We start from the raw sequence: 56701 nt of genomic DNA on the forward strand, positions 1-56701 counted from the left end.
AATCTCACACTCTTCCCCACCCCCACGCTCTCCCTATGTGTGCGGACGGAAAGCGTCCGCACACCCCTCTTTCGCATTGTCTTCTGGGGGTCGAACCCCCAGACCCCCGCCAGGGGGGCTTCGCCGCCCCTGGACCCCCCGGTGTGTGGCTCCGTGTGTTGGTGATTCAGGCCGGCGAGGGTTGGGCGTTGGTGTTGGTGTTGGTCAGCCAGGCTTTTGTTGTGCCTGTTGTGTTGGCTATGTAGCCGTCCGGGCGGACCAGGACCTTTTCCAGGTCGGGCCAGGGGAGTTCTGGGATCTCTGCTACGAGTACCTCTGTGTGGGGGGTTGGTGTGGGGGTTTTTGTCAGCAGGACCCAGTTTCCTTTGTGGAATAAGGTGCTTGCCGGGCCGCTCGGGGTCTCGATGTCCGGGAGACGTGTGCCTGCCGCCGGGTGGGGATCTTCCGATGCGTAGCGGATGTTGAGGCCCGACACCATGCCTGAGAGGTGGTGCTGGACTTCGGGGAGGGCTGTCAGGTCTCTGAAGAGGGCTCTCAAGGCCAGTTGGTTCGGGGTTGTGGGGATCAGGGCGTTCTGGGCCGCGATGTTGTCCAGGACTTCCTTCGCCACCGTGCGGCGCTCCTGTTCGTACGTGCCCAGGAGCGTTGCCGGGGCTCGGTTCTTCAAGGTTGCGGCCAGTTTCCAGCCCAGGTTCATCGCGTCCTGGATGCCCAGGTTGAGACCCTGCCCTCCCGCCGGGAAGTGCGTGTGCGCCGCGTCTCCCGCCAGGAGGACCCGGCCCACCTGGTAGCTCGCGGCCAGACGGCTGTCGTCCGAGAACCGGGACGCCCAGCGGATCTCCGCGATCTCCGCTTCCGGGCCGAAACGATCGGTGACCGCTCGCCGGACTTCGGCGTCGGCGACCTCGGCCCGCAGGTCCGGCGGGCGGTTCAGGCGATCTCCGAAGCTGATCCGGTACAGGTTCGGCTCGGCCAGGGGGATCACGCCGATGAACTTGCCCGGGCTTCCGGACGTGACCATGTTCGTCATCGAACGCCACTGGGTGGGCGCCCCCGGCGGGGTCGCCTTGAACAGCACGTCCGCCGCCACTCCGTGGCCCTGGCCCTCGATACCCTCGAACCGCATGCCCAGTGCCTTGCGGACAGTGCTCCGGCCACCGTCGCAACCCACCAGGTACCGCGCACGGATCCGTAGCTCGCCGGCGGTGATCGTGACGCCTTCCGCGTCCTGGGTGAAGCCGGTCAGCTCGAGCCCCCGCCGCACCCGCACCCCCTGCTCCGCCAAGCGCTCCTCCAAGGCCGCCTCCACCTCCGCCTGCGGAATGCCCAGCTGGTAGGGGTGGCGGGTGTCCCAGCCCGTGTAGGGCACCGGAATCACCGCGAAGTGTCCGTCCGCGACAGTCGCGAACGCGCGGTCCTTCGCCCGGGGCAGCAAACCCCGCAGATCCAGGACTTCCGCCGTGCGCGGTTGGAGGTTCAGGGCCTTCGACAAACCCGTTCGCTCGTGCATCCGCTCGAGCACCACCGTGTCCACTCCGGCCAGTGCCAGCTCGTTCGCCAGCATCAAGCCCGTCGGGCCCGCGCCGGCGACGACCACCTCCGCAGTCAGCTCCCGCATCCCCAGCTCCTTAACAACGTTAAATTGACCGGACCCCAGGATGGCCTTAACATCGTTAAATTGTCAAGCGTGATCACGGAAGGGGTGCCAGAACATGGCTCTGACCAGGGAGAACATTGCTCGGTCCGGGCTGAAGCTGCTCAACGAAGTGGGCCTCAACGGGCTCACGCTCCGGCTGATCGCCGCGGACCTCGGGGTCAAGGCCCCCGCCCTGTACTGGCACATGAAGAACAAGCAGGAGCTTCTCGACGAGATGGCGACGCAGATGTACCGCGACTCCGTGGCCGATCGGCGGCCGCCGGCGTCGCTGGGGGAGTGGGAGGCTGCTGCGCACAGTGCCCGCGCGCTGCGGCGGATGATGCTCGCCTACCGCGACGGCGGGAAGGTTTTCGCCGGCACCTACCTCGGTGACACGAGCCTGGTCGGCGAGCACCCGCTGCGCCGGAGCATCGAAGCCGGTTTGGACGAGCAACGAGCAGGCCGGGCGACCTTCACCGTCTACTGCTTCGTCATCGGCTACGTGATCGAGGAGCAGGCTGTGCGGCCGATGCCGGGTGAGTTCGACGAGCGCTATCGGGAGTCGGCGGGGGAGGCGATACTGGGCGACGCCGACGCCCGGTTCGAGGACGGGCTGGCCATGGTCCTCAGTGGAGCCCGTCAGTGGCTCGAGACGGCGTAAGGGCAGGTCAGAGCGTTTCGGGACCCCGGTGAAAACCCGCTGGCGACCCCGTGTAATCTATTGAAGTACCAAAACGGCGCGGGGTGGAGCAGCTCGGTAGCTCGCTGGGCTCATAACCCAGAGGTCGCAGGTTCAAATCCTGTCCCCGCTACAGTGGTCAGAGGCGTGTACGAACGGAAAATGTTCGTACACGCCTCTTTCGTTTTGTATTGGGGTCGAACTCCCAAACCTCGGCCAAGAGGGGCTCTGCCCTCTCGGATCCCCTGCGGGGGGAGTCATTCGCTACGAATCCCGTGATTCGGACGCCGGTAGCGGGTGGTTGCGGTGCGTGTTCGCGGTGCGCCAAGCCGGGGATCGCCGCCCGTCGAACTCACCTGCCTGGAGGTTGCCGGGGTGGCCCGCGTGCGTCTGGTTGGACCAAAAAATCCTGGGAGCGGTTGCAGAGCGTATTCAGGTCCACAGTGGACCCGGGCCGGATTGGGCCGAACGAGGGGATCTCACTAGCCACAATGGACAGATCCGCTGACCACTGTGGACACAGCGGCCGATAAGTGGGAATCTAGGGGACGTGTCCGAATTGAATGCAACAGCCGCCGCCCTGCTCGGTCTGCTCCACGACGGTCCCGCCACCGGCGGGCAGCTCGTCGCCGGAGCCGGAGAGCGGTTCGGTGCCTTCTTCAGCGTCACCCGCAGCCAGGTGTACCGGGAGCTCCCGGCGCTGTCCAAGGAAGGCCTCGTCCGGCTCGGCAAGCAGGGCCCGCGCTCCAGCCAGCAGTACCTGATCACCGCCGCCGGCAAGAAGGCCTTCAAGGCCTGGCTGACGTCCGAGGCCGGCCCCGACCACCTGCGCAGCCCGCTCATCCTGCGGCTCGTGCACGCGGGGTCGCTGACCGCGAAGCAGCGCCAGACGCTGCTCGAGTCGGCCCGGTCGAGCTACAGCCAGCAGCTCGACGACGCCAGGGCGGCCACCAAGGCGGCCGAAGGGCCGTACGAAAAGGCGGTCGCCGAGTTCGCCCAAGCCCAGGCCAAGGCCGCGCTGAAGCTGCTCGACGCCATCCCCGCGGCCTGAGGTTCGCGCGCCCGCGACCGGTCCTCGCAACCGGTCGCGGGTTTTGCCGTAACCTTGACAAACGTGAGTGATGAGTTCGACGCGGCACTGAGGGACCTGACCGGCAAGCTGACGCAGATCGAGTCGGTGATGGACCTGGATGCGCTGCGTGCCCAGGTGGCCGACCTGGAGCAGCAGGCCTCGAGCCCCACCCTCTGGGACGACCCGGAGGCGGCGCAGAAGGTCACCAGCCAGCTGTCCCACCGGCAGGGCGAGCTGCGCCGGGTCTCCGACCTGCGCCAGCGGCTCGACGACCTCGGCGTGCTGTACGAGCTCGCCGAGGCCGAAGGCGACTCCGGCAGCCTGGGCGAGGCCGAAGCCGAGCTCGCCGACCTCGGCAAGGCCATCGACACGCTCGAGGTCCGCACCCTGCTCTCGGGCGAGTACGACGACCGCAACGCCGTCGTCACCATCCGCTCCGAGGCCGGCGGCGTCGACGCGGCCGACTTCGCCGAGATGCTCCTGCGCATGTACCTGCGCTGGGCGGAGCGCCACAGCTACCCGACCGACGTCTACGACATCTCCTACGCCGAAGAGGCGGGCATCAAGTCGGCGACGTTCAAGGTCAGCGCCCCCTACGTCTACGGCACCCTCTCCGTCGAGCAGGGCACCCACCGGCTCGTCCGGATCTCGCCGTTCGACAACCAGAGCCGCCGCCAGACGTCGTTCGCGCACGTCGAGGTGCTGCCCGAGGTCGAAGAGGTCGACCACGTCGACATCCCGGAAAAGGACATCCGGGTCGACGTCTACCGCTCCTCGGGCCCCGGTGGCCAGAGCGTCAACACCACCGACAGTGCGGTGCGCATCACGCACATCCCGACGAACATCGTCGTCTCCTGCCAGAACGAGAAGTCGCAGCTGCAGAACAAGGCGGCCGCGATGAAGGTCCTCCAGTCCCGGCTGCTGCAGCGCAAGAAGGAAGAAGAGCGCAAGGAGATGGACGCGCTCAAGGACAGCGGCTCCAGCTGGGGCAACCAGATGCGCTCCTACGTGCTGCACCCGTACCAGATGGTGAAGGACCTGCGGACCGAGTTCGAGGTCGGCAACCCGTCCGCGGTGCTCGACGGTGACATCGACGGCTTCCTCGACGCCGGCATCCGCTGGCGGATGCAGACGGCGTGAGCCGGGTGCGCGCGGTGGCGGCCTGACCGCTCACCGTGCGCAAACGCCCGTTGCTCCACCCGGGTGCACCGGGCAACCGGGGCTTCACGAGACCGGTGGGTAGTATGCCGAATCGTGATCCGGCTCGAAGAGGTTTCCAAGGTCTACAAGACCTCGACGCGGCCCGCGCTCGAGCGGGTGTCCGTCGACATCGAAAAGGGTGAGTTCGTCTTCCTCATCGGTCCCTCGGGATCGGGGAAGTCGACCTTCCTCCGGCTGCTGCTGCGCGAAGAGACGCCCAGCAAGGGCCGCGTGATGGTGTCCAACTTCGACGTCGCCAAGCTGGCCCGCCGCAGGGTCCCGCGCCTGCGGCAGACCATCGGCTGCGTCTTCCAGGACTTCCGGCTGCTCGCGAACAAGACCGTCGCGGAGAACGTCGCGTTCGCCCTCGAGGTCATCGGCAAGCCGGGCCCGACCATCAAGAAGGTCGTCCCCGAGGTGCTGGAGCTCGTCGGCCTCGACGGCAAGGCGGACCGGCTCCCCAACGAGCTCTCCGGTGGTGAGCAGCAGCGCGTCGCGATCGCGCGCGCCTTCGTGAACCGCCCGCTGGTGCTGCTCGCCGACGAACCGACGGGCAACCTGGACCCCGACACCAGCCAGGACATCATGCTGCTGCTGGAGCGGATCAACCGCACCGGCACCACCGTCCTGATGGCCACCCACGATCACTCCATCGTGGACTCCATGCGGCGCCGAGTCGTCGAGCTGCAGCTCGGCCGGGTGATCCGCGACGACGCCCGCGGCGTCTACGGCATCGGTCGCTGAGACCCCGTCCACCCCGCACCGACCCCGACCCCAAGGACCTGCACCCGCCATGCGCGCCAGTTTCGTCTTCAGTGAGGTAGTCACCGGCCTGCGCCGGAACGTCACGATGACCATCGCGATGATGCTGACCACGGCCGTGTCGCTCGCCATGCTCGGTGGCGGCCTCCTCGCCGTGCGGACGATCGACAAGATGAAGTCCAACTTCCTCGCCGACGTCGAGGTTTCCGTCTACCTCACCGACGACATCAGCGCGAGCGACAAGAACTGCACCCAGTCGCTGTGCCAGACGCTGCGGACCTCGCTGCAGAGCAACAACGGTGTCGAGTCGGTCGTGTTCGAGAACCGCGACCAGGCCTTCGACCGGTTCAAGAAGATCTTCGAGAGCCAGCCGGAGCTGATCGCGCTCACCGGCCCCGAGTCGCTGCCCGCGTCGCTGCACGTGAAGCTGAAGGACCCGGACCGCAGCGACGCGATCGTGCAGGAGTACGCGAACAAGCCCGGCGTGCGGAAGGTCGACGACCAGAAGAAGTTCCTCGACCGCGTGTTCAACGCCTTCAACGGCGTCCGCAACATGGCCTTCGGCGCCGCGCTCATCATGGCCGTCGCCGCGCTGCTGCTGATCGCCAACACGATCCAGGTGTCCGCGTTCACCCGGCGCACCGAGGTCGGCATCATGCGGCTGGTCGGCGCCACGCGGTGGTACACGCAGCTGCCGTTCCTCCTGGAGGCGGTGGTCGCCGGCGTGGTCGGTGCGGTCCTCGGGATCGTCATGCTGGTGCTCACCAAGGTGAGCTTCCTCGACTCGGTGTTCACCGGCGACGTCTTCCCGAAGATCACCACGCTGGAACTGCTGTTCCCGGTCGCGCCGATCCTGCTCGGGGTGTCCGTGCTGATCTCCGCCATCACCGGTTACGTCACGCTGCGGCTGTACGTCCGGCACTAGTAAACCGGCTGCTGGCAGCTTCGAGAATCACGTAGAGTGGTCGTATGCCCAAGGAACGTGGCCAGAAGGTGATCGTGTCGAACCGCAAGGCGCGGCACGACTACTCCATCCTCGACACCTACGAGTGCGGTCTCGTGCTCGTCGGCACCGAGGTCAAGAGCCTGCGCGAGGGCAAGGCGTCCCTGGCGGACGCGTTCGCGACGGTCGACGACGGCGAAGTGTGGCTGCGCAACGTGCACATCCCGGAGTACACGCAGGGCACGTGGACCAACCACACGCCGCGGCGCACCCGGAAGCTGCTGCTGCACCGGCGGGAGATCGAGAAGCTCATCGGCAAGACCAAGGAGAGCGGGCTCTCCCTGGTGCCGCTGTCGATGTACTTCAAGGACGGCAAGGTCAAGGTCGAGATCGCCCTGGCCCAGGGCAAGAAGGCCTACGACAAGCGGCAGGCGCTCGCCAAGCGGGACGCGGATCGCGACATCAGGAAGGCGATGGGCCGCGCGCTGAAGGGCCGGTTCACGGAGTGACGCCCGGCCCGGCCGCCGATGCGGACGTCGCTCGCTGGACGGCGTCGCTGGGCCTGCCGGGCCTGGTCGACCTGCACGTCCACTTCCTGCCCAAGCCGGTGATGGACAAGGTCTGGGCGTACTTCGACCGGGCCTCGACGCACTACGGCACCGAGTGGCCGGTGCACTACCGGACGTCCGAAGAGGAACGGCTGGAGACGCTGCGCTCGCTCGGTGTCACCCGCTTCGCGCCGCTGGTCTACCCGCACAAGCCGGGGATGGCGGAGTGGCTGACCGGCTGGGCGCTCGAGTTCGCCGCCCGGGTCCCGGACGCGGTGCCGACCGGGACGTTCTACCCCGAGCCCGGCGCCGGGTCCGCTGTGGACGGTGCGTTGCGCGCCGGCGCCCGGGTGTTCAAGGCGCACGTGCAGGTCGGTGCGTACGACCCGCGTGACGACCTGCTGACCCCGGTCTGGGGTGCGCTGGCCGACGCCGGTGTCCCGGTCGTCGTCCACTGTGGACACGGTCCGTTGCGGGGCGACTTCACCGGGTTGTCGGTCTTCGGGGAGGTGCTGGCGAGGCACCCGAAGCTGACGGCGGTGCTCGCGCACGCGGCGATGCCGGAGTTCGGGACGGCGTTCGAGCTGATGGCGAAGTACCCGCGGGTGCACCTGGACACCACGATGGTGGGCGTGCCGTTCGCCGAGGCGATGTCGCCGCTGCCGCCGGACTGGACCGCGCGGCTGGCCGCGTACGCCGACCGGGTGGTGCTCGGCACGGACTTCCCGAACATCCCGTACCCGTACGTGACGCAGCTGCAGGCGATCGCCGGCTGGGCGGCAGCCGACGATCGCCTGGGAGAGCCGTTCCTGCGGGCGGTGCTGCACGACACCCCGCTGCGCCTGCTCGGCGCCTAGCTTTTCGACGACCGCCCGGCTTTCACCGGCGCAGCGTCGCGCGTTCGGTCACGGTGACCGCGCGGCCCAGCAGGTCGACCACCGGGAGCTGCTTGCCCGCCAGCACGAATCCGGCCGTCGCCAGCACCACCCACGGCACCGGGCCGCGGGCGATGCCGTCCGAGAGCGGGGCGAACCCGTGTGCCGCCAGGCCGAGCAGACCACCCGAGATCATCAGCCCGGCCACGACCAGCTGCGGCGTCCTGGCGGTGAGTTCGCCGGCGTCGCGCTGCATCTCGAAGTGCGCGAACAGCCGCAGCAGGCCGAGCAGCACCATCCCGCACGCCGCGAACCACGCCGGCGCCATGACCAGCCAGAACACCGTGCCCGGCGCCGGGGTCTCGTAGCCGAGGCCGTACACCGTCACCCCCGCCACGACGACCAGCGCCGGCATGTGCCAGAGGTAGACGCTCATGAACCGCGCGCCCAGCCAGCCGAGGGCGTCGCCGACGCCGGGTCGCGCCGCGAGCGCGTTGAGCTGCGGGCGGAAGGCCAGCAGCAGGCCGATCTGGCCGACGGCGAGGAAGGCGAGCAGCACGGTCGGCGGGCTCATGTTCGACACCGGCGCGCCCGGCATGCCGATCATGCTGGCCGGGTACGGTCCGAACGCGACCATCAACGCGGTGACGCCGAACCCGGCGGCGGACAGCGTCAGCGCGCCGCGGCGGGTCAGCGAGCCGAGGCGCCCTTCGACGTAGTGGAAGCCCAGCTGGTGCACGGCGACCCAGACGAAGATCGCGTTGGCGTAACCGACGTAACCGAAGTCGTTGAAGCGCGCGACGTCGACGAGGATGCCCGCCGCGCCCATCACGAGCGGCACCTTCAGGCCCCAGCGCCGGTGCGCGGCCACCATGAGCGGCGTGAGCAGCACGACGAGCACGTACACCGCGAGGAACCACAGCAGCTGCGCGGCGATCGCGCTGCCGACCTGCACCGGCTGCGGCGGGACGCCCAGGCCGCGCAGGAAGTCCGGCACGATCAGCCAGACCGCCAGCAGCGGCAGCACCGGCGCCATCAGCCGCTTGATGCGCCCGGCGAGCCACTGCCGGGTGGACGCGGCACGGCGGAAGGAGATCAGGTTCGCCGCGCCGCCGGCGAAGAAGACCAAGGGCATGACCTGGCTGAGCCAGGTGACGACCCACCAGCCCGGCGTGGCCAGTGCGTTGCCGGTGGCGAGCTGCCCGTCGGAGTAGGAGAGCACCGGCATGATCCAGTGCTGCGCGATGACGGCGAGGATGGCCCCCGCCCGGACGACGTCGAGAAACCTGTCCCGGCTCGTGTGCATGCTGTTCAGCCTGGCCGGTTCGACCTGGGGAAACAGCGGTGCTGCCCGGACTCTTCGGGGTCCTGTTCACCCCCGGCGGATACGGGGGTTTCCCCTACTAGCGCAGGCCGTCGGGCTCGGGTTCGTGCTGCGCGGCGGCGAGGCGGTACTCCCAGCCGTGCTCGGTGAGGCCGAGCTCGTAGCGCGTCTCGATCTTCGGGCCGCCGTGCAGGTGGATGTGCCGGATGACGGTGCCGGGAATGGGCTCCGCGTCCCCGAGCTCCTGGACGCGGCCGTCGAGCGGGCCGCCGAAGAAGCGGACGCAGCGGGTCTCGTCGGACATCTGCGCACTCCTCTCCTCGGCGGGTCCGCTCATGGTAGGTGAGCGCTCACCCGGGTGCCGCCCGCGGAACGGGTGACCCGGTGTCCACCCTACGGGAGTCGTGGTCACCCTCCGTTGCTCAACGACCCAGGTAGGTCAACACCGCGCGGACGCGGCGGTGTTCTTCCGCGCTGGCTTCGAGCCCGAGTTTCGAGAAGATGTTGCCGATGTGCTTCTCGACCGCGCCGTGCGAAACGACGAGCGAGTTCGCGATCGCCGTGTTCGACAGGCCCTGCGCCATCAGGCCGAGGACCTCGGATTCGCGGGCCGTCAGCGCGTCCAGGGGGTTGCGGCGGCCGCGGGCCATCAGCTGGGCGATCACGTCCGGGTCGATCGCCGTGCCGCCGTTCGCGACGCGGCGGACCGCGTCCAGGAAGTCCGCGACGTCGGCCACGCGCTCCTTCAGCAGGTAGCCGACGCCGCCGGCGCCGCCCGAGAGCAGCTCCACCGCGTACGACTCCTCCACGTACTGCGACAGCACCAGCACCGGCAGCCCGGGGATCTCCTTGCGCGCCGCCAGCGCCGCCCGCAGGCCCTCGTCGGTGAACGTCGGCGGCATCCGGACGTCGACGATCGCCAGGTCAGGCCGGTGTTCCTTGACCGCGCCGAGCAGGTCGTCGCCGTTGTCGACGGCCGCCGCCGTCTCGATGCCCTCGTCGGCGAGCAGGCGGGTCACCCCGGCCCGCAGCAGCACGGCGTCCTCGGCGATGACTACCCGCATCCGGCCCCCAAGCTCGTGGATGAACGGGAGCCAGCTTATTCACCATTGGCAGGGGAGGTCAGCCCGGATCACGGTCGGCCCGCCCACCGGGCTGACCACGGTGATCACGCCGTCGATCGTCGCGGCGCGGTCGGCCAGGCCGGCCAGCCCGCCGCCGGGGCGCACTTCGGCGCCGCCGTGGCCGTTGTCGGTGATCTCGACGACGACGTGGTCGTCGGTCCGCCACACCTTCACGCCCGCTTCGGTCGCTCCGGAGTGCTTCGCGATGTTCGTCAGCGTTTCGCCGACGATGAAGTACGCCGTCGTCTCCACCGCGGCCGGCGGACGCGGCTCCACGGCCACCGACACGTCCACCGGGATCGGCGACTTCGCCGCCTGCGCCGACAGCGCCGCGTCCAGCCCCCGGTCACCGAGCACGGCCGGGTAGATGCCGCGCGCCAGGTCCCGCAGCTCCGACACCGCCAGCTTCGCGTCCGAGTGCGCCTCGTCGATCAGGTCCCGCACCGCCTGCGGATCCTGGTCGAACTTCGACTTCGCCCGCCCCAGGCTCATCGCGACGGCCACCAGCCGCTGCTGCGCGCCGTCGTGCAGGTCACGCTCGATGCGGCGGCGTTCGGCCTCGGCGGCGTCGACCCCGCGGGCCCGCGACGCCTGCAGCCGCTCGGCCTTCTGCTCCAGCCGCTTCGTGCGGTCCGGCCCCAGCAGCGCCAGCGCCAGCTCACCGTGCAGCCAGCCCAGCCACGGCGTCACCCAGATCGCCATCGGCAGCAGCACGATCGACGCCAGCGCGATCGCGAACTCCGCACACGCCAGCGGGAACGCGGCCATCAGGTACGCCAGGTCACGCCAGGTCGTCGCGTCGCTCAACCGGACCATCCACCGCCGCAGCAGCGGCTGCCCCTCTTCGTACGGCCGCCGCTGCACCGGCGGCAGCGGCACACCCAGCATCGCGCCCGCCCAGCTCCGCTCACGGTCGCCGGACCAGCGGATGAAACTCGTCGTCGCCAGCAGGATCGGGAACCCGACCCAGACCACCGCCGTCGACACACCCACCGCGATACCGACCACGATCAGCACGAACTGCAGGAGCCGGAAGACGAAGCTGACGATCATGTACAGGATCGTGCGAGCCGGGTGCGGCCGCGGGTGTTCCAGCTGTTGCGCCTCGCTCATCCCGCCACCAGGTTCTTCTCTTCCGCGTCTTCCCACCAGCGCTCCATCCGGCGGCGCTGCGCCACCGTCGGCCCCAGCAGCGCGTCCGCCAGCCGGGCGTGCGTGCCCGCCAGCGCCTTGGTCAACGCCACCGACAACGCGACGAACAACACCCCCAGCGCCGCCCACGGTAGCGCCTCCACGGTGGAGTCCACGGTCAACCACGGCACCTCCCAGGCCGGGAAGCGGTACTCACCGCCCGGCAACCACCGGAAGTAGACCGGCAGGCCCACCAGCGCCAGGCTCGTCGCCCAGAACGTCGTCACGAGCACGAACTCCACCAGACCCACCGGGAACAGCAGCGCGAAGTAGGTCAGATCCCGCCACGTCGACGGATCCTTCAACCGCCCCTTCCACCGCTCGGCCTGCTTGCCGGCGGGCAACGGCAGATAGGGCAGATCGATGTAGCGATCCAGCAACGCGTAGACCCGCGCCCGCTCCAAGCGCGCGGCCCCCCGCACCGCGAGCACGACCAAGGCGAGCAGACCCACCCCGACCCAGACCACGGCAGTCCCCGCCCCAGCCGAGACGAAAGCCGTCAGGAACCCGAACGCCAGCACCCCCAACGGCAGGTTCATCAGCAAGAACACCACCGAACCACCGAACGGCGGATCCCGCCTCTCGCTCACCATCACCGCGCTCCCTTCATCCCACGACGCTCCACCAGCATCGCGTTCCGGCCCTCGAGGCGACATGGTGCGAGCGGGCATCCCGGCGGTAGGGCTGGCCCCACCCCCACCACCCGGACTAAACCGATCGCGCCGGGCGTTATGATGAGTACGACCCAACAAGGGGGTGAACGGTTTCGACTTTGGACGTTGATTCAGGAGAAGCGTGCCGGTGCAGGCGAGAGACCACCGTAAGCGTCATCGCAACCAAATAAGCGCCGACTCCAGTCAGCGCGAGTTCGCCCTCGCCGCCTGAGCGAGTGCGACTCTGTCGGCCCGGGTTCGCCTCCGGCCCGGGTACCGGCATCAGCTAGGAGGCTCAGCGACTGTCCCGGCCACGGGGAACAGCCGTGAAGCAAACAGTGGCTGGGCTCGTCACCTCAGCTTGTTCGCGTGACTGAGGGAGCCAAGCAGAGACGTAGCGGACTGCGCACGGAGAAGCCCTGTTGATACGCCAGAGGACCCGGGTTCAATTCCCGGCACCTCCACTACGAGCAGGCCCACGCCCCTTCGGGGCTGGGCCTTCTCTCGTTCTCGGGTGTTTGTTTGGGGGTCGGACCCCCAAGCCCCCGCCAGGGAGGGCTTCGCCCCCCTGGACCCCCCCGGGTGGTTGCGTTGGGTGGTGAGTCAGACCGGGTGGTTGCGTTGGGTGGTGAGCCAGACCGGGTGGTTGTGTCGGGTGGTGAGCCAGACCGGGTGGTTGTGTCGGGTGGTGAGCCAGACCGGGTGGTTGTGTTGGGTGGTGAGTCAGGCCGGGTGGTTGCGTTCGGGGGGTGACCGGGCAGGTGGTTACTCCGTTCGCGGCCGGCCGTTCGGCTTGTGGGTGGTCGGTTCTGCTCGGGGTGGTTGTGGGGTGTGGTGGGGGCCACTTGTGGGTGAAATTTTCGTTAGTGTCATGCTGGGGACCCGACCAATGGTCCTGCACCCGTGGGGCCGGAAGTAGGTGGCCAGATGACCTGGGCCCGACGCAGTGGCAGCTCCCTTGCCAACGATGAAGACAGCCGGATGGGCGTTATCCGTGCCGAAGAGGCCGTTCGGCTCGGTGAACAGAACGATCGGGCCGTCCTGACCGTGGCCGGCCACTCCTCCGACTCGCAGGAATGCGCCGAACTGCTCGCCATGCTCGGGCTCGACGCCGGGCGGCTGCGGCACAAGACCGCCTGATCACACCAGGTCCGCGACGTGGACCACCTTGTTCCGGCCCGTCGCCTTCGCGTGATACAGCGCCGTATCCGCCGCGTCCAGCAAACGCTGCAATGACGTCCCCGCCGTGGGGTACACCGCGATGCCGATCGAGACCGTCAAGCCCGTGATCGACAGCTGACCCGCCGGGACCTCCAACGCGCTGATCGCCCGGCGGATCCGCTCCGCCACCGGGCCGATGTCCGACTGGGTGATCCCCGGCAACACCACCACGAACTCCTCGCCGCCGAAACGGCCCACCGCATCGCCCCGGCCGCGGACCGCCGAGATGATCGACCGCGCCACCGCCTTCAGCACCGCGTCGCCCGCCAGGTGGCCGTACGTGTCGTTCACCTGCTTGAAGTGATCCAAGTCCAACATCAGCAACCCGAACGTCGAACCCTGACGGGACGCCGCCGCCAAGGTCCGCTCCGCCAGCGCGTGCCAGCCGCTCGTGTTGTACAACCCCGTCTTCTCGTCGCGGTGGGCCGCCACCTCCAGCTGCTTCACCAGCACCGTCCGGTGCAACAGCAGCAACGGCGGGAACACCAGCACCACCAGACCCGGCAACGTCGCCAGTGCCACCGCGTTCAGCGCACCCAGGCAGAGCGTCGCCACCTCGAGGCCGTTGTCCGACCACGTGCCGAACAGGGCCTCGGGCGTCCGGCCGACTTCCCGGCGCGCCGGGAGCACCAAGAGGGCGTTCACCGCGAAGAACGTCACGCCCGCGGCCGTGATCGCCAACGTCCCCGCCCAGCTGTGCGTCATCGCCGAGCGGACGTCGGGGAAGCCCGAAAGCCGCAGCACCGACTGGGCCGCGTAGCACGAGAGCACGATGATCGCCGCGTTGCTGACCGTGCGGGAGGCCGGGACCCGCTGCAGGCGGTACCAGCTGCGGATCGCCAGGTGCGCGTACAGGCCGCCGACCAGGACAGCCAGCAGGAGCGGCGGCAGCAGGAGCACGCCGGCGAACGTCCAGACCGACGTCATGTTGATGTGCGGCGTCCCCGACACGCGACGGCGGATCCGCTCCACGCGCCGGCCCGTCTCCGACTGCACCACCCCGAGGACCAGCAGCACCCCCAGGATCGCCAGCGTCCGGCGGTCCACCGCGACCGGGGACGGCCGCAGCGTCAACGCCACCGCCACCACCTCGCTCACCAGGCAGTAGCCGATCACCCGCGGACCTTGACGCCACAGCACCCAGCGCCGTGGTGCCACGAGGACGTCACGAATACGCGGCCCGGTGCGCGGAATCCCGCCCCCGGTCCGCATACTCATGGTGTCCGGCCGGTGACGGAACCGGTCCGGCCCGAGGTCGCGAAGGGAGGCGCACCATGTGCGGACGCGACAACTGAGGTCATCGGTCCTCCAGCCCGACCCGGCGCCACGCCCTCGCGATCGGCACGGCCACCGCGGCACCCACCGCCCCGGCCGCGGCGATGGTGTGCGCCGGGCCCAACACATCGGCCAGCCCGCCCGCCGCGGCCGCGCCGACCCCCTGCACGGTGATCAGGCCCGCCGAATTGACCCCCGCGCACTGCGCGCGGTGCTCGTCGGGCACCCGCCGCATGAACGAGACCGTGCCCTGGATGTTGTAGCCGGTCGCCAGCAGCCCGGACACCGCGAGCAGCGCCACCGACGCCACCAGCCCGGGCCGGCAGACGAACACCACCAGCGGCAGCCCCGCCGCGATCCCCAGCCAGCCCAGCACCCGGAGCTGCACGCGCTCCGGGATCCACTTGCCGAACACGACGCCGCCGAGCACGCTGCCCGCGGGGTCGGCCGCCATCAGCAGCCCGACCAGCGTCGCGCCCGCGCCGATCCCGGCCGCGTACGGCGCGGCCAGCGCCTCCGGCACGACGTAGAACCCGGCCAGCCAGTTGAGCGCCACCAGCGTCCGCAACGCCGGGTCGCGCCAGATCAGCCGGATGCCGGCACCGGTCGTCGAAAGCCACGCGGGCCGGACCGCCTGCGCGATCGCCGCCCGCCGCCGGACGCCGGTGACCAGGAACAACGCCGAAAGCAGAAAGGTCGCCGCGTCCAGGGCCAGCGCCGCGGACGGGGTGAACGCGGCGATCAGCGCGCCGCCGCCGGCGAACCCGGCCAGCTGCGCGCCCTGCATGGTCACGTTCCGCAGGGCCATCCCGACGAGGTACCGCTCGCCTTCGAGGACCGACGGCAGCAGCGCCTGCTGGGCCGCCTTGAACGGCCCGCCGAGCGCCGTCATCACCGCGACCAGCACGCACAGCACCCACAGCGGGACGCCGGGGATCGCGATGACGGCGACCAGCGCGGCCCGCACCAGGTCGGCCGCGACCATCACGTCCCGCCGCGGCCACCGGTCGCCCGCACCGGCCAGCAGGATGCCGCCGAGCAGGGACGGCACGTACGTCAGCGCGTAGGTGAGGCCGGTCAGCGCGGCCGACGACGTGCGCTGGAAGACGAGGACCGCGAGCGCGACCCGGGCGAGCTGGTCACCGCAGATCGACAGCAGCTCGGCAGTCCACATCGCCCGGAATTCGGCGACGGCGAGCACCGCACCGAAACCGACCTTCTTCACGCGTGAGTCATCCATCGGTGCCCCCGAAACCGCAGCCCCCGTCACGGTAATCACCCACCGCAGTGGAATCGAGCCGTTCGGTGACAGTTGCCCCGTTCGCAGCAGCGCCGGCGCCCGGACGGCCCGCGCCGGCCGTCAGGCCGGGTGGCCGCCGATGCGGGTGGTGAGCTCGGCCGCCGTCGCCGCCACCTCCGCCGCGAGGTCCGGCCACGTCTGCGTGCACGGCTCCGCCGCGCAGTGGTGGCGCAGGGTGACGCTGATCGCGGCCAGCGGGCGGGCGCCGTGGTCGAAGACCGGGCAGGCCACCGACGCGAAGCCCGCGGTGACGTGGCCGTCCTCGACCGACCAGCCGAGCCGGCGTTCCGCGGTGAGCGTGCGGCGCAGCTCCGCCAGCGTGCGCGGGCCGCGGCCGGTGCGGAGCACGAACGCCGAGGCCGCGGGGAACAGGGCCCGGACGTGGGGAGCCGGCAGGTGCCGCAGAATCGCCCGGCCGGACGCGGTCAGCTGCGCCGGCAGCCGGACGCCGACCTCCGTCACCAGCGTCTCCGGCCGGGCCGGGCGCTCCTTGATCAGGTACAGCGACTCGTTGCCGTGCAGGACGCCCAGGTGGGCGGTGTGCCCGACGCGGTCGACGAGCTTGCGCAGCAACGGCCCGGCCAGGCGCTCCAGGGGATCGTGGCGCAGGTAGGCCGAGCCCAGCTCGAAGGCGGCGATGCCCAGGCCGTAGCGGCGTTCGGCGGGCAGGTGCACGACGAAACCGGCCGCTTCGAGCTCGTTGAGCAGGTGGTACGTGGTCGAGCGGGGAAGCCCGGCCTCCCGGGCGATGGCCGCCGCGGTGACCGGGCCCGGCCGTGTCGCCAGGAGGCTCAGCACCGCCAGCCCGCGGCGCAGCGCCGGGACCTCGCTGCTCTCGCCCATGGCCTTCAGCCTAACGTCTGGGATCCCAGACAGAACCACCCGTTGAGGCATCCCACCAGCAGGAAGGACGATGTCCAATGGGCCCATGCCGGAAAAAGTGCTCCTGGGCTCGGAGCCCCTGACCGCCGCCCAGGTCGTCGACGTCGTCCGCGGGCACGCGCCCGTCGGGCTCACGGACGCCGCCGAGAAGAACCTCGCCGCGACCCGCCAGCACATCGAGAACCTCGCGCACGCCGTCACGCCCACCTACGGCGTCTCGACCGGCTTCGGCGCGCTCGCCACCCGTCACATCCCCGTCGAGAGCCGGACCGCGCTGCAGCGCAGCCTGATCCGCTCGCACGCCGCCGGCGCCGGCCCCGCCGTCGAGCCCGAGGCCGTCCGCGCGCTGATGCTGCTGCGGCTGCGGACCCTCGCCAGCGGCTACACCGGTGTCCGGCCCGGCACCGCGCAAACGCTTGCGGCCCTGCTCAACGCCGACATCACCCCGGTCGTCCACGAGTACGGCTCGCTCGGCTGCTCCGGTGACCTCGCGCCGCTGGCCGCCGTCGCGCTGGCGCTCATGGGCGAAGGTGAGGTGTTCCACGCCGGTGCGCTGAAGCCCGCCGCCGAGGCTTTGAAGCAGTCCGGGATCGAACCGATCGTCCTCGCCGAGAAGGAGGGCCTCGCGCTCACCAACGGCACCGACGGCATGCTCGGCATGCTCCTGCTCGCCGCCGCCGACCTGCGCCGGCTCTTCGACATCGCGGACCTCACCGCCGCGATGAGCGTGGAGGCGCTGCTCGGCACCGATCGCGCTTTCGCCGCCGACCTCCAGGCCCTGCGCCCGCACCCCGGGCAGGCGAAGTCCGCGGCGAGGATGTGGCAGGCGCTGCAGGGCTCGAAGATCGTCGAAAGCCACCGCGGCCCCGACTGCAACCGCGTCCAGGACGCCTACTCGCTGCGCTGCGCCCCGCAGGTCCACGGCGCCGCGCGCGACAGCCTCGCCCACGCCGAGCTCGTCGGCGAGCGCGAGCTGATGTCCGCCGTGGACAATCCCGTCGTCCTCGCCGACGGCCGGGTCGAGTCCAACGGCAACTTCCACGGCGCGCCGGTCGCCTACGTGCTGGACTTCCTGGCCATCCCGATCGCCGACGTCGCCAGCATCGCCGAGCGCCGCACCGACCGGATGCTCGACAAGGCGCGTTCGCACGGCCTGCCGCCGTTCCTCGCCGACGACCCCGGCGTCGACTCCGGCCACATGATCGCCCAGTACACCCAGGCCGCCGTGGTCAGCGAGCTCAAGCGGCTCGCCGTGCCGGCGTCCGTCGACTCCATCCCGAGCAGCGCGATGCAGGAGGACCACGTCTCCATGGGGTGGTCGGCCGCGCGGAAGCTGCGCAAGGCCGTCGACGGCCTGACCACCGTCCTCGCGATCGAGCTGCTCACGGCCGCGCGGGCGCTGGACTTCCGCGCGCCGCTGGAACCGTCGCCGGTCACCGGCGCGGTCCGTGACCTGCTCCGCACGAAGGTCGCGGGCCCCGGCCCCGACCGGCACCTGGCGCCCGAAATCGCGGCCGCCGAAGAACTCGTCCGCTCCGGCGCCGTCCTCGACGCCGCCCGTCTGGAGGTCTGATGAACCACGAGCCCCGCGTCGTCCGTGCCGCCCGCGGCACCCAGCTCACCGCCAAGTCGTGGCAGACCGAAGCCGCGCTGCGGATGTTCCACAACAACCTCGACCCCGAGGTCGCCGAGCGGCCCGAGGACCTGGTCGTCTACGGCGGCACCGGCAAGGCCGCCCGCAACTGGGCCAGCTTCGACGCCATCACCCGTGAACTGACCACTTTGGACGTCGACGAGACGTTGCTGGTGCAGTCGGGCAAGCCGGTCGGCGTGTTCCGCACGCACGAGTGGGCGCCACGGGTGCTGATCGCGAACTCGAACCTGGTCGGCGACTGGGCGACCTGGCCCGAGTTCCGCCGCCTGGAACAGCAGGGCCTGACCATGTACGGCCAGATGACCGCGGGTTCGTGGATCTACATCGGCACCCAGGGCATCCTCCAGGGCACGTACGAGACGTTCGCCGCGGTGGCCAAGAAGAAGTTCGGCGGCACGCTGCGGGGCACCCTCACCGTGACCGCCGGCCTCGGCGGCATGGGTGGCGCGCAGCCCCTCGCCGTGACCATGAACGACGGCGTCGCGCTGGTCGTCGAGTGCGACCCGCAGCGCGCGTACCGCCGCGTCGAGACCCGCTACCTCGACGAGGTGGCCGACGACCTCGACGACGCGATCGCCCGGGTCACCAAGGCCAAGCAGGAGAAGCGGCCGCTCTCGGTCGGCGTCGTCGGCAACGCCGCCGAGGTGCTGCCCGAGCTGCTGCGCCGCGGGGTCGAGGTCGACATCGTCACCGACCAGACGTCCGCGCACGACCCGCTTTCCTACCTGCCCAAGGGCGTCAGCGTCGACGACTGGCACGACTACGCGGCCAAGAAGCCCGACGAGTTCACCGACCGCTCGCGCGAGTCGATGGCCGACCACGTCGAGGCCATGCTCGGCTTCCTCGACAAGGGGGCCGAGGTCTTCGACTACGGCAACTCCCTGCGCGGCGAGGCCAAGCTCGGTGGCTGCGAGCGCGCGTTCGACTTCCCCGGCTTCGTGCCCGCCTACATCCGGCCGCTGTTCTGCGAGGGCAACGGCCCGTTCCGCTGGGCGGCGCTCTCGGGTGACCCCGAGGACATCGCGGCCACCGACCGCGCGATGCTGGAACTTTTCCCGGAAAACGAATCCCTCGCGCGCTGGATCCGCCTCGCCGGAGAACGCGTGGCGTTCCAAGGGCTGCCCGCCCGGATCTGCTGGCTCGGCTACGGCGAGCGGCACCTGGCCGGCCTGCGGTTCAACGAGATGGTGGCCGGCGGGGAGCTGAAGGCGCCGGTCGTCATCGGCCGCGATCACCTCGACTCCGGCAGCGTCGCCTCGCCGTACCGCGAGACCGAGGGCATGGCCGACGGCTCCGACGCGATCGCCGACTGGCCGCTGCTCAACGCCCTGGTCAACACCTCCTCGGGGGCGAGCTGGGTGTCGATCCACCACGGCGGCGGGGTCGGCATGGGCCGGTCCATCCACGCCGGCCAGGTCAGCGTCGCCGACGGGACGCCGCTGGCCGCGCAGAAGCTCGAGCGGGTGCTCACCAACGACCCGGGCATGGGTGTCATCCGGCACGTCGACGCCGGTTACGACCGCGCGGCCGACGTCGCCGCCGAGCGCGGCGTGCGGGTGCCGATGCGGGAGGCCGAGTGACCGCCTCCGGGCTGCTGGGCGAGATCGCCGACGTCGGGCGCGACCCGAAGCGCGGTGGTTACTCCCGCCACGCCTTCGACGCGCCCGAGCACGACCTGCGCGAGTGGTTCGTCGAGCGTGCGCTGGGGCTCGGGCTCGACGTCGAGACCGACCGCAACGGCAACATCTGGGCGTGGTGGGGGCCGCCGGGCCGCAACGCCGTGGTCACCGGCAGCCACCTCGATTCGGTGCCGGGTGGCGGCGCGTTCGACGGCCCGCTCGGGGTGGTGAGCGCGCTGGCCGCGGTCGAGGCCCTGCAGGCCAAGGGGTTCCGGCCGCGCCGGCCGCTCGCCGTCGTGGTGTTCGCCGAGGAGGAGGGCGGCCGGTTCGGGGTGCCCTGCCTGGGTTCGCGGCTGCTCACCGGCACGATCGACGCCGACAAGGCGCGTGGCCTGCGGGACGCCGACGGTGTGACGTTCGCCGAGGCGGCCGCGAAGGCGGGTGTCGACCCGGCGCGGATCGGGCCGGACGCCGAGCGGCTCGACCGGATCGGGCAGTTCCTCGAGCTGCACGTCGAGCAGGGCCGCGGGCTGATCGACCTCGGTGCGCCGGTGGCTGTCGGCAGCACGGTGATCGCGCACGGGCGGTGGCGGTTCTCCTTCGCGGGGCAGGGCAACCACGCCGGGGCGACGCTGCTGGCCGACCGCGCGGACCCGATGCTGCCCGCCGCGGCGACGGTCACCGCCGTCCGGCGGCTGGCCGCGAAGGTGCCGGACGCGCGGGCGACCGTCGGCAGGCTCGTGCCGACCCCCGGCGGGACCAACGTCATCGCGTCCACTGTGGACCTGTGGCTGGACGCGCGGGTGCCCGGCGAAGGCACGCCGGCGCTGGTCGCCGAGATCAGCCGGGCGGCCTCGGAGGCGGCGAAGGAGGAGGGCTGCCGGGTCGAGGTGACGCGCGAGTCCTACTCCGGCGACGTCGTGTTCGACGACGCACTCCGGCGTGACCTCGGCGGCTGGCTCGGCGCGCCGCCGGAGCTGCCCACCGGCGCCGGGCACGACGCGGCCATCCTCGCCGGGTTCGTCCCGGCCGGGATGCTCTACGTCCGCAACCCGACCGGCATCAGCCACTCGCCGGAGGAGTTCGCCGAGGCCGACGACGTCGAAGCCGGCGCCGAGGCGCTGGCCACGGCCCTGGAACGGCTGGCGCAGTGAACCCCAATCCGACCCCCGACCCGACTTCCGGCCCGCGGGGGCGCCCCCCGGTTCCAGCCTATCGCGCGGCACCGACAGTTTTCTGGTGCGAGCAGGCCTGCCTGCCGGGCGGGATCTCGGCCGGCGTGCGGATCGACGTCGCCGACGGGCGGATCACCGGCGTGACACCCGGCTCGCCGCGGTCCGGCACCGTGCTCGCCGGGCTGACGTTGCCGGGCTTCGCGAACGGGCATTCGCACGCCTTCCACCGGGCACTGCGGGGCCGGACGCACCACGAGCGTGGCACGTTCTGGACGTGGCGCGAGCGGATGTACGCGCTGGCCGCGCGGCTCGACCCCGACACGTACTACCGGCTGGCCCGCGGGGTCTACGCCGAGATGGTGCTCGGCGGGTACACGAGCGTCGGCGAGTTCCACTACCTGCACCACGCGCCCGGCGGGAAGCCGTACGCCGAGCCGAACGCGATGGGCGAGGCGCTGCGGCAGGCCGCGGCCGACGCCGGGATCCGACTGACGTTGCTGGACACGTGCTACCTGGCCGGGGGCATCGGCGTCGAACCGGACGAGGTGCAGCGGCGCTTCTCCGACGGCTCGGCGTCGGCGTGGGCTTCGCGGGTCGCTTCGCTGAAGGAAGGTGAGCTGTTCCGGGTCGGCGGAGCGATCCACTCCGTCCGCGCGGTGCCCCGGGACCAGCTGTCCGAAGTGGACAACGGCGTACCGGGGCACCGGCCGCTGCACATCCACCTTTCCGAGCAGCGGGCCGAAAACGAACAGTGCGAGGCGGCCACCGGGTTCACCCCGACCGGACTGCTGTGGGACCACGGCGTGCTCGACGAGCGGCTGACCGCGGTCCACGCGACCCACCTCACCGACCGGGACGTGCGCCTGCTCGGCGAGTTCCGGGTCGGGGCGTGCTTCTGCCCGACCACCGAACGCGACCTCGGCGACGGCATCGGCCCGGCCCGCGCGCTGCGGGACGCCGGGGTGCGGCTGGGCATCGGCAGTGACAGCAACGCCGTCGTCGACGCGTTCGAAGAGACCCGCGCGCTGGAGCTGGACGACCGGCTGGCCAGCGAGGAACGTGGCCGGTTCAGCGCCGGAGAACTCCTCGAAGCGGGCACCGACCACGCGGCGATCGGGTGGGACGAGGTCGGTGCGCTCGCCGAGGGGGCGGGCGCGGACCTCGTCACGGTGGCCCTGGATACCGTGCGGACGGCCGGGATCGAGCCGTCCGGGGTCCTGTTCGCGGCTTCCGGCGCCGACGTCCGGCACGTCGTCGTCGCCGGCCGCGAGGTCGTGCGCGACGGCGCGCACCTGCTCGTCGACCGACCGGAAACCGTGCTGGCGAAGGAGATCGAGGCACTGTGGCAGTCCTGATCACGGGGATCGGCGAACTCACCACCAACGACCCGGCGCTGGGCCGGCTGACCGACGCGGCCTTGGTACTGGACGGGTCGCGCGTCGCCTGGGTGGGTCCGGCGAAGGAGGCACCGGCCGCCGACGAACGCGTCGACGTCGAAGGGCGCGCGGTGCTGCCCGGCTGGGTCGACAGCCACACGCACCTCGTGTTCGCCGGCGACCGCACCGCCGAGTTCGAGGCGCGGATGGCCGGAAAGCCCTACACCGCTGGCGGAATCGCGATCACGGTCGGGGCGACGCGGGAGGCGTCCGACGAGGAGCTGGCGGCGAACCTGCGCCGCCACGTCGACGAGGCGGCCCGGCAGGGTACGACGTGCCTGGAGACCAAGACGGGCTACGGGCTCACGGTCGCGGACGAAGCCCGCAGCGCCCGGATCGCCGGCGAGGTGGCCGACGAGGTGACGTTCCTCGGCGCGCACCTCGTGCCGCCCGGCGCCGACGCCGAGTCCTATGTAGACCTGGTCTGCGGCGAGATGCTCGACGCCGTCGCGGGAAGCGTGCGCTGGGCGGACGTGTTCTGCGAGACCGGTGCCTTCGACGAGGCCCAGTCGGCACGGGTGCTGAAGGCGGCCGCCGAGCGCGGGCTCGGCCTGCGCGTCCACGGCAACCAGCTCGGCGAAGGCCCCGGTGTCCGGCTGGCGGTGGAGCTCGGCGCGGCGAGCGTCGACCACTGCACCTACCTCGCGGACGCCGACGTCGAAGCGCTCGCGGCGTCCGAGACGGTGGCGACTTTGCTGCCCGCGTGCGACTTGTCGACCCGTCAGGCCCTGGCCCCGGCGCGGCGGCTGCTCGACGCGGGCGCGAAGGTGGCGCTGGCCAGCAACGCCAACCCGGGCAGCTCGTACACGACGTCGATGGCGTTCTGCGTTGCGACAGCGGTGCTGCAGATGCGCATGACGATCGAGGAGGCCGTCTGGGCCGCGACGGCGGGCGGCGCGCAGGCGCTGCGGCGTGCGGACGTGGGCGTGCTGCGCCCCGGCGCGCGGGCGGACGTCCACGTGCTCGACGCGCCTTCGGTGACGCACCTGGCTTACCGGCCCGGGGTGCCGCTGACGAACATGGTGTGGCGCGCCGGGGAGCGCGTGCGCTGACGTCGAAAGCTGGGGCAGAACCCGCTCACAGCGGCAACGTGAACGGCGTACACGCCGGCGCGTAGCTCTCGTCGAGGGCGTGCAGGATCAGCCCGGTGACGTTCGGGTCGATCGCCTGGCCGAGGTGGCCCGACGCGTCGGACGGGCAGAAGTCCTGCAGCACGATGTCCGTCGTGCCCGGCTCGCCGAGGATCCCGCTCGTGTAGGGCGTCACGACCTCGTCGTACTTGCTCACGATGCTCGTGTACGCCGGGCCGGGGACGTGGACGCCGCCGCGGGCGAGGTCGTCCAAGAAGGCCGAGGGTGCCAGGTACTCCGAGCACGCGCCGCACGCCGTGCGCAGGACCGCGCCGAGGCCCGGCACGGACGTGAGCAGGGCCTTGGCCAGCGCGCCGAGGCCGCCGAGGGTCGTCCCGCGGTAGTTGGCGCCGAAGCCGACGAAGTGGGCGACCTTGGCCGCGCCGCCGCCGAACTTCAGGTAGTACGCCGGCATCGTGCTGCCCTCGGAGTGGCCGACGATGTCGACCTTCGCCGCTCCGGTCGTGGAGCGGACCCGGTCGACGAACCGGCCGAGCTGAGCCGCGCTGTCTCGCATGGACGCGAGCCCGCCGACACCCGGGCCGAGGACGCCGGTGCCGTACGTCAGCGAGAAGACGCAGTAGCCCTGGTCGGCGATCTTCGGCGCGTGGAAGAACCAGTTGACGGTGTCGTTCGCGCCGAGGCCGTGCACCAGCACGACGGGCTCCGGGTGCGCGGCCGACGGACGGCAGCCCCAGTCGTTCCAGCCGCTGCTCGGGGCCGCTTCCGCGACCGACGGCGCGACCGCGCCGAAGGTGAGCGCCGCGGTGAGCACGGCCAGGGTTCGCTTGACACCGCCGTTGGTGACCCGCATTCCGTTGCCTCCAGTTACCCGTCAGTACGTGACGCAGATCATGATCGGTCACATGTCGCTGGAGACGACCTGGGAAAACGCTCAGAGTTGACCCGTGTTCGTTGTGACGGGTGACAACGACGGCCGACGGGCCGTCACCACCAGGCCGGTCAGCGCGACCAGCCCGCACAGCCACGCGAACCAGTCGCCGAAGCGGGCGTACGGCGTCTTGCCCGGGCCGATCGGGACGTCGGCGACGACCACGGTGAACGGGCGGCCGCCGGTGTGGGCGTCGGCCAGGACGTGACCGCGTGCGTCCGAGAGCATCGGCGTCCCGCGGGTCGCGCTCCACGCCACCGAGAAGCCGTTCTCGACGCCGCGGATCAGCGCCGTGCGGCTGTGTGCCCAGCCGTCGACGTCTTCGTCGGACGCCGGGATGAGCACCAGGCCGGTGCCGGCCCTGCCGTAGTCGCTGCTGGGGTCGGCGAAGTTGACGTCCATGCACACCATCAGCCCGATCCCGGCGAAGTGCGCGAGCTGGGTGCCGGAGGTGATGTTCGGCGAATCCCCGTTGTGCCACTTGTGGTATTCCACCGGCGGCCCCGACGGCGGGATCGCCAGTGCGGCGTTGAACCGGCCGTCCGGCGTCGTGTCGATGACGCCGGTGACGACGTCGAGGTTCCGGCTGCGGGCGACTTCGGTGAGGGCGTCGACGAGCCGCGGCCGGCTGGTCCGGTCCACCGCGAAAGCGGCTTCCGGGAGCACGACCGCCCGGACGCCGTCCGGCAGCCGGCCGATCTGGTCCACATAGGACCGGACGAGCGCCTGGCCGTCCGGCGTGGCGACGTCGGCCGCCCAGCGGCTCTGCCCGGGCGCGACCAGCGCGACCCGCGTCGACGGCCCGGTCAGGGGCGGCGTGGTCCAGAAGACCAGCCCGCCCAGGGCGGCCGCGACGGTGACCAGCCCGGCCAGCCGCGACAAGCCGTGGACCCGCGGGGCGAGCGCGGCGGCGACGGCGGCCGGGACGAACAGCACCAGGAACTCGACACCCCAGCCGCCGGTGATCGCGGCGAGCCGCAGCACGGCCGGCCGGTCGGCCTGGGTCGTCATCAGGGTGTCCATGACGCCGGTCGGGTTGAGCAGCGAGACGCCGTAGAGCACCACGGTCCACAACGCCGGCGCGGAGAGCGCCGCCAGCAGGCCGTGGCCACGCCGGACCAGCACCCGGAACAGGCCGGTGGCCAGGGCGAACAACAGCGCGCTGCCGCCGAGGATCGCGACCGCGGCGGGCCGCGGGATCGCCAGGGAATGCCAGAAATAGCTCCAGCTGCCCGAGCTGCCCGCGGCGTACGCGACGAACGCGCAGGCCAGCGCGGCGACCCCGGGAATCCGGGGCGCGAGCAGCAGGATCGGCAGCGGTGCCGCCCAAGCGAGTTCGGGCACCGGAGCCAGCCCGGTGCCGAAGAAGAACAACACCGCCGACGCCGCCGTCGCGGCGACCGCCCACCCCAGCTTGTTCATCGTGGCCCCTTTCGCCCGGTTTCGAGGATTCCGGGCGGCACGGGCGGGCGCATTGGGTCAAACCACCGAATCGGGGTGGGGTTTACCCCACCCCGGTTCATGCAGAGTTCAGTAAGCCGTCACACGACAGGGATCGGAGCGGTTCCTGTCGATCAGTAGCGTTGCTAACGAACAGCTACGAAAGTGGGCCGCCATGGACTTTTCGCTGATCGTGCTGGTGGTGATCGTGGCCGCGCTGGCCTTCGACTTCACCAACGGCTTCCACGACACCGCCAACGCGATGGCCACCTCCATCGCCACCGGGGCGCTCAAACCGAGGGTCGCCGTCGCCGTTTCGGCCGTGCTGAACCTCGTCGGCGCGTTCCTCTCGGTCGAGGTCGCCAAGACGATCTCCGGCGGCATCGTCGACGACACCAAGGTGACCCCGGTGATCATCTTCGCCGGGCTCGTCGGCGCCATCGTGTGGAACCTGGTGACCTGGCTGATCGGGCTGCCGTCGAGTTCGTCGCACGCGCTGTTCGGCGGGCTGATCGGCGCGACCTGGATCGCCTCGGGCTCCGACGCCGTCCACTTCGGGAAGGTCGTCGAGAAGGTGCTGATCCCGGCGCTCGCCTCGCCGATCGTCGCCGGGATCGTCGCGACGCTGGGCACCTTCCTCGTCTACCGGATCACCGCACGGGCGAAGCGGGACACGGTGGGCCGCACGTTCAAGGCGGGCCAGATCGCCTCGGCGTCACTCGTGTCGCTCGCGCACGGTACGAACGACGCGCAGAAGACCATGGGCGTCATCACGCTGACGCTGATCGCGTCCGGCTCGCTCGCGCCGAACTCGGGCCCGCCGCTCTGGGTGATCCTCACCGCCGGCACCGCGATCGCGCTCGGCACCTACCTCGGCGGCTGGCGGATCATCCAGACCATGGGCAAGAAGCTGACCGAGATCCAGACGCCGCAAGGGTTCGCGGCCGAAACCAGCGCCGCGGCGGTCATCCTCACCTCGGCGCACCTCGGCTTCGCGCTGTCCACCACGCACGTCTGCTCGGGCGGCATCATCGGCTCCGGGCTCGGCCGCAAGCTCGCCGAAGTCCGCTGGGGCGTCGCGGGCCGGATGGTGCTCGCCTGGGCGCTGACGCTGCCCGCCGCCGCGATCGTCGGCGCGCTCGCCGCCGAGGTCTCGACGCTCGGGACCTGGGGCACCGTGCTGGTCGGGCTGGCCGGGGTCGTCGTCGCACTGGGCATCTGGCTCGCGTCGAAGCGGAACCCGGTCAACGCCCACTCCATCGCCGAGTCCGAGCCGGCCGTCCAGCCGGCCAACGCCTGAGGAGCGCCGTGCACATCGATTGGGGTTCTCTCGGTCTGGTTTTCCTGGTCGCGCTGGGTGCCGTCGTCGTGCTGACGAGCCTCTTCTCCTTCGGGGTGGTGGGGCTCTCCCAGCGTGACGCCGCGCGCGAGTCGGGTGCCGCGGGCACCGGGCCGCTGGCCGGCGCGGTCGTCTGCTTCGCCGCCTGCGCGGCGATCGTCGGCTACGGGATCTACTTGATCGTCGCCTGAACGCGGTCGCGGAAGCCGTCGGGCAGGCCGGAGAGCAGCGGTTTCAGCGTGGCGCGCCGCGCCTCGCCCAGGTGGGTCAGCAGGTCGAGCGCCGGTGTCCAGAGGTCTTCGTCGGCGCTCGCCGCGGTCACCAGCCGGCCGAGCCGGTGCGCGGGGAGCAGGCCGACGACGTGGTCGATGCGGCGCTTGTCGTCGAGCACGAACGCGATCCGCAGCAGCGCCGGGTCGTCGATCTGCTCCAGGGCCCGCCGCACGGTGAGGTCGGGCAGGTGGCCGACGAACCGGCCGAGGGTGATCCAGTCTTCCTTGCGCGCCAGTTCGCCGGCGACGGCGAGGACGGTGTCGAGGGGGATCCGGCTGATGATCGCGCTCGCCCGCCGCGGGTCGAGTTCCGCGGCCACCTCGGCGAGGAAGCGCGGGCTGAGCCGCTTGGCGACGTCGACGCCGCGCGAGACGTCGACCAGCCCGGCGATCCGGGCGCACAGCAGCGGGCCGAACACCTTTTCGGCGATCTTGGCGAGCACCCCGACCGGCACGACCCGCGCGGCCAGTGCCATCCGCTGCAGCGCGGCCGCGTTGGCGTCGAACAGCGTGTCGGTGACCTGCTCGCGGAAGGCCTGCAGGTCGTCGGCGTCGACGCGGGCGAGGTAGCCGAGCCGCGCGGGCTCGACGTCGAGGACGCGGGCCAGCTTCAGGATCTCGGCCTCGGCCGCGTGGTTCTCCGCGGTCCGCTTCGCGGGTGTCACAGGCCGACTGCCTTCCGGACCGCGCCGCGCAGCAGCGCGGGGACGTACCGGAGGCCTTCTTCGCCCGCTTCGGCGAGCGCTTTCGCCTGCCGCCTGCGCGCGTCGCGCAGGGCGTCGGCGAGGTCCTGCCGCTCGTGCTCTTCGAGGGCCTCGATGCCTTCGGGGAGGTAGCCGCCCAACTGGTCGGCGAGTGTGCGCTCGGCCATGATGGATCATCATGCAACACGGCGGGCGCCGCTGCGCGGATATGCGCACCAAGCCGACCCCTGTCCGTGTCGGCGACCTCTCTGGCTCGGCTGACCTGGCCGGAGTGGCGGCTTCTGGTCGAGGATCGAGCGGCGCTCCTGGTTCAGAGCGCTGCTCTCGCTTCGCGGCGTGCAGTGCTCATCTTCGAGAGCGCTGCTCACATACTGCGGCGCGCGATGGCCGGCTTCGAGAGCACTGCTCGCAATCAGTCCCGTTGCGGTGCTCCAAAGCGAGAGCACTGCTCGCTAGTTGCCGCGAGCAATGCTCAGCTTGAAGAGCACTGCTCACAAATGTGTGGCTCGGCCTTTCCTGGCCGCAGGCCCTGACGTTCGTGCACACGGTGAAGGGTTGACTTTCGGCAGTGGTCGCCCGCCGTCACGGCTTGTAGCTTCGATGTCGTGCGGACGGTGACGAAGCGCAGGTGGCGCGTGGTGTTCGACGTGCTCCTCGGGCTGGTTCTCGCGTACAGCGTCGTGTCGGACACTGTGAACACCCGGTCCGTGTGGGAAGTCGCTGGTGGTCTCGCCGTCGTGTTGGGCTCAGTGGCCACGGCCCGGCGGTTCCCCGTCGTCTCGCTGGGCATCGCGCTGGCCGGTGCGCTCGCGGTGACGTTCCCCTTCGGCGATCACGTGCCCGTCTGGGTGGTCTTCGTCCTGGTCGCGATGAGCTACCAGGCCGGGCTGCGGATGGCGCGGGCCCGGCCGGGCGTGCTGATCGGCGTCGCCGTCACGATCGTCGGCCTGCCGCTCTCCCTGCTGGTCGGGCCGGACGGCCTCGGCGACTGGGCCGCGATGGTGGCGATCCTCGTCTTCGCCGGGCTGTCGCCGTGGTTGCTCGGCCGGTACGTGCGCGTCCGCGGCGAACTCGCCCGCACCGGCTGGCGCCGGGCCGAGGAGATGGAGAGCCGGCAGCGGCTGGTCGCCGAGCAGGCCCGGCTGCGCGAGCGTGCGCGGATCGCCAGCGACATGCACGATTCGCTGGGGCACGAGCTGAGCTTGATCGCCGTCCGGGCCGCCGCGCTCGAGGTGGCCGGCGGGCTCGACGACGCCCAGCGCGCCGCCGCCGCGCAGCTGCGGACCAGCGCCGCGTCCGCGACCGAGCGGCTGCGCGAGATCATCGGCGTGCTGCGCCAGGACGCCGCGCCGGTCGAACCGGTGCAGGGCGACCTCGGCGAGCTGGTTTCGCGGGCCCGGGCGTCCGGGCTGCTCATCGAGTCCACAGTGGACCTCGCGGACGCGCCGCCGATGGTGGCTCGCGCCGCTTACCGCGTGGTGCAGGAATCCCTGACGAACGTGGCGAAGCACGCGCCGGGCGCCGCCGTCACCGTCCGGGTGGCCGGTACCGGCGCGCGGACCGACGTCAGCGTCGTCAACGCGCCGCCGCCCGCCGGGCCGTTGCCCGGGGCCGCGTCCGGGCACGTCGGGCTGATCGGCCTGCGCGAGCGCGTCCGGCTCGTCGGTGGCACGCTGCGGGCCGGCCCCGACGGCGGCGGGTTCGCCGTCACCGCGACGCTGCCGCACGACGCCGCGCCGGTCGAACTGCCGGCGCACCCCGACGACGGGATCGGGGAGCCGACGTCGGCCCGGGCGCTGGAGCTGGCCCGGCGCGACGTGCGGCGCAGCCTGATCCAGGCCGTCGCCGTGCCGCTGGTGCTGTTCGCGATGGTGCTCGCGGTCGCCGGGATCGCGTTCCTCTACCAGTGGAACTCTTCGGAGCTGCCCGCCGGGCTCTACGAGCGGCTGCGGATCGGGCAGCCGCGGGCCGAGGTGGCGCCGCAGCTGCCCGAGCGTGAGCGCATCGCCCGGCCGGAGCGGGGCGAGCCGCCGAGGCCGGCGGTGCCCGGTGTCGCGTGCGAGTACTACGGCACCGGGCGGCCCTGGCTCGACAACGACTACGCCGCCTACCGGCTGTGTTTCGCCGATGGAAAGCTGGTCGCCAAGGACGAGTTCGCCGAGGGGGCGCCGTGATCAGGGTCGTGCTGGCCGACGACGAAGCGATGATGCGGGCGGGGGTGGCGGCGATCCTCGCCGCGGATACCGGGATCGAGGTCGTCGCCGAAGCCGCCGACGGCCGGGAAGCGGTTTCCCGGGTGTTGGCCACCCACCCCGACGTCGTGCTGCTGGATATCCGGATGCCGGGGCTGGACGGCCTCGGCGCGGCCGCCGAGATCCGCCGCCTGCTGCCCGCGACCGGTGTGATCATGCTGACCACGTTCGGTGAGGACGACTACATCGAGCGCGCGCTAGGCCTCGGCGCCAGCGGGTTCCTGCTGAAGTCGGGCGATCCGCGCGAGCTCCTCGCCGGCATCCACGCCGTGGCCGGCGGGGCCGCGTTCCTCTCGCCGAAGGTGGCGCAGCGGGTGATTGCCCGGCTGTCCGGCGGGCAGCTGGCGCGCGCCGCCGCGGCCCGCGAGCGGATCGCCTCGTTGACCCCGCGTGAGCGTGAAGTGCTGACGCTGCTGGGTTCCGGACTGTCCAATGCGGACATCGCGGCGAAGATGTTCGTCGTCGAGGGCACGGTGAAGGCGCACGTGAGCACCATCCTGACCCGGCTCGGCGCGAAGAACCGGGTGCAGGCGGCGATCACCGCGTACGAGGCGGGACTGGTCGGGGGAGACGCGGCGGCGTCCACCCCGTGATGCCCGCGCCGACGCGGACCGTCGCTTTGGCCGGGAGGCACTTCAGCACGGCCGTGCGCAGCGCGGTCGCGACCGGGTTGGTCAGCTGCGGGCCGAGCTTGCCCATCCGGACGGACTCGCGGACGACCTGCTGGCTGCGGGGCCGTCGCTGCCGGTCGTAGCTCTTGAGGGCTTCTTCGATCGTGTCCGTTGTGGACACGGCGTGGGCGAGCACGACGGCGTCCTCGATGGCTTGGCAGCCGCCCTGGCCGAGGAACGGCGGCATGGCGTGCGCGGCGTCGCCGAGCAGCGCGATCCGGCCGCGGGTGTAGGTCTTCAGGGGCGTGCCCAGGTAGTAGAGGTCGTGGTGCAGCACGGCTTCGGGTGGGGTGGCGGCGAGGAGGGCGGGGATCGGGTCGTGCCAGCCCTCGAAGGCCGGTTCGAGGTCGGTTTCGGCGGTGCCCGGTGCGGCGAGGGTGGAGATCCACCAGTAGACGTCGCCGCCGGTGAGCGGGAGGACGCCGACCTCGGTGCCGCGGTCGAAGCTCGTGCTCAGGCCGGCGCCGGGGAGGTGTGCGACACCGCGGAACGCGGTGCTGCCGGTGTGAACGGGCTCCGGGTGGTGCGGGAAGAGCGCGTGGCGGACCCGGCTGTGGATGCCGTCGGCCGCGACGACGAGGTCGGCGCGCAGCTCTTCGCTGCCGACACGGACCAAGCCGTCTTCGCGCACTTCGGTGACTTCGGCGCCGGTCTTCAGGCTTTCCGCCGGGACGGCTTCCCGCAGGGCGGCGATGAGGTCCCGCCGGTGGATCGCACCGAGCGGCCGCCCGTGCCGCCGGGTGAATTCGGCGCTGTCGAACCGGGTGATCCGGCGGCCGCGCCGGTCGCGGAAGCCGCCGTCGGTTTGGAGGGCCAGGCGGTCGCCGAGGTCGACGCCGAGTTCGTCGAGGCTGCGCAGGGCGTTGGGCCAGAGCGAGATCCCGGCGCCGACATCGCCGAACTCGGGTGCTTTCTCGAGCACGGTGACCGTCCAGCCGACCCGGTGCAGCCCCGCGGCCGCCGCCAGGCCGCCGATCCCGCCGCCGACCACTATCGCGTGCATGGTCCCTCCTCTACATCTGTAGAGCACTCTACACCTGTAGAGTGCGGTTGGTGGAGCGTGTTGAGGTGATCGGCGACGCGGCGATTGCGGTGATCGCGGCAGAGGGCATGCGCGGCCTGACCCACCGGGCGGTGGACCGCGCGGCGGGCCTGCCGGTGGGCTCGACGTCGTACTACGCGCGCACGCGGGCGGCGCTGCTGGAGCTGACCATCGCCCGGATCGTGGTGCTGGACCAGGCTCCGCCGCGGTCGTCGGGGTCCTTGGCGGAGTTCATCGCGGGGTATGCGTTCAAGGCGATCACCACGGGGCGCACGCGGATGTTGGCGCGCTACGAGTTCGCACTGGAGGCAACGCGGCGCCCGGAGTTGCGAGCGGCGTACGACGAGGGTGGTTTGCAGATCCGCCAGCACGCGGCCGAGGTGCTGGAAGCGGCCGGATCGACCGACCCGGTGCGGCACGCGAGGGTGGTGGTGGACTGGATGGAGGGGACGATCTTCGGGGCGCTGGCGGGAACGGGATCGTTGGCGCCGCCTTCGTTCGAGTCGCTGGTGGCGAGCGCCCGGGAGATCCTGGCGGGGATCGGCGTGGAGTGACGTCGGCCCGGTGATCCACATTCCCGAGGGGGTGTGGACAACCGGGCCTCGGCTGGGGCATTTTCCGGGTTGTGTCGGGCGGGCCCGATAGACTGGACCTGGGGCAGCCCCCCGGAGAGGGCGGGGGATGTCTGGGTCTCCTGGGGGCCTGGCCTGCGGCAAAAATCGCATGCGCGCCGGTTGGTGCATCTCCCGGTCGAAGGTGGAGCTGGCCCGGGTCTCTTCGGCCGACGGGCAGGTGGGTGCCCGAAGCCGGGATTGTGACTACGGCCGGCAGTACCGCGTCAAGACGGGAAAGCGTGCCTTGACCCGGCACTGCCGGCCGTGTTTCGGCTTCGGATCGAGGCGGCGGGGAGGTCCGGGCGGGGTGCAGGTCCGGGCGGCCGCCTGCCGCTCACGCCGGTCAGCCACCTGAAAGGGCCCTCCGACTTGCCGGACCTCTGCCGGAGAGGGCGGGGGGTTCGGTCAGGCGTCCCGGCGGCGCAACACCGCCGCGCCCGTCAAGAGTGCCGCCGTGGTCCAGGCTGCGCAGATCACCAAGCCCACCCATGGTGCGTACGGTGCCGGTGACATCGTCACCGGATTCGGCTGGCCCGCCTCGACCATTGCGTTGATGCCCGCGATGGCCGGGAAGTACGACGTCAGCTCCGGCAGGCCCAGCGACGCCACGATCAGCGGCACCGGGACCAGCAGCACGATCACCGACACCAGTGTCCCGGCCGCGCTGCGCAACGCCCAGCCGAAGCCCGTGCACAGCAGGCCCAGCAGCGCGAAGTAGCCGCCCATGCCCAAGGCTGCCGTGGTCGCCGCCGAAAACGTCGTCGGCAGGCCGTGGCCGTTCATCACCGCGCTCGCCAGGGCCGTTCCCGCACACGACAGCAGTACTCCGTGCGCGAACAGGACCGGCAGGAGCACCGCCGCCTTCGCCAGCACCACTCGGCCGCGCACCGGGGTCCACAACAGCGTCGACCGGATGCCGCCGCTCGCGTACTCGCTCGTCACGGACAGCGTTGCCATCGCGATCAGCGCGAACTGCGCCAGGTAGAACCCGCCGCCGATGGCGATCGTGTGCGCGCCCAGCGGGTGGTCGTCTTCGTAGCGCTGGGCGATCGCCGACAGCGCGCTGTAGCCCAGCATCAGCGCCGTCGCGCCCACCAGGCTCCACCACGTCGCCCGGACCGACCAGAACTTCGTCCACTCCGCCGCCACCGCGCCCGGCAGGCCGCCGCCGCGCACCTCCACCGAAGCCGAAGCCGAAGCCGAAGCCGAAGCCGTCGCCGTCGCCGTCGCCGTCATGCCGAAACCCCGTATTCCACCGAAGATGCCGTCAGTTCCATGTACGCCTGCTCGAGCGACGCCGTCCGCTCGGCGAGCCCGTGCACGCGGATCCCCAGCTCGTGCACCAGGTCGCCGACGCGCGTGACGTCGATGCCGTCCACCACCAGCTCACCCGGTTCGCCGGGGTGCGTCAGGCCGCCCTCGGCGCGCAGCCGCGCGTCCAGCGCGGAGCGCTCGCCGTCGGCCGGGACGCGGATCGAGACCGTCGTCCGGGAATTGCCCGCGATGAACTCCGCCACCGGGGCGTCGGCCAGCAGCTTGCCCTTGCCGATCACGATGAGGTGGTCGGCCGTCAGCTGCATCTCGCTCATCAGGTGGCTGGAGACGAACACCGTCCGCCCCTCGGCCGCCAGCGAGCGCATCAGCTGCCGGACCCAGCGGACGCCGTCCGGGTCGAGGCCGTTGACCGGCTCGTCGAACAGCAGCACCCCCGGGTCGCCCAGCAGCGCTCCCGCGATGCCCAGCCGCTGGCCCATGCCGAGCGAGAACTGGCCGGCCCGCTTGCCGGCGACGTCGGACAGCCCGACGGTCGCCAGCACCTCCTCGACCCGGCCCGCCGCGATGCCGTTGCTGCGGGCCATGGCCAGCAGGTGCTTCCCGGCGCTGCGGCCCGGGTGCAGGGCCTTGGCGTCGAGCAGGGCGCCGACCTCGCGCAGCGGGTGCCGCAGCTCGGCGTAGCGCCGCCCGCCGACCAGGGCCTCGCCCGCCTGCGGGTGGTCGAGCCCGACGGCCATCCGCATGGTCGTCGACTTCCCGGCGCCGTTGGGGCCGAGGAACCCGGTCACCTGGCCGGGTGCGACGTCGCAGGTGAGCGCGTCGACGACGGTCTTCTCCCCGTAGCGTTTCGTGAGTCCCCTGAGTGTGATCATGCGTCGAGTCTGCGGTCCGCGGGGGCGCGCGGGCATCGGACGACCGTCGCGGGCCGCCCCCGACTTTCGTCAGGTGCGGCGGCGGGTGTGCCGGGTCGGGACGGCGCCGGCCGGGTCCTCCGGCCAGGGGTGCTTGGGGTAGCGGCCGCGCAGGTCGGCGCGCACGGCGGGGTAGCCGGACGTCCAGAAGGAGGCGAGGTCGGCGGTGATCGCCGCGGGGCGCCCGGCGGGGGAGAGCAGGTGCAGCACCACCGGGACGCCGGCGAGCACCGGGGTTTCGGTCCAGCCGAAGGTCTCCTGGAGCTTGACGGCCAGGACGGGCTGGTCGCCGCGGTAGTCGACGCGGATGTGCGAGCCCGACGGCACTTCGAGGCGGTCCGGGGCGAGATCGTCGAGCTTCGCCGCTTCCGGCCAGGGGAGGAGAGCCTTCAGCGCGGTGCCCGCGTTGATCGTGGCCAGGTCGGCCTTCCGGCGGGCGGCGCCGAGGTCCAGCCAGCTGTCCACATCGGACAGCAGCGCGGCGTCGTCCACCGGCGGCCAGGGCGGGCCGAGGACGCGGTGCAGGAAGGCCATCCGTTCGCGCAGCCGGGTCGCGTCCTGGCTCCACTTGAGCAGGCCGAGCCCTTCGGCTTTCAGGCCGGCGACCAGGGCGTCGTGGACGTCGGCGTGCTCGAGCGGTTTCTCGGACAGGACGATGGCGCCGAGCTTGCGGACGCGCCGGGCGACGACATCGCCGTCCCAGGCGACTTCGTCCACTTCGGACACCTGGCCGGTGCGGACGGCGAGGGTTTCGTCGGCGGCCGCGGCGAGCCGGATGGTGCCGTGGACGCGGCCGGGATCGCGGGTGGCTTCGGCGATCGCCAGCCACTCGGCGTCGAGGCCGCTGCCGGGCGGGAGTTCGGCGGCGGTGCCGCCGGCCATCAGGTAGACGGGCGCGCCGCCGGGCCGCCGCTTGGCGAGCCGCTCGGGGTGGGCCAGGGCGACGACGAGCGCGGGATCGGGGCGGCGGCCGCCGGACGTGGGCACGGAACTCGCGTGATCGCGGGCGGAACTCGCGTGATTGAAGCCGGAACTCGCGTGATGGGGGCCGGAACTGCCGGTCGAAAGGGAACGATCGGCCTCGCCCGAAACCAGCCTCTCCAGCCGCTGGGCCTCCCGCTTCCAGCGCCGCGATCCCTCGTCACGCGCCGAGCGGAGGCGGCGCAGCTCCGCGGCCACGTCCGTCAGCGTCGCGCCCGCGTCCAGCAGTGCCACCACCTCGGCCGCGTTGCGGGCGCCGACCTCAGAAGAACCGTCCAGGAGCGCGCGGGCCAGCCGCGGGTGCAGGCCCAGTTCGGCCATCCGCCGTCCGCGAGGGGTCACCGTGCCGTCCGGGGACGTCGCGCCCAGCGTCACCAGCAGGGCCCGGCCCGCGGAGAGGGCTCCTTCGCCCGGTGGGTCCCACCAGGCGAGCCCGCTGCCGTCCGGCGTCGACCAGCACGCCAGCTCCAATGCCAGCCGGGCCAGCTCGGCCGTGCGGATTTCCGGCTCGGGGTACGGCGGCAGCGTCGCCTGCTCGTGCTCGGCCCAGCAGCGGTACGCCCGGCCCGGCGCCTCGCGCCCCGCGCGGCCGGAACGTTGCGCGGCCACCGCCGCCGATACGCGGACCGTCGCCAGCCCTGGCAGCCCGCGCCGGTGGTCGACGCGCGGCACCCGGGCCAGTCCCGAGTCGACCACCGCGCGCACGCCCGGCACCGTCAGGCTCGACTCCGCCACCGCCGTCGCCAGCACCACCCGGCGCCGGTCGCGCGGGCGCAGCGCGTCGTCCTGGTGCGCCGCCGACAACCGGCCGTGCAGCGGGAGCACGTCCACATCGTCCAATTCGGACAAAGAAAGCAACCCCGAAGTACGAGCGATCTCACCGGCGCCGGGGAGGAACGCGAGCACATCGCCGTCTCCCGACGACAACGCCGTTCGCACCGCTCGCGCGACGCACGCCTCGACACGCTCGCCGCGGGCCGGCGGGACGTACGAGAACTCCACCGGGTAGGTCCGCGCCGTCGCCGTCACCACCGGGGCGTCGCCGAGCAGGGCCGCGAGCCGCCCGGACGCGACCGTCGCCGACGTCGCCAGCAGCCGCAGGTCGTCGCGCAGCCCGGCGCGGACGTCCAGGAGCAGCGCCAGCAGCAGGTCGGCGTCCAGATGGCGCTCGTGGCACTCGTCGAGCAGCACCGTCGAGACACCCGGCAGCTCCGGGTCGCCCTGCACGCGCCGCACCAGCAGCCCCGACGTCACGACCTCGATGCGGGTCCGCGCGGACACCTTCCGGTCGCCGCGCACGGCGTAGCCGACCGTCTCGCCGACCTGCTCACCCAGCAGAGCCGCCATCCGCGCCGCCGCCGCGCGCGCCGCCAGCCGCCGCGGCTCGGCGACCACCACCCGGCCTTCGGTCGCCGCCGCCAGGGCGAGCGGGACCAGCGTCGTCTTCCCCGTGCCGGGCGGCGCCACGAGCACCGCGGCACCGCGGGCGTCCAGCGCGGCGACGACGTCGGGCAGCACGGACCGGACCGGCAGGTCGGGGAGCTTCACTTCGCGGTGACCTCGGGGGGCGGGGGCAGCTGGTAGCCGGACGGGCCGATGTTCGCGTTGAGCGAGCGCAGCCACTCACCGGAGGAGATCATCTTCCGGATCGCGTCGTCGACGGCGGCCACCCCCTGGGTGTCGTCCTTGCGCAGGCCGATGCCGTAGCTCTCCTTCGAGAACGGCTTCCCGACGATCTTCAGCAGCTCCGGGTCGCGCGCGACGTAGCCGGCCAGGATCACCGCGTCCGTGGTCACCGCGTCGATCTGCCCGGCGAGCAGCGCGGTCACGCAGTCGGAGTACCGCGGGTACTCGACCAGCTGGACGGCCTGGGCGTACTTCTCCTTCACCTGCTGCGCCGGCGTCGACCCGGTGACCGAGCACAGCCGCCGCCCGTTGAGCGCCTCCGGCCCGGCGATGTCGGCCGACGTCCGCCGCACCAGCAGGTCCTGCCCGGTGGTGAAGTACGGGCCGGCGAACGACACGACCTGCTTGCGCTTGTCCGTGATCGAGTAGCTCGCCACGACCAGGTCGACGGCGCCGGAGGTGAGGTCCGTCTCCCGCGTCGCCGACGTCGTCTCGCGCCACGTGATGTCCTTCGCGGGGACACCGAGCTCACTCGCGACGAAAGTCGCGACATCGACGTCGAACCCGACGAACCGGCCGTCGATGGTGTGCTCCGACAGCCCCGGCGCGTCGAACCGGATGCCGATGGTCAGGTGATCCGCGGCACTCGCCCGGGTGACGAGCGAGTCGGTGGGCGACACCTTCGCCGGACCGCACGCCGACGCCGTGACCAGGAGCAACGCCGAGCCGAAGAGCGCGCGCCACCGCATCCGGCCGCTCCCTCCGCTGCTGTCCTGCCTCACCTTGTTCTCAGGTCCCCCCGTTAGCCTAAGCGCGTGGTGCGACCGTCCCAACCCGTGCTGAACACCGTCGGCACGCTCGCCCGGCTCGGGCTGGCGGCCGTCTGGCTCGTTTCCGGTGCGCTCAAGCTGGCGGATCCCGGTCAGACGCTGATCGCCGTGCAGGCGTACGAGGTGCTGCCGGGCGCACTCGAAGACGTGGTGGCCATCGCGCTGCCGCTCGTGGAACTCGTGCTCGGGCTGCTGCTGCTCGCGGGCCTGGCGACCCGGTGGGCCGCCGCGGCCGCGCTGGGCCTGCTGCTCGTGCTCATCGCCGGCATCGCCCAGTCGTGGGCGCGCGGCCTGAGCATCGACTGCGGGTGCTTCGGCGGCGGCGGCCACGTGGCGGCGGGGCAGACCGAGTACCCGCAGGAGATCCTCCGCGACACGGGGTTCGCGCTGCTCGCCGTCTGGCTGCTGGCGCGCCCGCGCACGTGGCTGTCGCTCGACGGCTGGCTGGGGCGAGGTCGCGGGAACTCGGACGAGCCCGGGCCCGACTACTCGGGTATCGCGGAAGGGAACTGATACACAGTGGGTGGAGCTGAGCGGACGGCCCGGAAGCGCCGTCAGGCGGCGCAGGCCGGGCCGAAGGTCGTCGCGCAGGCCAGGGGGACCTCCGGCGACCGGCGGAAGGTGCTCATCGGGGTCGCCGCCGTGGTCGTCGTGGCCGTGCTGGTCATCGGCGGCGTGATCTGGACGATCTCGGACCGGAACCAGACCGAGGGCAAGGTCATCGACCCGGGCACGACGACGAGTGCGCTGGCGGGCGACGTCACGCAGAAGCGCACCGGGGTGGTCGTCGCCGTGGGCAAGGCGGGCGCCAAGGCCTCGATCGACGTCTACGCCGACTTCCTCTGCCCGATCTGCGGCGAGTTCGAGAAGCAGTACAAGAGCCAGATCGAGCAGGCGATCAACGACGGCAAGCTGCAGGTGCGCTACCACATGGTGCCGCTGCTCAACGACCGTTCCAGCCCGCCGGGCTACTCGCTCGACTCGGCGAACGCGGCGCTCGCGGCGGCCGACGCCGGCAAGTTCCTCCAGTTCCACGACGCGCTGTTCGCCAACCAGCCCCAAGAGGGCAAGCGCGGCTACGACAAGGGGCAGCTGATCGAGCTCGGCAAGAACGTCGGGATCACCGATCCGGCGTTCGCCCAGACGGTCAACGCCGGCACCTACGACCAGCAGCTGAACACGGCGTTCCAGCAGATCGAGAACGACCCGAAGCTGGCGCAGGACTTCGGCGGCGGGCAGACCGGGTTCGGCACGCCGACGGTCACCGCGAACGGCTCGATCGTGTCCTGGCAGGACCCGGGCTGGCTCACCAAGGTCATCGGCTGAGCCGGGGCAATTCGCCCACCCGGGTATGGAACGTCGACTAGGCTGATTCCGCATCAGGGGAACCGGAGGTGTCGAGCGCACGTCGCACCCCCGGTGACAGGGAGGGCCAGTGGACGGTTCGGGATTTCACGTCGACGAAGGCGCGTACACGCGGTACGCGCGCGAAGTCGACCCGCTCGGCGAAGACGTCAAAGGGGCGGCTGAAAAGCACGTCGGCCCGCACGTGACGCTCGGCGGCCACGGCTTCTCGGAAATGGGCGGCGAGTCCGGCTTTTCCGGCGCCTACAGCGGTCGGATGCGCGCGCTGCAGGAGAAGATGCACCGCGTCGGCGGCGGCTGGCGGCAGGTCGGCGAAGCCGCCCGGCAGACCGACCGCAACTACGCGGCGGTCGAAGGCGAACACGGCGACGTCGTCCGGCGGCTCGGCGGAGATCTCGGGCAGGACGCGTGACCGAGCACACCGACCAGCTCGTCCGGCACCACCTGGACACGACGAACCAGTTCGCGCAGAAGCTGCGCCACGACCCGGCCGCCATCAACGGCGCCCGCGACGCGCACGTCGCCCTCCAGACGTCGGTGGGGCGCACTCGCGATGTCGCGTCGGAGCAGCGCGTCAACCTGGCTTCGGCCAGCTCGGGCTCGACGACCGACCGCGCCGCGGCGACGTCGCAGAGCCTGGAGAAGGAGGTCCAGGACCTCCTCGACGAGAGCGCCGAGATCGAGAAGGCCGTCGCGGAGGCGGCCGAGACGCTGCACGTCGGCGAGGTCAAGAACGACCAGGTGCGCGACCAGATCATCAAGGAGATCGCGGCGTCGATGAAGGCGCTGGAAGCGGTGAAGACCATCCAGCCGCCCGAGAGCCGCGGCGCCGCTTCGCGCGACATCCTGATGAAGCTGCAGACCAAGATCAGCCAGCTGACCGGTCAGGCGGCGACGTTCAGCGAGCAGACGATCAACGACCTGACCGCGATCGGCACCCGGCTGGGCGGCGAAGAGCAGTCGACGTCGTCCTCTTCGGCTTCGTCCTCGACCAAGGTCGGGTCGTCGTTCAACAGCAACAGCGGGTATTCCGGCGGTTCGGACGGCGGCGGCGGTGGCGGTGGGGGCGGCGGGGGTGCCGTGCACAAGCCGCGGCTGCCGGTGGCGATCCCGCCGCAGCCCGGCAGCGGCGTCGCGATCAACCTGCCCGGCGGCAAGCAGGTGATGGCGCCGAACGAGACGGCGGCCAAGGCCGTGCGCAACGCGCTTTCCCAGCTCGGTGTGCCGTACGTGTGGGGCGGCACCGCCCGCGGCGTCGGCCTCGACTGCAGCGGGCTGACCATGACGTCCTACCAGGACGCCGGCCTGCAGCTGCCGCGGACGGCGGCGCAGCAGACGGTCGGGGCCGAGGTGCCCTCGATCGACCAGCTGCTGCCCGGCGACCTCGTGGTGTGGTCCGGGCACGTCGCGATGGTGATCGGCGACGGCCAGATGGTCGAGGCGGGCGACCCGGTGCAGATCAGCAAGATCCGCACCACGAACGCGGGGCAGTCGTTCATCGGCTTCTACCGGCCTACGGGGTGATTTTCCTTGGCTGACTTCGACATCGAACTGGCTTCCTCGCGGATCGCCGAGCAGGCATCGCGGGCCGGCGAAGAGGTGTCCGCGCGCCTGGCCCGCTCGGGTCCGGTGGTGGGCAAGGCGTCGTCCGACGGCATCGAAGTCCAGGTGGCGCCCGGCGGGCTGCTGACCGGGCTGACGATCCACCGCTCGGTGTTGCGGCAGGGCTCGGCGGTGCTCGCCGACCGGATCTTCGAGCTGGCCCAGCGCGCGACCCGGCGGGCGGGCGACCGGATGTACCACGCGCTCGCCCCGGTCGTGGACGCGGAGCAGCTGGAAACGCTGGGCTACGAACCGATCCCGGACGACGACCCGGACGCCGAGACGTTCTCGTACGGAGAGGGACAGCGGTGATCACGACCCGCGAGCTGATCGCCCAGGCCCGCGCCCGCGAAGAGGCGATGGCCCGCGTGGAGGAGCTGCTGGCGTCGGCTTCCGGCACGGCGCACGACCTCGACGGCCAGGTCGAGGTGACGGTCGACGCCCGCGGCAAGCTGCTGCGGCTGTGGCTGGCTCCTTCGGCGGTGGACCTGGGCGAGCGTCTGGGGCCGCTGGTGGTGGAGGTCGCGCAGGCCGCGATGCGCGAGGCCACGCAGGACGGCTACAACAAGGTGGCTTTGCTGCTCGGCGAGGACATGACGGCCATGATCGAGCAGCTGACCGGGGTGCCGGCGCCGGCCCGCGCGGAGGACGACGACCCGGGGATGACGGTCGAGGAGTTCCAGCGGCAGCGGGCCCTGCGGATGGGGTCTCCTACGGCGTCGCCGGAGCCGGCTCCCGCGGCGAGTGTCGAGGACGAGGACGCGTACTGGGACTCCTTCGACCCGGCCTCGCTGCGCTCGGACCGCTGAGCAGCCCCCGTTTTCCACGCTACCGGAGGGGACCGACGATTTGGGCGCGAGCAGAGTGGTGTGCTGGCCGGGTTTCCACAACACGAGGGATCTCGGTGGTCTGCCGACGACCTCCGGGGGCACGACCAGGTTCGGCGCCTTCTTCCGGGCGGCGGATCTTCGGTTCGTCACCGAGGAGGGGTGGGCGCAGGCACGTGCCGCGGGTGTCCGCACCATCGTCGACCTCCGGAACGCGGACGAGATCCGGCCCGCGACGGACGCCCCGACCGCGCTGGCGGGTTCGGCGCAGTTCGTCGCGGCCACCGCGGGGCCGGTCACCCCGGCCGGTGTCGTCCGGCTCGAAGTCCCGCTCGACGACATCGAGGACGTCGAGTTCTGGCAGCAAGTCAACGGTGCCGGGCTCAACGGGACCCCGCTCTACTACCCCGTTTTCCTCCGGGAGAAAGCCGGGCACTGCGCCGCGGTCGTCAAGGCGATCGCGCAGGCCGGTCCCGGTGGGGTGCTGTTCCACTGCGGCGGGGGCCGGGACCGGACGGGTCTGGTCACGCTGCTGCTGCTCGCGCTGGCCGGCGTCGAACCCCGGGCGATCGCCGCCGACTACGCCATGTCGGCCGAAGCCCTGCCGGCTCTCTACGCCGCGATGGGCACCGACGACCAGGGGCCGATCATCCGGGCCGCCCTGGCGAAGCACGGCACCACGGCCGAAGCCGCCGTGCTCGCGACCCTCGACGGGTTCGACGCCGAGCGGTACCTGCTGGCCGCCGGTGTCACCGGCAGCGAACTCAGTGCCCTTCGCGCCCGGCTCGTCAGGCCAGCTGAGCCGTGGAGTTCGCGCCGTCCAGCGACTCCCTGATGATGTCCGCGTGACCCGCGTGCTGGGCCGTCTCGTGGATCAGGTGGAGCACGATCCGGCGGGCTGACCAGAACTGGGGCCCGGGCGGTGACCAGGGTGTCGTCGGGAGCTGGACCTCGACATCCAGCGAAGGCAGCGAAGCCACGTACGCATCAGTCTCGGCGGCGGCCGCTTCGTAGGCCTCGAGCCAGTGCGAAAGCGTCTCGCTCATCGCGTACTGGTCGGTGTCCAGCATGCCCTCCGGCAGGGAGCCGTCGGCCTTGCGCAGGATCTCGAGCCAGAGGCGTTCGCCCGTGGCCAGGTGGCGGATCAAGCCGCCGAGCGTCAGCTCGCTGGCCGTCGTGCGCTTGGCCGCGTCGGCGTCCGAGAGGCCGCGGGCCGGGAGCAGCAACCTGGTGCGGACTTCGGCCAGCAGGCCCAGGAGGTCTTGGTGTTCGCGAGTCATGGACCGACCGTAGGGATGATTTAGGTCAGAAGCCGACCGGAAGACCGGGTCCCGCTGAGCGGAAACCGAGTTCGCGCATAGGTCTGGACCAGCTGCCTGGCGCTGTGTCTTAATCCAAGGCGTGAATTTTGGTCGCTCGACGAGGAGGACCCGGATGCGCCTCGGACGCAGGCTGGGCAGCGGCGCGCTGGCGCTGGCGTTGCTGCTCGGCTCCGAAACGCCCGCGCTCGCCGGGAACGGCCCGGCCTACAAGGACTCGTGGCGGCCGGTCAAGGTCCGGGTGGCCGATCTGCTCTCCCGGATGTCGCTCGACGACAAGCTCGGCCAGATGATGCAGGCCGAACGGCTCGGGGTGAAGAGCCCGGCCGACGTCACCACCGGGCGGCTCGGGTCGCTGCTTTCCGGCGGGAGCTCACAGCCGACGCCGAACACGCCCGTGACCTGGGCCGACATGTACGACGGCTTCCAGAAGGCCGCTCTCGCCACGCCGCTGGGCATTCCGCTCGTCTACGGCGTCGACGCCGTGCACGGTCACAACGGTCTCTACGGCGCCACCGTCTTCCCGCACAACATCGGCCTCGGGGCGACGCGCGATCCACGGCTGGTCGAGAAGATCGGCCGCGCCACCGCGGAAGAGGTTTCCGGCACCGGGATCGACTGGGACTTCGCGCCCTGCCTGTGCGTCGCCCGCAACGACCGCTGGGGCCGCACCTACGAGTCCTTCGGCGAGGTCCCGCAGCTCGCCGCGCAGATGACGTCGATCATCACCGGGCTGCAGGGCAACCGGCTGGACCGGCCCGGCTCGGTCCTGGCCACCGCCAAGCACTACGTCGGCGACGGCGGCACCACCGGCGGCGTCAACGAGGGCAACACCGAGGTCGGCGAGCAGGAGCTGCGCGCGATCCACCTCCCGCCGTTCAAGGCCGCGATCCGGCGCGGGGTCGGCTCGGTGATGATCTCCTACAGCAGCTGGAACGGCGTCAAGATGCACGCCGGCTCGTACCTGATCAACGACGTCCTCAAGAAGGAACTCGGGTTCACCGGGATCGTCGTCTCCGACTACAACGGCGTCGACAAGATCGACGGCAAGAGCGGGTTCACCCCCGAAGAGGTCGAGGCCGCCGTCAACGCCGGCATCGACATGGTCATGGTGCCCTTCGAGTGGCAGAAGTTCATCGACACGCTGCGTACCCTGGTCGAGCAGGGCCGGGTGCCGATGAGCCGGATCGACGACGCCAACCGCCGCATCCTCACCAAGAAGTTCGAGCTCGGCCTGTTCGAGCACCCGCTGACCGACCGGCGGTTCCTGAACACCATCGGCAGCAGGCCGCACCGCGACCTCGCGCGCCAGGCCGTGCGGGAATCCCAGGTGCTGCTGAAGAACGAGGGCGGCGTTCTGCCGCTTTCGAAGCGGGGCAAGATCTTCGTGGCCGGCAAGAGCGCCGACGACCTCGGCAACCAGTCCGGCGGCTGGACCGTCGGCTGGCAGGGCACCAGCGGCCCGGTCATCCCGGGCACCACCATCCTGCAAGGGCTGAGGCAGAAGGCGTCGGCCGTCACCTACGCCAAGGACGGCACGGGGATCGACAAGAGCTACGACGTCGCCGTCGCGGTCGTGGGGGAGACGCCGTACGCGGAGGGCAAGGGCGACCGTCCACAAGGGATGGGCCTGGACGCCGCCGACCTCGCCACGCTGCAGAAGCTGAAGGACTCCGGCGTGCCAACGGTGGTCGTGCTCGTGTCCGGGCGCCCGCTCGACATCGCCGCGCAGCTGCCGGACTGGGCCGCGCTCGTCGAGTCGTGGCTACCGGGCAGCGAAGGCCAGGGCGTCGCCGACGTCCTGTTCGGCGACTACAACCCGACCGGCAAACTGCCGGTGACCTGGATGCGCGGCGCCGACCAGCAGCCGATCAACGCCGGCGACGGCAAACCCGCGCTGTTCCCGTTCGGCTTCGGCCTGCGGTACCCGCACCGCCCCTGGTGATTTCCGTCCCCCACCGGAAAGGTCCGCCCATGAGATCCCGCCGTCCGCTGATCCGGATCCTGGCGTTCTTCGCCGCCTGCCTGGGGCTTTCGCTCGGTGCCCCGGCAGTGCAGGCCGCGACGCCGTTCAAGGTCCTGGCCTTCTACAGCGGCACGTACGACGCCGCGCACATCAGTTTCGAAAAGGAGGCCAACGTCTGGTTCCCGCAGCAGGCGGCGGCCAACGGGTTCACCTACACCGCGACGACCAACTGGAACCAGCTCACCACCATCACCCCGGACCAGTACCAGGTGGTGCTGTTCCTCGACGACCAGCCGCAGTCGCAGGCGCAGTTCCAGGGCTTCCAGCGGTACGTGCAGGCCGGTGGCGGGTTCTTCGGCTTCCACGTCACCGCCTACAACGACAACAGCACGCCGTCCTACGCGAACTGGTTCCACAACGACTTCCTCGGCACCGGCCGGTTCACGTCGAACACGTGGGGCCCGACGCCGGAGACGCTGAAGATCGAGAACCGCACCCACCCGGCGACGGCGAACCTGCGGTCGACGATCCGGTCGTCGACGTCGGAGTGGTACGCCTGGCAGAACGACCTGCGCCAGAACGGCAACATCACCATCCTGGCGTCGATGGACTCCTCCACCTTCCCGATCGGCACCGACCCGAACCAGACCTGGTACAGCGGTTACTACCCGATCGCGTGGACGAACAAGAACTACAAGATGCTCTACGCGAACTTCGGCCACAACGCGATGAACTACGAGACGAACACGGCGCTGTCCTCGACGTTCGAGAGCGCCGACCAGAACCGGTTCGTGCTCGACGGCCTCAAGTGGCTCGGCGGCGGGACGACCACTCCGCCGGACCCGGGCACGATCGACCCCGCGGCCTGGTACGCGGTGACGAACAAGGCGTCCGGCAAGTGCGTCGACGCCCGCAGCGCCGGCAGCGCGAACGGCACGGTGATCCAGCAGTACACGTGCAACGGCACCACGGCCCAGCAGTTCCAGTTCGCCCCGACGAGCGGCGGCTACGACCGGATCAACAACCGGACCAACGCGGCCCAGGTCATCGACGTCACGGACGTCTCGACGGCGGACAACGCGGGGCTGCAGCTGTGGTCCTACAGCGGCGGGAACAACCAGCAGTGGCAGCCGGTGGCCGAGGGCGGCGGCTACTACCACTTCGTCGCCCGCCACAGCGGCAAGTGCCTGACCGTGCCGGGATCGTCCACCGCGGACAGTGTCCAGCTGGTCCAGGCGGCCTGCAACGGCAGCGCCGCTCAGTCGTTCAAGGTCGCCTAGGGGGAAACGCTGAAGGGGCCTTTCCTCTCGTCGCCGAGAGGAAAGGCCCCTTCAGCGGCTCAGGCGTGGGCGGGGATCTTGGCCAGCGCCGAGGCGGCGATGACCGTCACCGGCCGGCCGCCCGGGGCGCTCACCGCGGTGCGCGTGCCCCCGCTGATCTTCCAGACCTGGGCGTCCGTGCCCGTCTTGACCAGCGTGCCGTCCGCGGCGGCCGGCGCGAGGTGCTGGAGCGCGTACGCCGAGACCTGGATCCACTGGCCGCTGCGGTAGCCGTCGGCGATGTACTCGTCCCAGCTGTCGAAGTGGAACGCCGTGCCGCCGGCGGTCACGAAGACCTTGCCGTCCACGGTCCGTAGCACGGTGCCGTCGGCGATCGGGCCGTCCGGGATCGTCGCGGCCGCCCCGGTCGGCAGCGTCGCCCAGCGCTGGTAACCCAGCGCCGAGTACTCCTCGATCGAGTCGAAGTACTGCTTCGTGCCACCCGCGACGACGTAGATCGCGCCACCCGGGTCCCGGATCACGGCGCCGTCGGCGGGCTTGGTGCCGAAGTGGTCGAACGCCTCGCCGGGCAGGTTGGTCCACTGGTTGTCGACGTAGCCCGCGTGGTGGAAGTCGTCCATGGTGGTGAAGGCGAACTTCGCGCCACCGGCGATGACGGAGACCTCGCCGCCGGCCGGGTTCCGGACGAGCGTCCCGTTCGCCGGGGTGTCGCCGAACGCGGGGAACGCGCTCGAGGGCGCCGAAACCCAGGTGTCGCCGTAGCCCGCGTTGTGGAGCTGGTCGGGGCTGGTGAAGTGGAACTTGGCCCCACCGGCGACGACGTAGATCGCGCCGCTCGCCGGGTCGCGCAGCAGGGTGCCGTCGGACGGCACGCCGCTCGCTCCCGCCAGCGCCGAGCCCGGGACGTTGACCCAGCGGGCGCTGCCGTAGCCGGCGTTGTTCAGCTCGTCCATGGAGGTGAAGAGCAGCTTCGCGCCACCGGCGAAGACGTAGATCCCGCCGCCTGCCGGGTTGCGGACGAGGGTGCCGTTGCGCGGCGACTGCGGCATCCGGGCCAGGAAGCCGTCGGGCACCGACCGCCACTGCCCGTCGCCGTACCCGGCCTGGTGGTACTCGTCGGGGCTGGTGAACCGGAACGGCGCGCCGCCGTCGGCCACCGCGATCGTCCCGTTCGGCTCGCGCAGCACCGTGCCGTCCGGCACCCGCGACGGGTCGGAGACCGCGCCGTTGTACTGGTACAGGTTGTACTGGTTCATCAGGCTGATGATCTTGTTCGCGTAGTCGGGGTCCGTCGCGTACCCGGCCTTGGCGACCTCGCGGATGAACTGGTCGGGGTTGTTCGTGTAGGCGAAGGCCGGGTTGTAGCGGCTGTTGGTGCGGAGGAAAAGGCCGTGGTCGCGGAAGGAGTCCTCCATGGTGGCGTAGGTCCGGAAGGACGCGATGACGGTGTGCACCGGGCAGCATTCCTGGGTGGGGAGATCGGCGCAGCCGGTGGCGATCGGCCCGGCGCCGCCGCTGCCGCACTTGATGCCGAAGTGGTTGTTGTTGGGGGCGGCCTGGCCCCAGGCCGATTCGATGATCGCCTGGGCGACGGTCACCGACGCCGGGACGCCGTAGTCGAGCTCACCGCGCTGGGCGGCGGGTCCGGCCCGGCCGACGAAGTCGCTCTGCGTGCTCATCGGCACGGCGGCCAGCGGGACGGCGCCGTCGCGGGCCGCGTCGGCGACCACTTCGGGCTGGTTCGGCGCGGGCTGGGCGAGCGCGGGCTGGGCGAGGCCGAGGCCGAACGCGGCGACGGCGAGGGCGGCGGGGACGGCGGTGAGCAGACGTGTGGATCTCATGACGAAGTCCTTGTCCTGGAGGAGGGTTCAGGCGAGCGGGATGCCGGCGAGGGCGCTGGGGGAGACGGTGACCGCGGTGCCGGACGCGACCGGCGTGCGCTTGCCGCCGACGACCTTCCAGATCTGCGGGTTGCCGGTCTGCTTCAGCAGCGTGCCGTCGGCGGGCGCGCCGGCGAGGTGCGAGAGCGCGGAGGCGGAGACGTTGACCCAGTCGTTGTCGGTGTGGCCGGCGGCGGCGTACTCCTCGCCGGTCTTGAACCAGAAGAGCGCACCGCCCGCGACGACGTAGACCTTGCCGTCGGCGCCGCGGAGCACCGAGCCGTCCTTCGGCGTGTTCCCGAACGAAGAGGCGACGCCGCCGGGCAGGTTCACCCACGTGTTTTCCCGGTAGCCGAGTGCGAGGTACTCGTCCCAGCTGTCGAAGTACTGCTTCGCCCCGCCGGCCATGACGTAGATCGCGCCGTTCGCGGGGTCGCGGACCAGCGAGCGGTCGGCGGGCACGCTGCCGAGCGCGGCCACCGGCGCGGTCGGCGCGCTGACCCACGCGCCGTCGCCGTACCCGGCGTTGTGGAAGTCGTCGGGGCTGCTGAAGCGGAACTTCGCGCCGCCGGTCACGGCGTAGATGGCCCCGTCGGAGGCGGTGCGGAGGATCACCGGCGACGTCGGCGCGGAACCCAGCGAGGCCAGGTAGTCGGTGGGCGCGTTGACCCAGCCGGCCCCGTAGCCGGCCTGCGTGAGCTCGTCCATCGACGAGAACTGCAGCTTGGCGCCGCCGGCGAAGACGTACACGGCGCCGCTGACGTTGTTGCGCAGCAGGGTGCCGTTGGCCGGGGTGTTCGGCAGCCGGTCGAGCGCGCTGCCCGGGACGTTGATCCAGCCGCTGTCGCCGTGCCCGGCGTTGTGGAAGTCGTCCATGCTCGTGAAGAGCAGTTTCGCGCCCCCGGCGACGACGTAGAGGCCGCCGCCCGCGGGGTTGCGCAGCACCGTGCCCGGCCGCGGGGTCTGCGGCATCCGGTCGGCGAACCCGGCCGGCACGTTCGTCCACTGGCCGTCGGCGTAGCCCGCCTGGTGGTACTCGTCCATGTTCCCGAAGCGGAACGGCGCACCGCCACTGGCCACCGCGATCGTGCCCGAAGCTTCGCGGAACACCGTGCCGTCCGGCACGTTCGCCGGGTCGAGGCTCGCGGCGATGTTGCGGTAGCGGATCGGGATGTAGCCGTTGTTCGTCATGTAGCTGCGGGTGTAGGTCGTGTATTCGGCGAACTCAGTGGGCTGGGGCTCGCTGTAGACCCACGCCTTCTGGTGGCTGTCGTCGACCCAGTGGTCGAAGAGGACGACGTGCTGGGTGTCCCAGGGGACGTTCGCGCCGGTGCGGTCGATCGCGTCACCCTGCTGCAGGTCGTCGAGGCTGCCGAGCCGGTCGGCGTAGTTCAGCAGGCTGGCGGTCGTCGCCGAGTCGGGCAGGTGCCACGCCATCGACACGTATCCCGAGCAGTCCTGCCGGTAGGTCCGGCCCTGCGGGTCGCGGTAGTAGGCGGACTGGCTGTAGGGCACGTGCTGGTCGACCCAGAACTGCGCCCGGTCGTGCGCCTCCTGTCTGGAGATGGTGCCTCCGACATCGGAAGCCTCTGCTGCGGTGATCGGCAGGAGCGTCGCGCCGAGGGCGAACGTGGCGACGGCGGCGAGGCGGCGGCCCGTGGAGGTGCGCATGGTTTCGGTTCCTTTCCCCTGTTCTTGCTGACCGGGGAAGCTTCGCCAGGCCACCTTCGGGAAACCTCAAACCGTGGTTTCAGGTTTTCCCAGGGCCGCTCGGGTCAGGGAGCCGGGGAACGCTGGGGAACGCCCGGTCGCCGGGCCGCGACCGGCCGGGGCTCCGAGGCCTCCCGGCTGCCGTGCGCGCGGAAGAGGCTCGACGCCTCCGCCCAGGCCGCGTTCGCGCCGTCGTCGCCGGAGGCCTCCAGGACGACGGCGAGTTCCCGCAGCGTCCGCGCCCGCCACAGGGGCAGCCGCAGCGCCTGCCACCACTGCAGCGAACGCTCCAGCAGTGGCCGCGCCGCGGCCGGGTCACCCACCGCCGATTCGAGCTCGCCAAGGGTGCGCAACATGAGGCCCTGGCCGAAGCCGTCCTGCATCGCGTGGCACGTCGCCAGGCATTCGCGCAGGTCGGCGCGCACACTCTCGCCGAGGCCCTGCCGGATCCGGATCTTCGCCAGTGTCTGCGTCGCGTAGGCGAGCATCAGGCGGTCGCCGGTGCTGCGCAGCCACCCGAGGGCCTCCTGCGCCATGGCGGAGGCTTCGCTCAGCCGTCCGGCCGCGCGGTGGACGATGGCGATCGACCGCAGCACCAGCGCTTCGCCGTGGATCTGCCGTCCGATCGCGGTATAGGCGGCCAACGCCGTTTCACACGCCGTCAGCGCTTCGGGCAGCGCGCCGATTTCGGTGAGCGTCATGCCGTGACCGTGATGGGCCCGCGCCAGCTCCTGGGGTTCGGTCAGCGTGCGCAGGGCCTGCTCGACGTTCGTCAGCGAGTCCTGCAGCCGCCCCTGTTCCCGGTGCGTGCTGCTGAGCGCGAGGTACGTGCTCGCCAGCCCCGGAACGTGCCCGGCGTCCTGGTAGGCGCGCAACGCCTGCTCGTAGTACGAAGTCGACTCTTCGTAGCGGTCCTGTTCCGCGCGCAGCCGTCCGAGCCCGGCGAGCAGCCGCCCCTCACCGGCCCGGTCGCCCGCGCGGCGCCCGGCGGCGAGCGCGACCGTGTGCGTGTGCCACCACTGGCTGAACTGGTTGTTCAGCGCGAACGACGACGAGCACAGCGTCGCCGCGAGCCGGATCGCGACGTCGGCGAGGTCCAGCTCCGCGGCGCGCTCGACCACCGACACGAGCGCCGCCTGCTCGAGATCGAACCAGGCCCGTGGATCGGCGAGCAGCCGCTCGATCAACGCACTGTCCAAATAGGACGATACGACGGCGGACAGCTCACCGGAGTACGCCGAATTCGGCGTGCGGGTCGCGGCTTCGCCGACGAGCATCAGGTAGCACTCGGCGATCCGGGTCACGGCCGCCCGGATCTCGGCGTCGTCCTCCTCCGCCTCGGCGCGTTCCCGGCCGAACGCGCGGGTCAGGTCGTGCAGCCGGAAACGCCCGGTGTCGGTGCCCTCGACGTCCGCGGCGTCGACGAGCTGGCTGTCGACCAGGTGCTCGACCAGGTCGTCGGCTTCGGCGAGCGAACAGCCCAGCAGCGGCGCGACGAGCCAGGACGCGAAGCCGTGCACCTCGAGCCAACCGAGCCGGCGCAGGGCGACGCGCTCGGCTTCGGCGAGACCGTCGTAACTCAGCGCCAGGCTGCCGCGCACCTCGAGATCGCCGATCGCCAGCTCGGCCAGCACGCGGTGCTGCGCCTGCAGCCGCTCGGCCAGCCGGGCCAGCGGCCACTGCGGCCGTGCGGCCAGCCGGGCACCGGCGATGCGCACCGCGAGCGGGAGATGACCGCACATCCGCACGATCCGGACGGCGTCGGCGTGTTCGGCGTTCGCCCGCTCCGGCCCGGCGATCCGGCCGAGCAGCGTGACCGACTCCGCCGCGGTGAGCACCGGCAGGTCGCGGTGCAGGGCCCCGGCCAGCCCGGTCAGCCGTTCGCGGCCGGTGACCAGCACCGCGCAGTCCGCCCCGCCGGGCAGCAGCGGCCGCACCTGCTGCTCGCCGCCGGCGTCGTCGAGCACCACCAGGATCCGCCTGCCGTCGACCGTGCTGCGGAACAGCCGCGCCCGGTCGTCGGTGTTCTCCGGCAGCGTGGCGTCCGGGACGCCCAGCGCGCGCAGGAACCCGGCGAGCACTTCGGCCGGGTCCGCCGGGTTCGCGTGCACCCCCTTGAGGTTCGCGTACAGCTGCCCGCCGGGGAACTCGTCGCGCACGAGGTGGGCGACGCGCAGGGCGAGCGTGCTCTTGCCGGCGCCGGGCTTGCCGGAGATCGCGCACAACCGCACCGCCGTGCCCGTGCCGGCCCGCAGGTGTGCGCACAGCCGCTCGACGTCGTCGGTCCGGCCGGTGAAGTCGGCGATGTCCGCGGGCAGCTGGTGCAGCACCGGCGGTGCCGTGGCCGTGGTCCGCGGGGTGACCTCGGCGCGGACGATCCGGTCGTAGGCCTGACGCAGCTCGTGGCCCGGTTCGACGCCGAGCTCGTCGAGCAGGACCTGGCGGCCGTCGCGGTAGCAGGCGAGCGCGTCTTCGACGCGGCCCGCCTGCGAGAGCGCGAGCATCAGCTGAGCGCGGGACCGTTCCGCGAGCGGACGCTCGCCGACGGTGGCGGTGAGCTCGGCGACCAGCCGGTCACCGCGGCCCAGCGCGAGTTCGGCGTCGAGGCGGTCTTCGTCCGCGGCCTGGCGGGCCTCCTCGAGCCGCGCCCGTTCGGCCTCCGCACGCAAACCGGACAATCCGCCGAGCGGCTCGCCGCGCCACCGGGAAAGCGCCTCACCGAGCAGCCGCGCCGCCGTCTCCGGGCGCCCTTCCGCGAGCGCCCGGCGGCCGACGGCGACCTGGCGGGTGAAGGCGTGGACGTCGACCTGCGCGACGTCCACGTCGAGCGTGTACCCGGCGGCGGACCGGACGATCATCTCGCGGTCCGGCTCCGCCGCCAGGGCCCGCCGGAGGGTGGAAATGTAGGTGTAGAGCGCGTTGCGGGCGTTTTCCCCGGGTTCGTCGTCCCACGCCCAGCCGATGAGGTGATCGGGCGTGACGGCCCGGCCGCAGTTCAGCGCGAGCGCGGCCAGCAGTGCCCGTGGTTTGGGGCCGCCGAGCGCCACCTGCTCGCCGTCCAAGACGGCTTCGACCGGTCCGAGCAGCCGGAACTCCATACCCGCGGTCCCCCCACCGGCGGGGCACCCCGGATCCCCGCGCGTGGAATCACGCTAGCGACGGAATTCGCAGGTGTCCACCTCGTGTCAGTCGCGCTCGATGAGGTGTCCCACCACGTCCGGGCCGGGGTGGGCGTGGCCCGAGCCGTCGCGGCGGACGTCGATCTCCGGGAGCTCCACCGGGTCGCCGTTGCGGGCCGCGCCTGCCGGGCGCGGGCCGATCCAGGCCACCCGCAGGGCCGTCTCGCCCTTGAGGAACCGCTGGGCCCGGACCCCGCCCGTCGCGCGACCCTTCGCCGGGTACTCGCTGAACGGCGTCACCTTCACGCTCTGGCCCGTCGCGGTGATCACCAGGGGCTCGCCGTGCTCGTCGTCGTCCGTGCGGACCGCGCCGAAGAACACGACCGACCCCGAACCCACGTTCATGCCCGCCATGCCGCCGCCCTTGAGGCCCTGCGGGCGGACCAGGGACGCCGCGTACTTCAGCAGCGACGCCTCCGACGAGACGAACGCCAGCGTCTCCGAGCCGTCCGTCAGCCAGGTGGCGCCGACGACTTCGTCGCCGTCCTTGAGGCTGATCACCTCGAACTCGTCCGAGCGGACCGGCCACTCCGGCGCGCAGATCTTCACGACGCCGGCCCGGGTGCCGAGCGCCAGGCCCGGCGAGCCCGCCGCCTGCTCACCCAGCGGGGCGATCCCGACGACCGTCTCGCCCTTCTCCAGCGGCACCAGTTCCTTCGCCGCCATGCCGCCGCGCAGCGAGACCGTGCCGGCCTGCTCGGGCAGCACCGGCAGCGGCAGCACGTCCGTCTTGAACGCCCGGCCGCGGCTGGTCACCAGCAGCACCTGCCCGCGCGCGGTCGTGTGGACCAGCGCCGCGACCGCGTCGTGCTTCACGCGGCCGTTGCGGCGGCGCGTCTCGGTCGCTTCCTCGGACTCGGCCGCGGTGCGCGCCACCAGCCCGGTCGCCGAGAGGATCACCTGGCACGGGTCGTCCGCGACTTCGAGGGGCCCGGACGGCTTCGACGCGGCCAGGACCTCCTTCAGGTCACCGTCGATCAGCGCGGTGCGGCGCTCGGTCGGGAAGTCCTTCGCGATCTTCGCCAGCTCCGATGAAACGAGCTTCTTCAGCACCGACTCGTCGTCGAGGATCTTGGTCAGTTCCGCGATCTCCTCGCGCAGCCGCTCCTGCTCCGCCTCCAGCTCGAGGCGGTCGTACTTGGTCAGCCGGCGCAACGGCGTGTCCAGGATGTACGTCGCCTGGATCTCCGACAGCTTGAAGCGCGTCATCAGGCCGTCCTTCGCCGCCTGCGCGTTCTCGCTTTCGCGGATCAGCCGGATCACCTTGTCGATGTTCAGCAGCGCGATCAGCAGGCCGTCGACCAGGTGCAGGCGCTCTTCGCGCTTGCGGCGCCGGTACTTCGTGCGCCGCGTGACGACGTCGTAGCGGTGCCGGAGGAAGACCTCCAGGAGCTCCTTGAGGCCCAGGGTCTGCGGCTGGCCGTCGACGAGCACCAGGTTGTTGATGCCGAACGACTGCTCCAGCGGCGTGAGCCGGTACAGGTCGGCCAGCAGCGCCTGCGGGTTGACGCCGACCTTGCACTCGATGACCAGCCGGGTGCCGTTCTCGCGGTCGGTGAGGTCCTTGACGTCGGCGATGCCGGTGAGCCGCTTGGACTTGTTGACCTCGTCGGTGATCTTCTCGATCACCTTCTCCGGCCCCACGCCGTAGGGCAGCTCGGTGACCGTGATCGCCTGCCGCCCGCGGCTGCCCTCCAGGGGCCCGGTCTCGACGCTCGCGCGCATCCGGACCACGCCGCGGCCGGTCTCGTAGGCGCGGCGGACCTCGTCGAGGCCCAGCAGCTTGCCGCCGGTGGGCAGGTCCGGGCCGGGGACGAACTCCATCAGCTTGTCGAGCGTCGCGGACGGGTGCGTGATCAGCCACCGCGCCGCGGCGACGACCTCGCCGAGGTTGTGCGGGATCATGTTGGTCGCCATCCCGACCGCGATCCCGGACGTGCCGTTGACCAGCAGGTTCGGGAACGCCGCGGGCAGCACGGACGGCTCTTCGAGCGAGCCGTCGTAGTTGGGCCGGAAGTCGACGGTGTCCTCGCCGAGCTCGCCGACCAGCTGCATCGCCTCAGGCGACATCCGGGCTTCGGTGTACCGGCTGGCGGCCGGGCCGTCGTCGGGGGAACCGAAGTTGCCGTGGCCGTCGATCAGCGGGACGTTCAGCGAGAAGTCCTGCGCCAGCCGCACCATCGCGTCGTAGATCGCCACGTCGCCGTGCGGGTGGTACTTGCCCATCACGTCGCCGACCACGCGCGACGACTTCACGTACGCGTGCGTCGGGCGGTAGCCGTTCTCGTTCATCGAGTACAGGATCCGGCGGTGCACCGGCTTCAGCCCGTCCCGCGCGTCCGGCAGGGCGCGCGAGTGGATGACCGAGTACGCGTACTCCAGGTAGGAGTCTTCGATTTCGGTCTTCAGCGAGTTGTCAAAGACGTGCGCACCGGGGGAGTCGAACGCGCTGGGATCGACCTTGGTGGTGGTGCCCTTGCGGCGTGCCACGGCAGAACTCCTTGGTAGCTGTGAAAACTCAGGCGTCGATGGCTTCGCGGTCGATCCGATCCGAAGAGGCGACCAGCCAGTTCCGCCGGGGCTCGACCTTTTCGCCCATCAGCAGTTCCAGCGCGCCTTCGGCGGCTTCGACGTCGTCCATGGTGATGCGGCGGACCGAGCGGGTGGCCGGGTTCATCGTGGTCTCCCACAGCTCGTCGGCGTCCATCTCGCCGAGACCCTTGAACCGCGGCACCGGGGTGACGATGCTCTTGCCGGCCCGCTCCAGCTCGGCGAACTTCGTCTCCATCTCCTGCTGCGTGTACGTGAAGTGCGTTTCCGGGTTACGGCCCTTCGTGACGAGCTTGTGCAGCGGCGGCATCGCCGCGTACAGCCGGCCGTCTTCGATCACCGGGCGCATGTATTTCGCGAACAGCGTGATCAGCAGCGTGCGGATGTGCGAGCCGTCGACATCGGCGTCCGCCATCAGGATCACCCGGCCGTAACGCATGGTCGAAAGGTCGAACGTGCGCCCGGTGCCCGCGCC

General features: G+C 71.4%; 51 protein-coding genes, 1 tRNA gene and 1 other RNA gene (1 of these 53 cut by a window edge). 29 read left to right on the forward strand and 24 right to left on the reverse strand.

Annotation, left to right across the window (positions count from 1 at the left end; translation table 11 throughout):
- Nucleotides 1-166 precede the first annotated feature (166 nt).
- Complete coding sequence (locus ACWED2_RS25320; RefSeq protein ID WP_449692968.1) at nt 167-1618, reverse strand: FAD-dependent monooxygenase; 1452 nt, start codon at nt 1616-1618, stop codon at nt 167-169.
- A gap of 94 nt (nt 1619-1712) precedes the next feature.
- Between ACWED2_RS25320 and ACWED2_RS25325 the strand changes: the two genes are divergently transcribed.
- The 8 genes from ACWED2_RS25325 to ACWED2_RS25360 all read left to right on the forward strand — a co-directional run bounded on the left by ACWED2_RS25325 (nt 1713) and on the right by ACWED2_RS25360 (nt 7697).
- Nucleotides 1713-2297 (forward strand): TetR/AcrR family transcriptional regulator C-terminal domain-containing protein, encoded by a 585-nt coding sequence (locus ACWED2_RS25325; protein WP_449692969.1) that lies wholly within the window; start codon nt 1713-1715, stop codon nt 2295-2297.
- Between the two features lie 77 nt (nt 2298-2374).
- Nucleotides 2375-2448, forward strand: a tRNA-Met gene (locus tag ACWED2_RS25330).
- Between the two features lie 417 nt (nt 2449-2865).
- Nucleotides 2866-3366: a PadR family transcriptional regulator gene (locus ACWED2_RS25335; RefSeq protein ID WP_003082108.1), complete on the forward strand. Its 501-nt coding sequence runs from the start codon at nt 2866-2868 to the stop codon at nt 3364-3366.
- A 63-nt stretch (nt 3367-3429) separates the two neighbouring features.
- Nucleotides 3430-4527 carry a peptide chain release factor 2 gene (gene prfB, locus ACWED2_RS25340; RefSeq protein ID WP_449692970.1) on the forward strand — a complete coding sequence of 366 codons (1098 nt, stop codon included), beginning with the start codon at nt 3430-3432 and terminating at the stop codon, nt 4525-4527.
- Nucleotides 4528-4641: 114 nt separating this feature from the next.
- Entirely contained in the window at nt 4642-5331 is a 690-nt protein-coding gene (gene ftsE, locus ACWED2_RS25345; protein WP_003082104.1) for a cell division ATP-binding protein FtsE, read from the forward strand.
- Between the two features lie 49 nt (nt 5332-5380).
- The gene (ftsX, locus tag ACWED2_RS25350) at nt 5381-6274 is read left to right on the forward strand and encodes a permease-like cell division protein FtsX (protein WP_449666781.1); all 894 of its coding nucleotides are present in this window, start codon (nt 5381-5383) and stop codon (nt 6272-6274) included.
- Between the two features lie 44 nt (nt 6275-6318).
- On the forward strand, nt 6319-6801 hold the full coding sequence (gene smpB / locus ACWED2_RS25355; protein ID WP_086683555.1) for an SsrA-binding protein SmpB: 483 nt from the start codon (nt 6319-6321) through the stop codon (nt 6799-6801).
- Nucleotides 6798-7697 (forward strand): amidohydrolase family protein, encoded by a 900-nt coding sequence (locus tag ACWED2_RS25360; RefSeq protein ID WP_449692971.1) that lies wholly within the window; start codon nt 6798-6800, stop codon nt 7695-7697. Before smpB ends, ACWED2_RS25360 begins: the two co-directional genes overlap by 4 nt.
- Before the next feature lie 22 nt (nt 7698-7719).
- Here ACWED2_RS25360 and ACWED2_RS25365 read toward each other — a convergent pair whose 3' ends face one another.
- The 5 genes from ACWED2_RS25365 to ACWED2_RS25385 all read right to left on the reverse strand — a co-directional run bounded on the left by ACWED2_RS25365 (nt 7720) and on the right by ACWED2_RS25385 (nt 11947).
- Nucleotides 7720-9021 (reverse strand): acyltransferase family protein, encoded by a 1302-nt coding sequence (locus tag ACWED2_RS25365; RefSeq protein ID WP_449692972.1) that lies wholly within the window; start codon nt 9019-9021, stop codon nt 7720-7722.
- Nucleotides 9022-9118: 97 nt separating this feature from the next.
- Entirely contained in the window at nt 9119-9343 is a 225-nt protein-coding gene (locus tag ACWED2_RS25370) for a hypothetical protein (RefSeq protein ID WP_449692973.1), read from the reverse strand.
- Nucleotides 9344-9461: 118 nt separating this feature from the next.
- A complete protein-coding gene (locus ACWED2_RS25375) occupies nt 9462-10103 on the reverse strand; it encodes a response regulator transcription factor (RefSeq protein WP_086864789.1) in 642 nt (213 codons plus the stop codon).
- A 39-nt stretch (nt 10104-10142) separates the two neighbouring features.
- Nucleotides 10143-11276 carry a sensor histidine kinase gene (locus ACWED2_RS25380; protein WP_449692974.1) on the reverse strand — a complete coding sequence of 378 codons (1134 nt, stop codon included), beginning with the start codon at nt 11274-11276 and terminating at the stop codon, nt 10143-10145.
- A complete protein-coding gene (locus tag ACWED2_RS25385; protein WP_449693106.1) occupies nt 11273-11947 on the reverse strand; it encodes a sensor domain-containing protein in 675 nt (224 codons plus the stop codon). The genes ACWED2_RS25380 and ACWED2_RS25385 overlap by 4 nt, the downstream gene beginning before the upstream one ends.
- 159 nt (nt 11948-12106) lie before the next feature.
- Here ACWED2_RS25385 and ssrA point away from each other — a divergent pair.
- Nucleotides 12107-12474, forward strand: a transfer-messenger RNA (tmRNA) gene (gene ssrA, locus ACWED2_RS25390).
- A gap of 460 nt (nt 12475-12934) precedes the next feature.
- A complete protein-coding gene (locus ACWED2_RS25395) occupies nt 12935-13147 on the forward strand; it encodes a hypothetical protein (protein ID WP_449692975.1) in 213 nt (70 codons plus the stop codon).
- Here the strand turns inward: ACWED2_RS25395 and ACWED2_RS25400 are convergent, their stop codons facing one another.
- The 3 genes from ACWED2_RS25400 to ACWED2_RS25410 all read right to left on the reverse strand — a co-directional run bounded on the left by ACWED2_RS25400 (nt 13148) and on the right by ACWED2_RS25410 (nt 16646).
- Nucleotides 13148-14386, reverse strand: coding sequence for a diguanylate cyclase (locus ACWED2_RS25400; protein ID WP_449693107.1), 1239 nt, complete (start codon nt 14384-14386; stop codon nt 13148-13150). It abuts the gene before it with no gap.
- Between the two features lie 139 nt (nt 14387-14525).
- Nucleotides 14526-15743 (reverse strand): MFS transporter, encoded by a 1218-nt coding sequence (locus ACWED2_RS25405; RefSeq protein ID WP_449692976.1) that lies wholly within the window; start codon nt 15741-15743, stop codon nt 14526-14528.
- A 120-nt stretch (nt 15744-15863) separates the two neighbouring features.
- A complete protein-coding gene (locus ACWED2_RS25410; protein ID WP_449692977.1) occupies nt 15864-16646 on the reverse strand; it encodes an IclR family transcriptional regulator in 783 nt (260 codons plus the stop codon).
- Between the two features lie 85 nt (nt 16647-16731).
- On the opposite strand from ACWED2_RS25410, the gene hutH reads away from it, so the two are divergent.
- The 5 genes from hutH (at nt 16732) to hutI (ending at nt 23621) form a co-directional block, all read left to right on the forward strand.
- Nucleotides 16732-18258: a histidine ammonia-lyase gene (hutH, locus tag ACWED2_RS25415; RefSeq protein WP_449692978.1), complete on the forward strand. Its 1527-nt coding sequence runs from the start codon at nt 16732-16734 to the stop codon at nt 18256-18258.
- Nucleotides 18258-19919 carry a urocanate hydratase gene (hutU, locus tag ACWED2_RS25420; protein WP_449692979.1) on the forward strand — a complete coding sequence of 554 codons (1662 nt, stop codon included), beginning with the start codon at nt 18258-18260 and terminating at the stop codon, nt 19917-19919. The genes hutH and hutU overlap by 1 nt, the downstream gene beginning before the upstream one ends.
- Nucleotides 19916-21112 (forward strand): allantoate amidohydrolase, encoded by a 1197-nt coding sequence (locus ACWED2_RS25425; protein WP_449692980.1) that lies wholly within the window; start codon nt 19916-19918, stop codon nt 21110-21112. Before hutU ends, ACWED2_RS25425 begins: the two co-directional genes overlap by 4 nt.
- A 125-nt stretch (nt 21113-21237) precedes the next feature.
- Nucleotides 21238-22488 (forward strand): formimidoylglutamate deiminase, encoded by a 1251-nt coding sequence (locus ACWED2_RS25430; protein ID WP_449692981.1) that lies wholly within the window; start codon nt 21238-21240, stop codon nt 22486-22488.
- The gene (gene hutI / locus ACWED2_RS25435) at nt 22476-23621 is read left to right on the forward strand and encodes an imidazolonepropionase (protein WP_449692982.1); all 1146 of its coding nucleotides are present in this window, start codon (nt 22476-22478) and stop codon (nt 23619-23621) included. Before ACWED2_RS25430 ends, hutI begins: the two co-directional genes overlap by 13 nt.
- Before the next feature lie 25 nt (nt 23622-23646).
- Here the strand turns inward: hutI and ACWED2_RS25440 are convergent, their stop codons facing one another.
- Complete coding sequence (locus tag ACWED2_RS25440; RefSeq protein WP_449692983.1) at nt 23647-24513, reverse strand: esterase/lipase family protein; 867 nt, start codon at nt 24511-24513, stop codon at nt 23647-23649.
- Nucleotides 24514-24594: 81 nt separating this feature from the next.
- Nucleotides 24595-26013, reverse strand: a complete 1419-nt coding sequence (locus tag ACWED2_RS25445; protein WP_449692984.1) for an acyltransferase — start codon at nt 26011-26013, stop codon at nt 24595-24597.
- A 193-nt stretch (nt 26014-26206) separates the two neighbouring features.
- On the opposite strand from ACWED2_RS25445, the gene ACWED2_RS25450 reads away from it, so the two are divergent.
- Nucleotides 26207-27331, forward strand: coding sequence for an anion permease (locus ACWED2_RS25450; protein WP_449692985.1), 1125 nt, complete (start codon nt 26207-26209; stop codon nt 27329-27331).
- An 8-nt stretch (nt 27332-27339) separates the two neighbouring features.
- Nucleotides 27340-27561: a hypothetical protein gene (locus tag ACWED2_RS25455; protein WP_449692986.1), complete on the forward strand. Its 222-nt coding sequence runs from the start codon at nt 27340-27342 to the stop codon at nt 27559-27561.
- Here ACWED2_RS25455 and ACWED2_RS25460 read toward each other — a convergent pair.
- Together ACWED2_RS25460 and ACWED2_RS25465 are read right to left on the reverse strand one after the other, a co-directional pair.
- Nucleotides 27543-28307 carry a hypothetical protein gene (locus tag ACWED2_RS25460; RefSeq protein ID WP_449692987.1) on the reverse strand — a complete coding sequence of 255 codons (765 nt, stop codon included), beginning with the start codon at nt 28305-28307 and terminating at the stop codon, nt 27543-27545. The genes ACWED2_RS25455 and ACWED2_RS25460 overlap by 19 nt on opposite strands.
- Nucleotides 28304-28513, reverse strand: coding sequence for a hypothetical protein (locus tag ACWED2_RS25465; protein WP_003082038.1), 210 nt, complete (start codon nt 28511-28513; stop codon nt 28304-28306). Before ACWED2_RS25465 ends, ACWED2_RS25460 begins: the two co-directional genes overlap by 4 nt.
- A 438-nt stretch (nt 28514-28951) precedes the next feature.
- Between ACWED2_RS25465 and ACWED2_RS25470 the strand changes: the two genes are divergently transcribed.
- The gene (locus ACWED2_RS25470) at nt 28952-30520 is read left to right on the forward strand and encodes a sensor histidine kinase (protein ID WP_449692988.1); all 1569 of its coding nucleotides are present in this window, start codon (nt 28952-28954) and stop codon (nt 30518-30520) included.
- The gene (locus ACWED2_RS25475) at nt 30517-31191 is read left to right on the forward strand and encodes a response regulator (protein ID WP_449692989.1); all 675 of its coding nucleotides are present in this window, start codon (nt 30517-30519) and stop codon (nt 31189-31191) included. The genes ACWED2_RS25470 and ACWED2_RS25475 overlap by 4 nt, the downstream gene beginning before the upstream one ends.
- Here the strand turns inward: ACWED2_RS25475 and ACWED2_RS25480 are convergent.
- Nucleotides 31136-32272 carry an FAD-dependent monooxygenase gene (locus ACWED2_RS25480; protein ID WP_449692990.1) on the reverse strand — a complete coding sequence of 379 codons (1137 nt, stop codon included), beginning with the start codon at nt 32270-32272 and terminating at the stop codon, nt 31136-31138. The genes ACWED2_RS25475 and ACWED2_RS25480 overlap by 56 nt on opposite strands.
- A gap of 50 nt (nt 32273-32322) precedes the next feature.
- Between ACWED2_RS25480 and ACWED2_RS25485 the strand changes: the two genes are divergently transcribed.
- Nucleotides 32323-32865 carry a TetR/AcrR family transcriptional regulator gene (locus ACWED2_RS25485; RefSeq protein WP_449692991.1) on the forward strand — a complete coding sequence of 181 codons (543 nt, stop codon included), beginning with the start codon at nt 32323-32325 and terminating at the stop codon, nt 32863-32865.
- Nucleotides 32866-33330: 465 nt separating this feature from the next.
- On the opposite strand, the gene ACWED2_RS25490 is transcribed toward ACWED2_RS25485, so the two are convergent.
- The 4 genes from ACWED2_RS25490 to ACWED2_RS25505 form a co-directional block, all read right to left on the reverse strand.
- A complete protein-coding gene (locus ACWED2_RS25490; protein WP_449692992.1) occupies nt 33331-34161 on the reverse strand; it encodes an ABC transporter permease in 831 nt (276 codons plus the stop codon).
- A complete protein-coding gene (locus tag ACWED2_RS25495; protein WP_449692993.1) occupies nt 34158-35072 on the reverse strand; it encodes an ATP-binding cassette domain-containing protein in 915 nt (304 codons plus the stop codon). Before ACWED2_RS25495 ends, ACWED2_RS25490 begins: the two co-directional genes overlap by 4 nt.
- Before the next feature lie 69 nt (nt 35073-35141).
- A complete protein-coding gene (hrpB, locus tag ACWED2_RS25500) occupies nt 35142-37640 on the reverse strand; it encodes an ATP-dependent helicase HrpB (protein WP_449692994.1) in 2499 nt (832 codons plus the stop codon).
- On the reverse strand, nt 37637-38467 hold the full coding sequence (locus ACWED2_RS25505) for a glutamate ABC transporter substrate-binding protein (protein ID WP_449692995.1): 831 nt from the start codon (nt 38465-38467) through the stop codon (nt 37637-37639). The genes hrpB and ACWED2_RS25505 overlap by 4 nt, the downstream gene beginning before the upstream one ends.
- A gap of 87 nt (nt 38468-38554) precedes the next feature.
- Here ACWED2_RS25505 and ACWED2_RS25510 point away from each other — a divergent pair, with 87 nt between their 5' ends.
- The 7 genes from ACWED2_RS25510 to ACWED2_RS25540 all read left to right on the forward strand — a co-directional run bounded on the left by ACWED2_RS25510 (nt 38555) and on the right by ACWED2_RS25540 (nt 43177).
- Nucleotides 38555-39061 carry a MauE/DoxX family redox-associated membrane protein gene (locus ACWED2_RS25510; protein WP_449693108.1) on the forward strand — a complete coding sequence of 169 codons (507 nt, stop codon included), beginning with the start codon at nt 38555-38557 and terminating at the stop codon, nt 39059-39061.
- Nucleotides 39062-39067: 6 nt separating this feature from the next.
- Nucleotides 39068-39874 (forward strand): DsbA family protein, encoded by an 807-nt coding sequence (locus ACWED2_RS25515; RefSeq protein ID WP_449692996.1) that lies wholly within the window; start codon nt 39068-39070, stop codon nt 39872-39874.
- Nucleotides 39875-39983: 109 nt separating this feature from the next.
- The gene (locus ACWED2_RS25520; protein ID WP_449664846.1) at nt 39984-40325 is read left to right on the forward strand and encodes a hypothetical protein; all 342 of its coding nucleotides are present in this window, start codon (nt 39984-39986) and stop codon (nt 40323-40325) included.
- Nucleotides 40322-41437, forward strand: a complete 1116-nt coding sequence (locus tag ACWED2_RS25525) for a C40 family peptidase (protein ID WP_449692997.1) — start codon at nt 40322-40324, stop codon at nt 41435-41437. Before ACWED2_RS25520 ends, ACWED2_RS25525 begins: the two co-directional genes overlap by 4 nt.
- Before the next feature lie 6 nt (nt 41438-41443).
- Nucleotides 41444-41827: a YbaB/EbfC family DNA-binding protein gene (locus tag ACWED2_RS25530; protein WP_449692998.1), complete on the forward strand. Its 384-nt coding sequence runs from the start codon at nt 41444-41446 to the stop codon at nt 41825-41827.
- Entirely contained in the window at nt 41824-42324 is a 501-nt protein-coding gene (locus ACWED2_RS25535) for a YbaB/EbfC family nucleoid-associated protein (protein ID WP_449692999.1), read from the forward strand. The genes ACWED2_RS25530 and ACWED2_RS25535 overlap by 4 nt, the downstream gene beginning before the upstream one ends.
- Before the next feature lie 40 nt (nt 42325-42364).
- Entirely contained in the window at nt 42365-43177 is an 813-nt protein-coding gene (locus ACWED2_RS25540) for a tyrosine-protein phosphatase (RefSeq protein WP_449693000.1), read from the forward strand.
- On the opposite strand, the gene ACWED2_RS25545 is transcribed toward ACWED2_RS25540, so the two are convergent.
- Nucleotides 43131-43622, reverse strand: a complete 492-nt coding sequence (locus tag ACWED2_RS25545) for a mycothiol transferase (protein WP_449693001.1) — start codon at nt 43620-43622, stop codon at nt 43131-43133. The two genes, ACWED2_RS25540 and ACWED2_RS25545, sit on opposite strands and share 47 nt — an antisense overlap.
- Before the next feature lie 154 nt (nt 43623-43776).
- On the opposite strand from ACWED2_RS25545, the gene ACWED2_RS25550 reads away from it, so the two are divergent.
- Nucleotides 43777-45606: a glycoside hydrolase family 3 protein gene (locus ACWED2_RS25550; protein ID WP_449693002.1), complete on the forward strand. Its 1830-nt coding sequence runs from the start codon at nt 43777-43779 to the stop codon at nt 45604-45606.
- A gap of 29 nt (nt 45607-45635) precedes the next feature.
- Complete coding sequence (locus tag ACWED2_RS25555; RefSeq protein WP_449693003.1) at nt 45636-46907, forward strand: RICIN domain-containing protein; 1272 nt, start codon at nt 45636-45638, stop codon at nt 46905-46907.
- Nucleotides 46908-46966: 59 nt separating this feature from the next.
- On the opposite strand, the gene ACWED2_RS25560 is transcribed toward ACWED2_RS25555, so the two are convergent.
- The 5 genes from ACWED2_RS25560 to ACWED2_RS25580 form a co-directional block, all read right to left on the reverse strand.
- Complete coding sequence (locus ACWED2_RS25560; protein ID WP_449693004.1) at nt 46967-48748, reverse strand: glucosaminidase domain-containing protein; 1782 nt, start codon at nt 48746-48748, stop codon at nt 46967-46969.
- Nucleotides 48749-48775: 27 nt separating this feature from the next.
- Nucleotides 48776-50458, reverse strand: a complete 1683-nt coding sequence (locus ACWED2_RS25565; protein WP_449693005.1) for a hypothetical protein — start codon at nt 50456-50458, stop codon at nt 48776-48778.
- A 104-nt stretch (nt 50459-50562) separates the two neighbouring features.
- Nucleotides 50563-53595: a BTAD domain-containing putative transcriptional regulator gene (locus tag ACWED2_RS25570; protein WP_449693006.1), complete on the reverse strand. Its 3033-nt coding sequence runs from the start codon at nt 53593-53595 to the stop codon at nt 50563-50565.
- Between the two features lie 87 nt (nt 53596-53682).
- Nucleotides 53683-56166, reverse strand: a complete 2484-nt coding sequence (locus ACWED2_RS25575) for a DNA gyrase/topoisomerase IV subunit A (RefSeq protein ID WP_449693007.1) — start codon at nt 56164-56166, stop codon at nt 53683-53685.
- A 28-nt stretch (nt 56167-56194) separates the two neighbouring features.
- Nucleotides 56195-56701: the 3' portion of a DNA gyrase/topoisomerase IV subunit B gene (locus ACWED2_RS25580; protein ID WP_449693008.1), read on the reverse strand. 1545 nt of this gene lie beyond the right edge of the window; only the last 507 of its 2052 coding nucleotides appear in the window; its start codon lies beyond the right edge, outside the window; its stop codon occupies nt 56195-56197.

The organism is Amycolatopsis sp. NPDC005003 (assembly GCF_053600695.1).

Excerpts from the sequence above, each read along its gene's own strand:
- ACWED2_RS25550 (WP_449693002.1), top strand. The coding sequence starts at position 43,777 with ATGCGCCTCGGACGCAGGCTGGGCAGCGGCGCGCTGGCGCTGGCGTTG.
- ACWED2_RS25505 (WP_449692995.1), bottom strand. The coding sequence starts at position 38,467 with ATGCGGTGGCGCGCGCTCTTCGGCTCGGCGTTGCTCCTGGTCACGGCG.
- ACWED2_RS25365 (WP_449692972.1), bottom strand. The coding sequence starts at position 9,021 with ATGCACACGAGCCGGGACAGGTTTCTCGACGTCGTCCGGGCGGGGGCC.
- ACWED2_RS25410 (WP_449692977.1), bottom strand. The coding sequence starts at position 16,646 with ATGGGCGAGAGCAGCGAGGTCCCGGCGCTGCGCCGCGGGCTGGCGGTG.
- ACWED2_RS25565 (WP_449693005.1), bottom strand. The coding sequence starts at position 50,458 with ATGCGCACCTCCACGGGCCGCCGCCTCGCCGCCGTCGCCACGTTCGCC.
- ACWED2_RS25445 (WP_449692984.1), bottom strand. The coding sequence starts at position 26,013 with ATGAACAAGCTGGGGTGGGCGGTCGCCGCGACGGCGGCGTCGGCGGTG.
- hutH (WP_449692978.1), top strand. The coding sequence starts at position 16,732 with ATGCCGGAAAAAGTGCTCCTGGGCTCGGAGCCCCTGACCGCCGCCCAG.
- ACWED2_RS25325 (WP_449692969.1), top strand. The coding sequence starts at position 1,713 with ATGGCTCTGACCAGGGAGAACATTGCTCGGTCCGGGCTGAAGCTGCTC.
- ACWED2_RS25395 (WP_449692975.1), top strand. The coding sequence starts at position 12,935 with ATGACCTGGGCCCGACGCAGTGGCAGCTCCCTTGCCAACGATGAAGAC.
- ACWED2_RS25380 (WP_449692974.1), bottom strand. The coding sequence starts at position 11,276 with ATGAGCGAGGCGCAACAGCTGGAACACCCGCGGCCGCACCCGGCTCGC.
- ACWED2_RS25375 (WP_086864789.1), bottom strand. The coding sequence starts at position 10,103 with ATGCGGGTAGTCATCGCCGAGGACGCCGTGCTGCTGCGGGCCGGGGTG.
- ACWED2_RS25405 (WP_449692976.1), bottom strand. The coding sequence starts at position 15,743 with ATGGATGACTCACGCGTGAAGAAGGTCGGTTTCGGTGCGGTGCTCGCC.
- ACWED2_RS25560 (WP_449693004.1), bottom strand. The coding sequence starts at position 48,748 with ATGAGATCCACACGTCTGCTCACCGCCGTCCCCGCCGCCCTCGCCGTC.
- ACWED2_RS25465 (WP_003082038.1), bottom strand. The coding sequence starts at position 28,513 with ATGGCCGAGCGCACACTCGCCGACCAGTTGGGCGGCTACCTCCCCGAA.
- ACWED2_RS25555 (WP_449693003.1), top strand. The coding sequence starts at position 45,636 with ATGAGATCCCGCCGTCCGCTGATCCGGATCCTGGCGTTCTTCGCCGCC.
- ACWED2_RS25450 (WP_449692985.1), top strand. The coding sequence starts at position 26,207 with ATGGACTTTTCGCTGATCGTGCTGGTGGTGATCGTGGCCGCGCTGGCC.
- ACWED2_RS25545 (WP_449693001.1), bottom strand. The coding sequence starts at position 43,622 with ATGACTCGCGAACACCAAGACCTCCTGGGCCTGCTGGCCGAAGTCCGC.
- ftsX (WP_449666781.1), top strand. The coding sequence starts at position 5,381 with ATGCGCGCCAGTTTCGTCTTCAGTGAGGTAGTCACCGGCCTGCGCCGG.
- ACWED2_RS25440 (WP_449692983.1), bottom strand. The coding sequence starts at position 24,513 with ATGCGGGTCACCAACGGCGGTGTCAAGCGAACCCTGGCCGTGCTCACC.
- ACWED2_RS25370 (WP_449692973.1), bottom strand. The coding sequence starts at position 9,343 with ATGTCCGACGAGACCCGCTGCGTCCGCTTCTTCGGCGGCCCGCTCGAC.
- ACWED2_RS25320 (WP_449692968.1), bottom strand. The coding sequence starts at position 1,618 with ATGCGGGAGCTGACTGCGGAGGTGGTCGTCGCCGGCGCGGGCCCGACG.
- ACWED2_RS25490 (WP_449692992.1), bottom strand. The coding sequence starts at position 34,161 with ATGACGGCGACGGCGACGGCGACGGCTTCGGCTTCGGCTTCGGCTTCG.
- ACWED2_RS25385 (WP_449693106.1), bottom strand. The coding sequence starts at position 11,947 with ATGGTGAGCGAGAGGCGGGATCCGCCGTTCGGTGGTTCGGTGGTGTTC.
- ACWED2_RS25570 (WP_449693006.1), bottom strand. The coding sequence starts at position 53,595 with ATGGAGTTCCGGCTGCTCGGACCGGTCGAAGCCGTCTTGGACGGCGAG.
- hutU (WP_449692979.1), top strand. The coding sequence starts at position 18,258 with ATGAACCACGAGCCCCGCGTCGTCCGTGCCGCCCGCGGCACCCAGCTC.
- ACWED2_RS25495 (WP_449692993.1), bottom strand. The coding sequence starts at position 35,072 with ATGATCACACTCAGGGGACTCACGAAACGCTACGGGGAGAAGACCGTC.
- smpB (WP_086683555.1), top strand. The coding sequence starts at position 6,319 with ATGCCCAAGGAACGTGGCCAGAAGGTGATCGTGTCGAACCGCAAGGCG.
- ACWED2_RS25480 (WP_449692990.1), bottom strand. The coding sequence starts at position 32,272 with ATGCACGCGATAGTGGTCGGCGGCGGGATCGGCGGCCTGGCGGCGGCC.